The 57,671-nt window shown below is 39.5% G+C and carries 55 protein-coding genes (1 of these 55 only partly in view); 25 read left to right on the top strand and 30 right to left on the bottom strand.

What is annotated here, in order from left to right; genetic code table 11:
* On the bottom strand, positions 1 to 226 hold the beginning of the coding sequence (lpxB, locus tag G6W43_RS01350) for a lipid-A-disaccharide synthase (protein ID WP_194168968.1). The gene continues 809 nt to the left of window position 1, outside the view; the window shows 226 of its 1,035 coding nt (coding positions 1-226); the start codon lies at positions 224 to 226; the stop codon falls past the left edge of the window.
* Between the two features lie 102 nt (positions 227 to 328).
* Between lpxB and surE the strand changes: the two genes are divergently transcribed.
* Positions 329 to 1,105 (top strand): 5'/3'-nucleotidase SurE, encoded by a 777-nt coding sequence (gene surE, locus G6W43_RS01355; protein ID WP_194168969.1) that lies wholly within the window; start codon positions 329 to 331, stop codon positions 1,103 to 1,105.
* The gene (locus G6W43_RS01360; RefSeq protein ID WP_194168970.1) at positions 1,095 to 1,745 is read left to right on the top strand and encodes a tRNA threonylcarbamoyladenosine dehydratase; all 651 of its coding nucleotides are present in this window, start codon (positions 1,095 to 1,097) and stop codon (positions 1,743 to 1,745) included. The genes surE and G6W43_RS01360 overlap by 11 nt, the downstream gene beginning before the upstream one ends.
* Positions 1,746 to 2,639: 894 nt before the next feature.
* On the opposite strand, the gene G6W43_RS01365 is transcribed toward G6W43_RS01360, so the two are convergent.
* From G6W43_RS01365 to pheS, 9 genes are all read right to left on the bottom strand, one after another.
* On the bottom strand, positions 2,640 to 3,248 hold the full coding sequence (locus G6W43_RS01365; RefSeq protein ID WP_194168971.1) for a DUF4304 domain-containing protein: 609 nt from the start codon (positions 3,246 to 3,248) through the stop codon (positions 2,640 to 2,642).
* Between the two features lie 24 nt (positions 3,249 to 3,272).
* Positions 3,273 to 3,839: an elongation factor P gene (efp, locus tag G6W43_RS01370; RefSeq protein ID WP_004317246.1), complete on the bottom strand. Its 567-nt coding sequence runs from the start codon at positions 3,837 to 3,839 to the stop codon at positions 3,273 to 3,275.
* Between the two features lie 21 nt (positions 3,840 to 3,860).
* Complete coding sequence (gene serA / locus G6W43_RS01375; RefSeq protein ID WP_342672209.1) at positions 3,861 to 5,441, bottom strand: phosphoglycerate dehydrogenase; 1,581 nt, start codon at positions 5,439 to 5,441, stop codon at positions 3,861 to 3,863.
* Positions 5,435 to 5,917, bottom strand: coding sequence for a hypothetical protein (locus G6W43_RS01380; protein ID WP_194168973.1), 483 nt, complete (start codon positions 5,915 to 5,917; stop codon positions 5,435 to 5,437). Before G6W43_RS01380 ends, serA begins: the two co-directional genes overlap by 7 nt.
* Before the next feature lie 5 nt (positions 5,918 to 5,922).
* Positions 5,923 to 7,599: a 30S ribosomal protein S1 gene (locus G6W43_RS01385; protein WP_004317168.1), complete on the bottom strand. Its 1,677-nt coding sequence runs from the start codon at positions 7,597 to 7,599 to the stop codon at positions 5,923 to 5,925.
* An 80-nt stretch (positions 7,600 to 7,679) separates the two neighbouring features.
* Positions 7,680 to 8,504: a 4-hydroxy-3-methylbut-2-enyl diphosphate reductase gene (locus tag G6W43_RS01390; protein WP_107796605.1), complete on the bottom strand. Its 825-nt coding sequence runs from the start codon at positions 8,502 to 8,504 to the stop codon at positions 7,680 to 7,682.
* Positions 8,485 to 9,771 carry a 3-phosphoshikimate 1-carboxyvinyltransferase gene (gene aroA / locus G6W43_RS01395; protein ID WP_194168974.1) on the bottom strand — a complete coding sequence of 429 codons (1,287 nt, stop codon included), beginning with the start codon at positions 9,769 to 9,771 and terminating at the stop codon, positions 8,485 to 8,487. The genes G6W43_RS01390 and aroA overlap by 20 nt, the downstream gene beginning before the upstream one ends.
* The gene (gene pheT / locus G6W43_RS01400; RefSeq protein WP_194168975.1) at positions 9,768 to 12,104 is read right to left on the bottom strand and encodes a phenylalanine--tRNA ligase subunit beta; all 2,337 of its coding nucleotides are present in this window, start codon (positions 12,102 to 12,104) and stop codon (positions 9,768 to 9,770) included. Before pheT ends, aroA begins: the two co-directional genes overlap by 4 nt.
* Positions 12,101 to 13,096 carry a phenylalanine--tRNA ligase subunit alpha gene (gene pheS, locus G6W43_RS01405; protein WP_004317202.1) on the bottom strand — a complete coding sequence of 332 codons (996 nt, stop codon included), beginning with the start codon at positions 13,094 to 13,096 and terminating at the stop codon, positions 12,101 to 12,103. The genes pheT and pheS overlap by 4 nt, the downstream gene beginning before the upstream one ends.
* A 118-nt stretch (positions 13,097 to 13,214) precedes the next feature.
* Between pheS and G6W43_RS01410 the strand changes: the two genes are divergently transcribed.
* On the top strand, positions 13,215 to 13,568 hold the full coding sequence (locus tag G6W43_RS01410; RefSeq protein ID WP_194168976.1) for a histidine triad nucleotide-binding protein: 354 nt from the start codon (positions 13,215 to 13,217) through the stop codon (positions 13,566 to 13,568).
* A 56-nt stretch (positions 13,569 to 13,624) separates the two neighbouring features.
* Here the strand turns inward: G6W43_RS01410 and G6W43_RS01415 are convergent, their stop codons facing one another.
* From G6W43_RS01415 to G6W43_RS01430, 4 genes are read right to left on the bottom strand one after another with little or no spacing between them, the layout of a single operon-like run.
* On the bottom strand, positions 13,625 to 16,504 hold the full coding sequence (locus tag G6W43_RS01415; protein ID WP_194168977.1) for a hypothetical protein: 2,880 nt from the start codon (positions 16,502 to 16,504) through the stop codon (positions 13,625 to 13,627).
* Positions 16,494 to 17,228 (bottom strand): hypothetical protein, encoded by a 735-nt coding sequence (locus G6W43_RS01420; RefSeq protein ID WP_148801658.1) that lies wholly within the window; start codon positions 17,226 to 17,228, stop codon positions 16,494 to 16,496. The genes G6W43_RS01415 and G6W43_RS01420 overlap by 11 nt, the downstream gene beginning before the upstream one ends.
* Positions 17,225 to 19,042 carry an excinuclease ABC subunit UvrC gene (gene uvrC, locus G6W43_RS01425; protein ID WP_194168978.1) on the bottom strand — a complete coding sequence of 606 codons (1,818 nt, stop codon included), beginning with the start codon at positions 19,040 to 19,042 and terminating at the stop codon, positions 17,225 to 17,227. Before uvrC ends, G6W43_RS01420 begins: the two co-directional genes overlap by 4 nt.
* Positions 19,036 to 19,488 (bottom strand): hypothetical protein, encoded by a 453-nt coding sequence (locus tag G6W43_RS01430; RefSeq protein ID WP_021089660.1) that lies wholly within the window; start codon positions 19,486 to 19,488, stop codon positions 19,036 to 19,038. Before G6W43_RS01430 ends, uvrC begins: the two co-directional genes overlap by 7 nt.
* Positions 19,489 to 19,518: 30 nt before the next feature.
* Between G6W43_RS01430 and G6W43_RS01435 the strand changes: the two genes are divergently transcribed.
* The 5 genes from G6W43_RS01435 (at position 19,519) to G6W43_RS01455 (ending at position 26,039) form a co-directional block, all read left to right on the top strand.
* A complete protein-coding gene (locus G6W43_RS01435; protein WP_012001408.1) occupies positions 19,519 to 19,686 on the top strand; it encodes an LptM family lipoprotein in 168 nt (55 codons plus the stop codon).
* A 113-nt stretch (positions 19,687 to 19,799) separates the two neighbouring features.
* Complete coding sequence (nhaD, locus tag G6W43_RS01440; RefSeq protein WP_009294572.1) at positions 19,800 to 21,188, top strand: sodium:proton antiporter NhaD; 1,389 nt, start codon at positions 19,800 to 19,802, stop codon at positions 21,186 to 21,188.
* Positions 21,189 to 21,198: 10 nt separating this feature from the next.
* A complete protein-coding gene (gene guaA, locus G6W43_RS01445; RefSeq protein WP_103566374.1) occupies positions 21,199 to 22,731 on the top strand; it encodes a glutamine-hydrolyzing GMP synthase in 1,533 nt (510 codons plus the stop codon).
* Between the two features lie 9 nt (positions 22,732 to 22,740).
* Positions 22,741 to 23,922 carry a DNA cytosine methyltransferase gene (locus G6W43_RS01450; RefSeq protein WP_196783731.1) on the top strand — a complete coding sequence of 394 codons (1,182 nt, stop codon included), beginning with the start codon at positions 22,741 to 22,743 and terminating at the stop codon, positions 23,920 to 23,922.
* A gap of 2 nt (positions 23,923 to 23,924) precedes the next feature.
* Positions 23,925 to 26,039, top strand: coding sequence for an ATP-binding protein (locus G6W43_RS01455; protein WP_194168979.1), 2,115 nt, complete (start codon positions 23,925 to 23,927; stop codon positions 26,037 to 26,039).
* A gap of 255 nt (positions 26,040 to 26,294) precedes the next feature.
* Here the strand turns inward: G6W43_RS01455 and G6W43_RS01460 are convergent, their stop codons facing one another.
* The 6 genes from G6W43_RS01460 to mscL form a co-directional block, all read right to left on the bottom strand.
* Positions 26,295 to 27,095, bottom strand: a complete 801-nt coding sequence (locus G6W43_RS01460; RefSeq protein WP_194168980.1) for a phosphatidylserine decarboxylase — start codon at positions 27,093 to 27,095, stop codon at positions 26,295 to 26,297.
* A gap of 1 nt (position 27,096) precedes the next feature.
* Positions 27,097 to 28,209 carry a metallophosphoesterase gene (locus G6W43_RS01465; RefSeq protein WP_194168981.1) on the bottom strand — a complete coding sequence of 371 codons (1,113 nt, stop codon included), beginning with the start codon at positions 28,207 to 28,209 and terminating at the stop codon, positions 27,097 to 27,099.
* Positions 28,210 to 28,429: 220 nt separating this feature from the next.
* Positions 28,430 to 29,797, bottom strand: coding sequence for a multiheme c-type cytochrome (locus tag G6W43_RS01470; protein WP_194168982.1), 1,368 nt, complete (start codon positions 29,795 to 29,797; stop codon positions 28,430 to 28,432).
* Positions 29,798 to 29,806: 9 nt separating this feature from the next.
* Positions 29,807 to 30,379 carry a cytochrome c3 family protein gene (locus tag G6W43_RS01475; RefSeq protein WP_084040850.1) on the bottom strand — a complete coding sequence of 191 codons (573 nt, stop codon included), beginning with the start codon at positions 30,377 to 30,379 and terminating at the stop codon, positions 29,807 to 29,809.
* A 120-nt stretch (positions 30,380 to 30,499) separates the two neighbouring features.
* Entirely contained in the window at positions 30,500 to 31,138 is a 639-nt protein-coding gene (locus G6W43_RS01480; RefSeq protein ID WP_194168983.1) for a Crp/Fnr family transcriptional regulator, read from the bottom strand.
* A gap of 99 nt (positions 31,139 to 31,237) precedes the next feature.
* The gene (gene mscL / locus G6W43_RS01485; RefSeq protein ID WP_148784547.1) at positions 31,238 to 31,636 is read right to left on the bottom strand and encodes a large-conductance mechanosensitive channel protein MscL; all 399 of its coding nucleotides are present in this window, start codon (positions 31,634 to 31,636) and stop codon (positions 31,238 to 31,240) included.
* A gap of 147 nt (positions 31,637 to 31,783) precedes the next feature.
* Here mscL and gltX point away from each other — a divergent pair, with 147 nt between their 5' ends.
* The 3 genes from gltX to G6W43_RS01500 are packed head-to-tail and all read left to right on the top strand — an operon-like array spanning position 31,784 to position 34,996.
* Entirely contained in the window at positions 31,784 to 33,079 is a 1,296-nt protein-coding gene (gltX, locus tag G6W43_RS01490; RefSeq protein ID WP_149711904.1) for a glutamate--tRNA ligase, read from the top strand.
* Between the two features lie 8 nt (positions 33,080 to 33,087).
* Positions 33,088 to 33,381: a YggT family protein gene (locus G6W43_RS01495; protein ID WP_149711905.1), complete on the top strand. Its 294-nt coding sequence runs from the start codon at positions 33,088 to 33,090 to the stop codon at positions 33,379 to 33,381.
* Positions 33,359 to 34,996 carry a lytic transglycosylase domain-containing protein gene (locus G6W43_RS01500; RefSeq protein WP_194168984.1) on the top strand — a complete coding sequence of 546 codons (1,638 nt, stop codon included), beginning with the start codon at positions 33,359 to 33,361 and terminating at the stop codon, positions 34,994 to 34,996. The genes G6W43_RS01495 and G6W43_RS01500 overlap by 23 nt, the downstream gene beginning before the upstream one ends.
* On the opposite strand, the gene G6W43_RS01505 is transcribed toward G6W43_RS01500, so the two are convergent.
* Positions 34,917 to 35,396, bottom strand: a complete 480-nt coding sequence (locus tag G6W43_RS01505) for a hypothetical protein (RefSeq protein WP_009294586.1) — start codon at positions 35,394 to 35,396, stop codon at positions 34,917 to 34,919. The genes G6W43_RS01500 and G6W43_RS01505 overlap by 80 nt on opposite strands.
* A gap of 121 nt (positions 35,397 to 35,517) precedes the next feature.
* Here G6W43_RS01505 and mobB point away from each other — a divergent pair, with 121 nt between their 5' ends.
* From mobB to G6W43_RS01530, 5 genes are read left to right on the top strand one after another with little or no spacing between them, the layout of a single operon-like run.
* Positions 35,518 to 35,997 (top strand): molybdopterin-guanine dinucleotide biosynthesis protein B, encoded by a 480-nt coding sequence (gene mobB, locus G6W43_RS01510; protein ID WP_021092954.1) that lies wholly within the window; start codon positions 35,518 to 35,520, stop codon positions 35,995 to 35,997.
* Complete coding sequence (locus G6W43_RS01515) at positions 35,997 to 36,860, top strand: class 1 fructose-bisphosphatase (RefSeq protein ID WP_242047600.1); 864 nt, start codon at positions 35,997 to 35,999, stop codon at positions 36,858 to 36,860. Before mobB ends, G6W43_RS01515 begins: the two co-directional genes overlap by 1 nt.
* Positions 36,860 to 37,078 (top strand): hypothetical protein, encoded by a 219-nt coding sequence (locus G6W43_RS01520; protein ID WP_103636528.1) that lies wholly within the window; start codon positions 36,860 to 36,862, stop codon positions 37,076 to 37,078. Before G6W43_RS01515 ends, G6W43_RS01520 begins: the two co-directional genes overlap by 1 nt.
* 15 nt (positions 37,079 to 37,093) lie before the next feature.
* Positions 37,094 to 39,016, top strand: coding sequence for a methionine--tRNA ligase (gene metG, locus G6W43_RS01525; protein WP_194168986.1), 1,923 nt, complete (start codon positions 37,094 to 37,096; stop codon positions 39,014 to 39,016).
* Positions 39,017 to 39,994 carry a ferrochelatase gene (locus tag G6W43_RS01530; RefSeq protein WP_103646105.1) on the top strand — a complete coding sequence of 326 codons (978 nt, stop codon included), beginning with the start codon at positions 39,017 to 39,019 and terminating at the stop codon, positions 39,992 to 39,994.
* 33 nt (positions 39,995 to 40,027) lie between these two features.
* Here G6W43_RS01530 and hcp read toward each other — a convergent pair whose 3' ends face one another.
* Positions 40,028 to 41,356 (bottom strand): hydroxylamine reductase, encoded by a 1,329-nt coding sequence (gene hcp / locus G6W43_RS01535; RefSeq protein ID WP_021087657.1) that lies wholly within the window; start codon positions 41,354 to 41,356, stop codon positions 40,028 to 40,030.
* Positions 41,357 to 41,575: 219 nt separating this feature from the next.
* Between hcp and G6W43_RS01540 the strand changes: the two genes are divergently transcribed.
* Positions 41,576 to 42,220 (top strand): hypothetical protein, encoded by a 645-nt coding sequence (locus G6W43_RS01540; protein WP_194168987.1) that lies wholly within the window; start codon positions 41,576 to 41,578, stop codon positions 42,218 to 42,220.
* A 56-nt stretch (positions 42,221 to 42,276) separates the two neighbouring features.
* Here G6W43_RS01540 and queC read toward each other — a convergent pair whose 3' ends face one another.
* Entirely contained in the window at positions 42,277 to 42,975 is a 699-nt protein-coding gene (queC, locus tag G6W43_RS01545; RefSeq protein ID WP_141090123.1) for a 7-cyano-7-deazaguanine synthase QueC, read from the bottom strand.
* Positions 42,976 to 42,999: 24 nt separating this feature from the next.
* On the opposite strand from queC, the gene ybeY reads away from it, so the two are divergent.
* Positions 43,000 to 43,437, top strand: a complete 438-nt coding sequence (gene ybeY / locus G6W43_RS01550; RefSeq protein ID WP_103599007.1) for an rRNA maturation RNase YbeY — start codon at positions 43,000 to 43,002, stop codon at positions 43,435 to 43,437.
* Between the two features lie 13 nt (positions 43,438 to 43,450).
* Here ybeY and G6W43_RS01555 read toward each other — a convergent pair whose 3' ends face one another.
* Both G6W43_RS01555 and G6W43_RS01560 read right to left on the bottom strand, forming a co-directional pair.
* Positions 43,451 to 44,005 (bottom strand): DUF1523 family protein, encoded by a 555-nt coding sequence (locus tag G6W43_RS01555; RefSeq protein ID WP_194168988.1) that lies wholly within the window; start codon positions 44,003 to 44,005, stop codon positions 43,451 to 43,453.
* A 71-nt stretch (positions 44,006 to 44,076) separates the two neighbouring features.
* Positions 44,077 to 46,308 (bottom strand): nitric-oxide reductase large subunit, encoded by a 2,232-nt coding sequence (locus G6W43_RS01560; RefSeq protein WP_194168989.1) that lies wholly within the window; start codon positions 46,306 to 46,308, stop codon positions 44,077 to 44,079.
* 219 nt (positions 46,309 to 46,527) lie between these two features.
* Between G6W43_RS01560 and G6W43_RS01565 the strand changes: the two genes are divergently transcribed.
* From G6W43_RS01565 to G6W43_RS01580, 4 genes are all read left to right on the top strand, one after another.
* Complete coding sequence (locus tag G6W43_RS01565; protein ID WP_103595773.1) at positions 46,528 to 47,583, top strand: ABC transporter substrate-binding protein; 1,056 nt, start codon at positions 46,528 to 46,530, stop codon at positions 47,581 to 47,583.
* 3 nt (positions 47,584 to 47,586) lie between these two features.
* Positions 47,587 to 48,594 carry a FecCD family ABC transporter permease gene (locus G6W43_RS01570; RefSeq protein WP_194168990.1) on the top strand — a complete coding sequence of 336 codons (1,008 nt, stop codon included), beginning with the start codon at positions 47,587 to 47,589 and terminating at the stop codon, positions 48,592 to 48,594.
* A complete protein-coding gene (locus G6W43_RS01575) occupies positions 48,594 to 49,367 on the top strand; it encodes an ABC transporter ATP-binding protein (protein ID WP_194168991.1) in 774 nt (257 codons plus the stop codon). The genes G6W43_RS01570 and G6W43_RS01575 overlap by 1 nt, the downstream gene beginning before the upstream one ends.
* Before the next feature lie 111 nt (positions 49,368 to 49,478).
* Positions 49,479 to 49,790 (top strand): hypothetical protein, encoded by a 312-nt coding sequence (locus tag G6W43_RS01580; RefSeq protein ID WP_194168992.1) that lies wholly within the window; start codon positions 49,479 to 49,481, stop codon positions 49,788 to 49,790.
* A gap of 368 nt (positions 49,791 to 50,158) precedes the next feature.
* On the opposite strand, the gene recG is transcribed toward G6W43_RS01580, so the two are convergent.
* Genes recG through G6W43_RS01595 form a run of 3 tightly spaced genes read right to left on the bottom strand, consistent with a single transcriptional unit; the run spans position 50,159 to position 54,239 of the window.
* Positions 50,159 to 51,973: an ATP-dependent DNA helicase RecG gene (gene recG / locus G6W43_RS01585; RefSeq protein WP_194168993.1), complete on the bottom strand. Its 1,815-nt coding sequence runs from the start codon at positions 51,971 to 51,973 to the stop codon at positions 50,159 to 50,161.
* The gene (locus tag G6W43_RS01590) at positions 51,963 to 53,192 is read right to left on the bottom strand and encodes a M16 family metallopeptidase (RefSeq protein ID WP_194168994.1); all 1,230 of its coding nucleotides are present in this window, start codon (positions 53,190 to 53,192) and stop codon (positions 51,963 to 51,965) included. Before G6W43_RS01590 ends, recG begins: the two co-directional genes overlap by 11 nt.
* Positions 53,193 to 54,239, bottom strand: a complete 1,047-nt coding sequence (locus tag G6W43_RS01595; protein WP_194168995.1) for a dehypoxanthine futalosine cyclase — start codon at positions 54,237 to 54,239, stop codon at positions 53,193 to 53,195.
* 132 nt (positions 54,240 to 54,371) lie between these two features.
* Between G6W43_RS01595 and G6W43_RS01600 the strand changes: the two genes are divergently transcribed.
* Positions 54,372 to 54,584 carry a hypothetical protein gene (locus G6W43_RS01600; protein WP_021084729.1) on the top strand — a complete coding sequence of 71 codons (213 nt, stop codon included), beginning with the start codon at positions 54,372 to 54,374 and terminating at the stop codon, positions 54,582 to 54,584.
* Positions 54,585 to 54,604: 20 nt separating this feature from the next.
* On the opposite strand, the gene G6W43_RS01605 is transcribed toward G6W43_RS01600, so the two are convergent.
* Positions 54,605 to 54,997, bottom strand: a complete 393-nt coding sequence (locus G6W43_RS01605; protein ID WP_194168996.1) for an NfeD family protein — start codon at positions 54,995 to 54,997, stop codon at positions 54,605 to 54,607.
* Positions 54,994 to 55,908, bottom strand: coding sequence for an SPFH domain-containing protein (locus G6W43_RS01610; RefSeq protein WP_021089647.1), 915 nt, complete (start codon positions 55,906 to 55,908; stop codon positions 54,994 to 54,996). Before G6W43_RS01610 ends, G6W43_RS01605 begins: the two co-directional genes overlap by 4 nt.
* An 80-nt stretch (positions 55,909 to 55,988) precedes the next feature.
* On the opposite strand from G6W43_RS01610, the gene G6W43_RS01615 reads away from it, so the two are divergent.
* Together G6W43_RS01615 and G6W43_RS01620 are read left to right on the top strand one after the other, a co-directional pair.
* Positions 55,989 to 56,417 carry a copper resistance protein NlpE gene (locus tag G6W43_RS01615; RefSeq protein WP_194168997.1) on the top strand — a complete coding sequence of 143 codons (429 nt, stop codon included), beginning with the start codon at positions 55,989 to 55,991 and terminating at the stop codon, positions 56,415 to 56,417.
* A gap of 48 nt (positions 56,418 to 56,465) precedes the next feature.
* The gene (locus G6W43_RS01620) at positions 56,466 to 57,671 is read left to right on the top strand and encodes a copper resistance protein NlpE (RefSeq protein WP_194168998.1); all 1,206 of its coding nucleotides are present in this window, start codon (positions 56,466 to 56,468) and stop codon (positions 57,669 to 57,671) included.

The following is a 57,671-nucleotide window of genomic DNA, read 5'->3' on the forward strand; positions in this document are numbered from 1 at the left end:
CCTCTTTTGCCATCTGGCTCATTACCTTCATCGCCTTTTTTGCCTTAAAAATGAGCGGCAAAACCTCGACAAAGCCCATCGCTGAAAACTCGCTGCTTTTCATATATGGCGTGCCAAGCTCTTCGCTAAAAATTCCCATTAGCTCAAATTCGCCCTCGAAATTTTTCAAAATTTCTTTTAAATGCAAATTTGCCGATGGCTCAAGAGCGGAGACTAAAATTTTCATTTACACACTTTCATCAGGTCTTTTTTTGGGGGCATTATACGCAAAAATTCTTTAAAATTTTAAGAAAGCTGTGATAAAATCCAACCCTTTAAAGGATAAAATTTGAAAGAAATTTTGATAACAAATGACGATGGATTTGAGGCGGCTGGCCTGCTTGCCTTAAAAGAAGCTTTAAGCGAGCTAGATGGCGTAAATGTCACGATCGTAGCTCCAAGCTCTGAAAAATCAGCCTGCGCTCACTCTTTGACGCTCACAAGGCCACTTAGATTTATAAAACTTGATGATGGCTTTTTTAAACTTGACGACGCAACACCTAGCGACTGCGTCTATCTCGCACTTCACGCACTTTATAACAAAAAACCAGATCTAGTGATAAGCGGCATAAATCACGGGGCAAATTTAGGTGAGGACATCACATACTCTGGCACGTGTGGAGCGGCGATGGAGGGCGTTTTACAGGGCATTAGAAGCATCGCCTTCTCGCAGTTTTATGAAAACAACTCACTAAATGAACTTGGCTTTGAGCTGGCAAAAGAGATCGTTAAATTTATCGTGCCAAAGGTGCTAAATGATGAAATTTTGTTAAATCAAAGAGAATTTCTAAATGTAAATATCCCAGCTAGAGCTAGCAAAAATTTCAAAGGTTATGCCGTCGTGCCAGCTGGCAGACGCACCTACGCCACGCATGCCACGCTTAATCGCAACCCAAGAGGCATCGAGTACTACTGGCTTGGAAACGCTGCACTTGAATACGAAAAAGGCGAGCCAAGCGACATCAGCAAGGTAAATGAGGGCTTTGCCACGATAACGCCCATAAAACTAAATATGACTTCGTATGAGAGCTTGGAGAGCTTAAAAGGGAAATTTGATGCAAAATGATAGATTTACAAGGATAAGATGGCTCTTTGGCGAGGATGGTTTTAGCAAGCTTCAAAGCGCAAAAGTGCTAGTTTGCGGAGCTGGAGGCGTTGGTGGGATGTGCGTAGATGCGCTTGCTAGAAGCGGGGTCGGAAGCATCACGCTGATCGATAAAGACATCTTTGACGTGACAAATCAAAACCGCCAAATTTACAGCGAAAACGTAGGCGGCATAAAGGTCGAGGAGTTTGCCAAAATTTATCCTTGCATCACGCCTATGCAGACGCTGATCACGCCTGAGTTTGTCGCTGGATTTGACTTTAGTAAATTTGACGTGGTGATCGATGCGATAGATGATATCGCTGCTAAGATCGCCCTTGCAAACGCAGTATATCCTAGTAAATTTATAGCCTCGATGGGCGGGGCAAAAAGGGTTGATCCTACAAAAATAAAGGTGGCTTCTGTTTGGAAAACCTCGATCGATCCGCTAGCTAGAAAATATAGATATGAGCTCAAAAGATCGGGCTTTAGTGGGAATTTCGACGTAGTTTTTTCAGTCGAAGAGCCCATCTGCAAGCCACTTGGAAGCTTCATGGGCGTGACTGCCTGCTTTGGGCTAAATTTAGCCTCACTGGCTGTTAAAAAGATAGTTGAGCAGTAAGCCTAAATTTACACTCCGAGCAAAATTTCAAATTAGAGCTGACATTTTGGATAAATTTAACAGTCAGCTCTACAAGAGACGAATTTGACAATCCAAGATGAGCATCTAGCAAATTTTAAAAATTTGTGAACGAGTAATTTCGGCTCTAAAATTTGAGCTAAGCTGCAATCGAGGCAAAATTTTAGTAGTTAATTCTTGTGGATGAGTGAGAGTTTAAATTTTATAACTACGAACTAAAAATATTTAATTTTTACAAAAATGTTCAAGCAAATTTTAAAATTAGAGCTGACATATCACGGCTCTAAATTTAGTGCTAAACAAAGTGCAGCCTAAATTTAGTAGTCCGCTAAGGCGAGTGAGTAAGATTTTAAAATTTGCAAATTTGCTTTATCAAATCATGCAAGTGTCAAGTAAATTTTAAAATTTCATGAACGAGTAATTTCGGCTCTAAAATTTGAGCTAAGCTGCAAGCGAAGCCAAATTTTAGTAGTCAATTCTTGCGAGTGAATGAGAGTTTAAAATTTGTAAAAATAGCTTGATTAAATTTGATTTATCCAAGAAGGAGACAAGAGGGGGGGGCTTAAATTTTGCTTTTCAGGCTCACAACTGTAGGATAGACACAAAACTCGTCCACTTATCCCACTTCTTTTTTAATCCCTCATCTGCTTGCAGTTACGAGACAAAGTCCTAGTAAAAACCTACGCGCGTTAGAAGTATATGCTTTAATGCTGATGCATTGCAAACCATAACAAATTTCTATTTTAAAATATTGATTTAAAAATTATAAGTCCTGAAATTTAGTAAGTAGTTTAAATAAATAAAAATTTAAAATAGACGCAAAGTTTACATATTTATCTGATCGTATTTGCTGTTTTTACAACCAAATGCGATTTATCATTTAAAATTTAACTCATCTTTTTTATATTTTCTAAGTAGCTCATTTATCTGGTTTTCAAATTTGCTCCATCTTGCTTCGCTGCCATGCTTTGCGAAGAGCCTTTTGGCATGAGAGATCAAAATTTCACTTTTATCTTTTATCAAAAGATATTCGTATAGTTGATTTATAGCAGCAAGGCCGTTTTGTTCGAGCATTAGCTCTATTAAATTTGTTTCAGAGCTATTTTGCTCAAAAAATTTAAAAACAAAGACAAGGTCATTTACTACATTTTCATAAATTTTAGCCACGTCACTATCTGGCTCTAGCTGGTAGTATGTAGCAGATGTGCGAGTGATTTCATGCACTCTAGCTCTGTAATGACACTCATACTCTTTTGGCTTGCTAAGCGCTTCTTTGCCAAGAGTAGCCTCTATAAAAGGGGCGTAAATGCCGCAATTTATATAAAACCTCGTGCGCTCTGAGCTATTGCCACTACTTTTTTGAAAATTTACAACGTATATAAAATTTGGAGTATTTTTGTAGAAATTTAAAGCGCTCTTGCTAAAGCCATTATCCTTAAATAGCGGCTTTAGCAGAGCGATAAGCTCGTCAAATTTCTCTTTCATAAATTTAACGTGCCAGATGTATGATTATTTATTTGCGCGCTCGATATACTCGCCACGAACTGTATCAACGCGGATGACCTCGCCTTCTAGTACGTGAAATGGTATCTGAACTACCGCACCACTCTCAAGAGTAGCTGGCTTTTTGCCGCCTTGTGTATCGCCCTTGAAATTTGGTGGAGTTTCAACTATCTTGAGCTCGACTACTTGTGGCACTTCAACGCCGATTGCATTGCCGTTGTGAAATAAAATTTCAACCATCATACCATCGATCATCCATTTTTTAACATCACCCACATCCTCGTCGCTGATCGCAACTTGCTCGTAAGTAGTTGTGTCCATAAACTGACAAAACTCACCATCATCATAGAGATACTGCATCTCTTTTTCTTCAAGATGCGGCTGCTCGCACTTGTCACCTGCGTGAAAAGTCTTTTCAAGAACCTTTCCATCGACAAAAGATTTGATCTTTGCACGAACAAAAGCTGCACCCTTACCCGGTTTAACGTGTTGATATTCTACGATTTTATAAGGAACGCCGTCGATCTCGATCTTTAGTCCCTTTTTTAGATCGCCCATTGAATATGAAGCCATTTTTTATCCTTTCGTAATTTGTTATATAACTGCGTATTGAGCCCAAACACAAGCTTCAAGTGCGTTTAATCTCTCTAGCGTTTCTGTTTTTATATGTTCATCAACCAAGATGACCGCAAGCGCCATGCCGTGCTCATCTCTACCAAGACGGAAGTCTGCGATGTTTATCTTCTCGTCAGCTAAAATTTTACTGATCTGAGCGATAACGCCTGGTACGTCGTGGTTTTTAAAGATGATCATCTTGCCTTTTGGCTTGAAGTCAGTCTTAAAGCCATTTACGGTTACTATGCGTTGTTGATTTTCACCAAAGACCGTGCCGCCAACGCTTACGATGCCATTTTCAGTCGTAATTCGAACTGTGATCTTGTTTTTAAAGATGCTATCTCCACCTGTGCTAGTTTCGGTGGTTATGCCTTTTTCGTCGCATAAAAATTTAGCATTTACGTAGTTTATCGCATCGCCAAGACTCTCTTTTAAAGCGCCAACGATCGCAAAAGTTAGCATTGAATTTGCATATTCGCTAATCTGCCCGTGAGTCTCTATGCGGATAGCTTTGATGGCACTTTTGTTTATCTGAGCTGCGAGAAATGCCATCTTGCTTGTAAGATCGATATAAGGCTCAACAAATGGCGGTAGATCTTCTGTTTTGATAGGTAAATTTAAAGCGTTTGGATAGCTTATACCGCGTGCTGCCAAGATAGCTTGCTCGACTGCCTCTACTGCGATGTTGCGCTGCGACTCAAGGGTGTTTGCTCCAAGATGAGGTGTGACGCTTACATTATTTAGATCAAGAAGCGGATGGCTTGTCGCTGGCTCTTTTGTAAAAACGTCAATGCCAGCAAATGCTATCTTGCCACTTTTTAGCCCTTCATAAAGCGCCTCTTCGTTATAAAGACCACCTCTAGCGCAGTTTATAAGCCTTACGCCATCTTTCATCTTTGCTATCTCTTTAGCGCCGATCATATCGGTTGTCTCTTTGGTCTTTGGAGTATGGATCGTGATGAAGTCGCATGCCAAGATGTCATCAAAATTTTTAGTATAAGTGCCACCCATATCGATAACTTTAGATGGATCGATATATGGGTCGTATGCGATGATATCCATGCCAAAAGCTTTTGCGCGAGCTGCTACTCTTGAGCCGATGTTACCAAAACCGATCACACCTAGCTTTTTCTTAAACAGCTCAACTCCGTACCACTTCTCGCGTTTCCAAATTCTATCTAGCTTTAGATCGTTGTGAGCGTATTCAAGTGATCTTGCAGCTGCTAGCATGTGTGCCATAGTTAGCTCAACTGCTGCGATAGTATTTGCAGTTGGGACGTTCATAGCGATGATGCCTCTTCTTGAACAGCCATCTATATCAACGTTATCCACGCCAACACCAGCTCTAACGATAGCTTTTAGCTTCTTACCAGCTTCTAAAAACGCCTCATTTACCTCAGTCGAGCTTCTAGTGATCGCCACATCGGCCTCACCTAAAATTTTTAAAAGCTCGTCTTTTGGGGTATTAACTGTGTCTATTACATTTATATCTTGTTCTTTTTTTAAAAGTTCAAAACCTACTGGGTGTATCGCATCGCAAACAATGATAGTTTTCATAATTTTACCTCTCTCACACTTGAGTGGATATCGTAAACCCTTAGCTGCAAAATGATATTTTGCAAAAGCCTTGAGTCTTGGGTATTTAAAAAGATCTGGCTCTTAGCCCCATCTCTTACTACAGTAAAATCAACCTCGCTATTTCGCAAAGTCTGCATCAAGCAGAACATAGAGTAGATGTCGTTTTTATCTATCAAAAGTTCGTATGCTGTGGTCTTTGGCTTTTCTATCTTAGGTCGGTTGTATTCTATAAAAATTTCATTTACGGGCAATACGTAATCTTTTTTCTTAATAGTTGCCAGCTCATTGATCCAGTTTTCACTGCCAGCTGTGTTTTTGGTTATATTTTGCTCACTTGTAATATTTTTTTCAGTAGTTTGGCTGAAATTTACGCTTGCAAATTTAACAAGATAAACTCCAACCAAACCTAATATCACAAAGAGCAGAACAACTACTAATAAAAGCGTGCGTCTGCCCATTTATACTAGCGTAATTGTTCTTTTATAATGTCGCCAAGTGTTACTTTGTCGTCGTTGTCGTTGATCTCATTTAACACTTCACGCTCTTTTTGTTTTGCTAAACGGCGTATGCTTAGACGAATTCTATTTTTCTTCTCATCGATAAATGCAATAGCAGCTTCGATCTCATCGCCGATTTTAAGCGTGCTTGCATCTACGCTACCTAGATCTTCTTTGCGGATTAACGCATCGACATTATCGCCAAGCTCAACAAATACGCCGAAGTCTTTAATGTCACGGATCGTTCCTTTTACGATGTCGCCTACACTAAATTTATTAGCAAATGCTTGAACTGGACTTTGTTTTAGATCTTTTAGGCTTAGAGAAATTTTTTGCTCAGCGCTGTCGATTTTGATGATCTTTACTTCTAGCTCATCGCCAGCCTTAAACATATCTTTGCACTTGTCATTTCTATCCCAAGATGCATCTTCGTTGTGTAGCAAGCCCTCAACGCAGCCTACTCTAACAAATGCACCAAAATTTGTAATAGTTGTCACAACGCCTTTTACTACGTCACCCTCTTTAAATTTAGCTTTAAATTCATCAAATGGCTTTGGAAGTAAATTTTTAAGGCTCACTCTTAAGCGGTGTCCTTTTGCGTCTATTTCGATAACTTCAACATCGATCTCTTGACCTTCGCTGATGTGATCTTTTGGATTTTTGATATTTTTATCCCATGAAATTTCAGATATGTGTAAAAATCCTTCAATATCATTTCCAAGATCGACAAATGCGCCATAAGGCTCGATATTGCTAACTGTTACTTTGATGGTGTCGCCAACTTCTAGACCATCATTTATGATCTCTTCCCAAGGATCTGGAGTAGCAGCCTTGATAGATAGAGATAGGTGGCGTTTTTCGTTGTCATAGCTGATAACTTTAACTAAAACTTTATCGCCTTCTTTGTATAAAGAGCTAGGATTTACTGGGCCTTTGTAGCTTATCTCGCTGTAATGCACAAGTCCGTCTACACCGCCAACATCAACAAACATACCATAAGTTGTGATCTTCTTAACTGTGCCCTCTATAACACTATCGTTTTCTACTATGTTTGATAGAGCTTCTTTGCGTTTTTTGCGGTCGTCATCTAAAATTTTCTTTCTTGAGACAACGATGCTATTCTCTTCTTTATCAACTTTTATAACTCTTACTTTGTATGATTTTCCGACTACGCCCTCAGCGTTTTTAAATCCGCTGTGCGTTCTTGGTAAGAAAAATTCTACGCCATTTGCGTCTTGAGTGATAAAACCACCTTTATTTTTTCCAACTACTTTTACGTCGATTTCGCCAGAATTTTCAGGATCGTAAGCTTCGATGAAAGCTTTAACTTTCTCTTTTCTAAGTGCTTTTTTGTGCGACACTATAGGTCTTCCATTTCTTGATCCAGTTATTACAACTTTGATCGTATCGCCAACTTTATGCGTCAGGTTGCCGTTTGCGTCAGTGATCTCAGAAACATTTAAAATGCCTTCTGACTTCTTGCCAACGTCGATTAAAACCTCATCGCCATTGATACTGACGATCTTTGCGTCACTATCTTCTTCAGTCTTTTTAAAAGACTCCTCTAACATCGCAGCAAAATCGATATCTTCGATATCTTCGTCTTTTGCTTTTCCTAATTGAACACTTTTGTTCACAGCCATCTTGATCCTTTAAATTTTATTATGCCAGTAGAGGCAAATTGGCTTATTATAGTTAATTGTGGCTTTAGCTAGGATAAATTTTATACTTTTTTGATTCTGTCAACGACTTTTTGTATGATCCAGTCAGGTGTGCTAGCGCCCGCACTTATGCCGCACAAATTTTTGCCGTCAAACCATGATCTTTCAAGCTCTTCTTCGCTTTCAATGAGATAGCTGTCTTCGCAGAAATTTTTAGATATTAGGTAGAGTTGCTTTGTGTTTGAGCTGTTTTTTCCGCCGATTATTATCATCACGTCAGCTCTTTTTGCTAAATTTTTAGCAGCCTCTTGGTTTTCAAATGTCGCGTTGCAGATCGTGTTAAAGACACGCAGCTCTTTTACATGAAGCATGAGATAGTTTGCGATCTGCATAAATTTCTCAACTTTTCTAGTAGTTTGGCTAACGAGCGCGACCTTTTGCTTAAATTTAATGCCCTCTAACTCGCTCTCTTCAAGCACGACATAGACATTGCCCTTAGCATACGACTTCACCCCTTTTACCTCTGGGTGGTGCACGTCACCAAAGATCACCACATCATAGCCCTCTTCGCTCATTTTTTCGCAAATTTGTTGTGGCTTTGTCACAAACGGACAAGTTGCGTCGATCACTTTTATATCGGTCTTTTTTAGCTCTGCAAGGTCATTTTTAGTGATGCCATGAGTGCGGATGATCGCCTTTTTCTCATCTTTTAGCTCATCTATACCCTCAAGCGTCTTTACATTGTAGTTTTTCTCAAGCCTGTTTATCTCTTCGTTGTTATGGATGAGCGGGCCGATAGTTGCGGCATCTCCAGCATTTTCAGCTATCTTTATCGCTCTTTTTACGCCAAAGCAAAATCCATAACTACTAGCAAGCTCGATCTTCAACTCTAGCTCCCATTTTCTTTAAAATTTCAGCAAAATTTGGAAATGAAGTGGCGATAAATTCGCTCTTTTCTATCTGCATGCCACATTTTAGTCCAAGTATGGCAAAGCTCATGGCGATCCTGTGATCTCCGTGGCTATCTATTGTAGCAAATTTAGCCTCAGAGCCATTTATGATAAAGCCATCTTCAAGCTCGCTAGCATCGACACCGCACTGCTTTAGCGCATTTATCGTGACAGCTATCCTGTCGCTCTCTTTTACGCGAAGCTCTTTTGCATTTGTTAGCTTGCTTTGACCCTTAGCGCAGGCAAATGCGATGGCTAAAGCTGGGGCTTCGTCAATGAGCCACGAGATATTTTCGCTAACCTCTACACCTTTTAAATTTGGCGAGTACTTAACTTCAATATCACCGATATCTTCATATTTGCTTGAGGTTTTGTGAAATTTTATCTCAGCACCCATTTTCTCTAAAACCCTGTAAGCTTCGATGCGAGTTTTATTTAGCAAGATATTTTTTAAAATGATATGCGAATTTGGGATGATTAGAGCTGCTACCGCAAAGAAAAATGCCGAGCTTGGGTCATTTGGCACGTCTATGTCAAGTGGTGCAAGTGGGCCTTTCATCGGCTCTAGCGTGATCTCTAGGCCGTCACGCTTTATATCAGCTCCCATGCCTGCAAGCATGCGCTCAGTGTGGTCTCTGCTTAGCTCTGGTTCGCTAAATTTGCAGCCATTTGAGTAAAGAGCCGCTAGCAAAAGCGCGCTTTTTACCTGAGCTGAGGCGATCTTGCTATCAAAACTAAATCTTTCAAATTTAGTCCCTCTTATGCAAAGAGGAGCGTTGTTTGCATTGTTTGCACCATCTATCTTTGCACCCATTTCATTTAGAGGCTTTGCTATCCTTGCCATCGGACGAGAATTTAAGTATTTATCGCCACTTAGCACGAAAAAACCATCCTGCGCAGCTAATAGCCCCATAAAAAGCCTCATCGCTGTGCCTGAGTTGCCACACTCTAAAATTTCATTTGGCTCTTTTATCTTTTGTGGCGGAGTGATCGTTATTTCAGCGCCGTTATCTTCGATCTTTGCGCCAAGGAGCTCGACTATTTTTAAGGTATTTAGCGTATCACCTGCTTTTAGATAGTTTCTAACGCGAGATGGCTTGTCGCTTAAAAGCGAAAACATCGCGCATCTATGCGAGATAGACTTATCCGCTGCGATGTCATCGATGGTTAAATTTAGACTTTTTTCTAGTGGATAAATTCTCATCTTATTCCGATATTTAGTTTCTCTTTTAGCTCGCTTAAAATTTTATCCATAAGTGCGTTTATATCGTCATCTTCAAGCGTTTTTTCCATATCTTGGAATGTAAATTTAAGGCTAAGGCTAATCGCGCCGTTTAGTTTCACATCTTTATAGATATCAACCGGCAAAAACTCTTTTAGCTCTTTTAAATTTAGCCCTCTTATACACTCATAAATGCGTCCAGCCTCGAAATTTTCAGGCACGATGAGGCTAAGATCCCTTGTAGTGCTTTGGAATTTTGAGTAAGGCACTGCTAAGATCGGCTCAAATTTAAGCTTTGCAAAATCAATCTCACAAATATAAGTTTTAGGCAGATCCCTTTTTGCCTCTACTCTTGCATCGACTCTGCCGATATAGCCGATCTTTTCGCCATTTTGATATATGTGTGCTTGCTCGTATGGGCTAAGATACGATATTTCGCGGCAAGGTTTTAGCTCAAATTTACCTATGACATTTTGCACCATCGCTGCAAATGCGTAGAAATTTGCCTCTTCGCCCTTTGCGCCGTTTATGAGTGTTGGCTCTTTTAAGAGGCCTGATACGACAAAGCCTAAATTTAAGCCTTGGTTTGCATTTTCATCAAAAACTTCGCCAAGCTCAAAAAGTCTAACTGAGCGTTTTGAGTTTTTGATGTTTTTCTCGCTTGAGCTTAGAAGGTGATTAACAAGTGCCGGTCTAAGCGTGTTTAGCTCGTTGTTTATAGGATTTAGTATCTTGATCTTGCAAGGTTTGAAATTTAGCTCACTTAGCTCATCAAGGCTGTCAAATACGTAGTGTACGCTTTCAAAAAAACCATTGTCGGCTGCACGGCGCCTTAAATTTAAAGCATTTTTATAGTCAAAATATGTCTTATTTAGCCTACTTTTCTCTGCAAAATTTAGCGGCGTTGAGGCGATATTGTCGATGCCTATTATCCTTACGATCTCCTCGCAGATATCATGAGAATTTACGATGTCATGGCGAAATAACGGCACTTTTACATTAAAGCTCTCTTGCTCAACATTTACCGCGATCTCGAAGCCAAGTTTCTTTAAAATTTTAACGACATCGTTTCTTGCAACCTCTTGACCGATCATATTTTTAAGCTCGCCAAGCGAGATGCTAAGCGTGATAGGCTCTGTGTTTAGAAGTGACTGCTGTGAGCCAGCGAAAAGACTTAGGCTATCTTTAAAGCCAGCTAGCCTTTTAAAAAGATAGTCCGCCCCGTAAGCTAAATTTGGCTCGCTACCACGGCTTGAGCGATAAACTTGATCGCCTTTTGGTAAATTTTTATTTTCAAAAATGGCTTTTGAGACAACATCTGGTTTTACGTAGCTAGCCTCTACCAAGATCACCTTTGAGCCCTCATCAACCCTAGCCTCATCGCTTTGGTAAATTCCAGCAATGCCTAAATTTTTATCCTCGCAAAAGACCACGCACTCGCCATTTTCGCCATTTTTGATGTCAAAAACTGCTTTTTCGCCCTCGCCCACAAGCTTAGCATGATCATAAGCTCTAAACAAGACGCCCGTGCAAAATGTCGCGTATTCAAGTAGTCTTTCTACTAAATTTGTCTTTTGGCAATCAATCAGAGCTAGCCTCATCCTAGTTAATAAATTTTCACTCAATGCATTTTTTAGCTCAAAGGCTTTATATAAAAACGAGCCATTTACCTTATCTTCAGTTCGCACAGATGCAATCCTGCCGATGCCTAGTAAATTTTCGCTATCTTCATTTTCGTGGCTATCTTTCATATTTAGATCAAGTGCGGTGCAAATTTCTCTTGCGATGCCGTGTAAATTTTGGCAGTCGCCCCTATTTGCTGTGACATCAACCTCGATGATCACATCTTTAAACGCTTCAAATTCACCAAGGCTTGTGCCAAGTTTTAGCTTGCCGATACTCTCATCAAGTGGCAAGATACCGTCATTTGTCTTAGGTAGTCCTAGCTCAGCCGATGAGCAGATCATACCGCATGACTCGATGCCTCTTAGCTTTGCCTTTTTGATCTCAAGACCATTTGGCATCGTCGTGCCAATGAGCGCAACTGGCACAAACTGACCAGCCTCGACGTTTTTAGCCCCACACACGATCTGAAGCGTTTCGCTGCCAACATCAACCTGACAAACGCTTAGCTTATCGGCATCTGGGTGCTTTTCTCTACTTTTTACATAGCCAACTACGATGCTCTTTGGTAAATTTATCTCTTTATAGCTATCAACTTCTAAACCGATTGAATTTAATGTCTTTGAAAGTGTCTCGCCGCTAACCTCGCTAAGGTCGACCCACTCGTTTAACCAATGCTTTGAAATTATCATTTAAACTGCTCCAACAATCTTAAATCTCCCTCAAAAAGTGACCTTAGATCAGGCACTCTATGAAGTAACATCGCAAATCTCTCAACGCCAAGGCCAAAGGCATATCCACTTACATTTTTGTAGCCAACAGCCTTAAATACATTTGGATCAACGACGCCGCATCCAAGCACCTCAAGCCAAGTAGTCTGCTTGCACACCCTGCAACCCTTACCATGGCAGAATATACAACTAATATCAACCTCTGCGCTAGGCTCCGTAAATGGGAAAAAGCTAGGGCGAAAACGCACTTCAACGTCGCCAAACATATGTTTTAAAAAGCCCTCAAGCATTGATTTTAAATTTGCAAAGCTAACTTTCTCAGCGTCCTCCACCACAAGGCCCTCGACCTGGTGAAACATCGGTGTATGCGTTAAGTCCATATCACGTCTAAAGACCGTACCTGGCGCTATCATGCGGATAGGTGGCTTTTGATTTAACATAGTTCGCACCTGAACTGGGCTCGTATGCGTCCTTAAAAGTCTAAAATCATCTAGGTAAAATGTATCTTGCATATCCCTTGCTGGGTGGTATTTTGGTAAATTTAGCGCCTCAAAGTTGTGAAAATCATCTTCTATAAGCGGCCCAGTCTCGAGCGAGAAATTTAGAGCTAAAAAATACTCAATTATCTTATCCATCGTGGCCATCACAGGATGCAGCGCCCCGCTAGCAACAGGCTCATTAAAGAGCGTGATATCAGCGGCCTCTTTTTTCATCTTATTATCTATCTCTTGCTCGCTAAGCTCAGCCTTTTTAGCTTCTATAAGCGCGCTTAGCTCATCTCTTTGCTTATTTAAATTTGCTGCAAATTCCTTTTTTTCATCTTCGCCAAGCTCTTTTAGCTTTGCAAAGCCTTGCGCCAAGATGCCCTTTTTGCCAAAAATTTCTACCCTGACCTTCTCCAGATCATCAAGAGTTGAAATTTCATTTTTGATTTTGTTAATGAAATCTTGCAATTTTTTACCTTTATGAATTTTTGCATCGATTTTATAGAAAAAGAGTTAAAATCAAGATAAAAAGCGCGAAATTTAAGCACACTTTGATATAATTTCTCAAACTTTCAAAGGAGCTAAAATGACCATATTTGAAAAGATCGTTGCTGGTGAAATTCCTTGTAACAAAGTGCTTGAAAGCGAGAAATTTCTAGCTTTTAACGACATCAACCCAAAAGCGCCGATCCACATCCTCATCATCCCTAAAAAACACTACAAAAACTTCCAAGAGATGGATCCAGTTTTGATGGGTGAGATGACTAAATTTATCCAAGAAGTGGCGAGCTTAATGGGCGTTGATAAGAGCGGTTACCGCCTCATAACAAACTGCGGCGAAAACGGCGGTCAAGAGGTTATACACCTACACTTTCACCTGCTTGCTGGCGCAAAACTTGGCTGGAGCGAAGGCGTAGCTGATCCACAAAGCACATTTTAAAAAAAATTTAGACTCTTTTTGAGTCTAAATTTCACTTCAAATTTTTACTTCAAAACTCAAACCTTAAATTTTATAAACTTAAAGTTATTCTTTAGTTCATTTTGGGTCGAATTTATCTCGCCAAGCTCTGATTTTACGAAGTTTGTAAGCTCTATCTTGCTAACGCTTGGAGATAGGATTTTTATATACTCTTTTTGGTTTTTAAGCTCTAAGTTGTTGCTAAAAAGAAGCACTCTAGCATCCAGCTTTAGCCCAGCTCTAAGCTCAGATATCGTAGCTAAAAGCTCTTTTATATCAAAGCCCTCCGCCGTTTCATCCACAAGCGCTAGCGAGCAAGGTTTTGTCTTTATCTTTATCAAAAGCTCGCTAAAGCTATTTGCGACCTCAAGCGTGTTTTGAAACTCGCCAAGAGCGCCAGCAAATATCTTATTTTCAAGCTTTGTGCTCTTGTAAATCACTATGTTTTCATTTTTACTAAAGTATCTATTTTCTTTGCTTGGCTTATAGTTTTTTATAAATTTAGGCAAAATTTGATTTAGCTCATCTTTGCTAAAAGGCTTTCTGATCTTCTCATCAAAAGCAGGCAGTAGCTCTCTTTCAGGGATGTTTGAGGTATTTGAGACCACAGCGACTAAATTTATCTTCTCTTCTTGAAGCGATCTTATCCCTTTTACGAAATTTGCCACGCCATTTTCAAAAAATGAAGCATCGATAAAGACTGCGTTAAATCTATTTAAAAGCAGTGCTTGTTTAAGCTCTTTGTGGCTGCTAACGCCTATGACTTCGCAGTCTAAGAAGCTAAAAGCGCGCGAAAACATCTCAAGGCTAAGCGGATTTTTGTCGCAAAGCAAAAAGAGCACTTTCTCTTCAGCCAAGCTCTCGCCCCTATTTTTCTCCATATAGACAAGCCTTGCAACGCTAAGTGGCGTGAGAGGATCTTTTAGCAAGACCACATTTTTTATATTTATATTTTTACTTGCACTCTGCCTTGCAAAGACGATATCGTAGTTTTTCGCTAGTGCTTGATTATTTGAGATGATATTTTGAAACCTAAGCCCCATATCTTCTAAAGTAGCTGCGAAAAATTCATTGTATTTTGCATTTATATCAGGCAGATACGCGATCCTTAGCTCGTGATTTAGGCTGAAATTTTGCAGTTTTTGCACCTTTTTTAGACTAAGGATAAATTTAAACTCATTACCAGCTCCACCAAGTGTGCTTATGTCAAGGCTTGAGTTAAAAAGCTTTAGATAAAAGCTAGCAAGTCTTAGATAAAACTCGCTCTCTTCATCATTTATCTCATTTTCATCTTCTGCGTTTAAAGCTTTTATCTGCTCTTCATTTATGAAAATTTGATTTGTCCTTATCTTTGTTTCGATGAGTAAAAGACCGCTTTGACTAAGGGCGTCGCTGACATTTTTTATCTCTACTATCAAGTTGGCAAATTTATCGCATTTTGTCACGACAGCTTGCATGATAGAGCCAAAGACGACGCTTATCTTCTCGCTATCGCCCTCTAGCTCGTCGCTGATGTTTGCATCAAGATAGGTTAAGAAATTTAGCTTTTTCTCTTGCGTGAAAGGTATCTGCGCTTCAAGGATATTTGAAAACAAAATTTGTGGGTTAAATGGCTTTAAATTTAGTCCAACTTCGCCATTTCTGCTATCAAGCAAGCCTTTTATATTGCTGTAATTTATCGCGATTATCTGGCTATTTTTTTCTAAATTTTCAAAAACAAGCTCATTTTTAAGGACATTTTCATCTTTTTTTAGCGTAGCAACCGAGCTAAATATCTGCTCTTTTGCTTGATAAAATTTCTTACTTAGCCTAACAAGCAGTCTATCTTTTATCGCAGCAAAGCTTCTTTCTTGCTCATATTTTTGAAGTAGCTCTTTATATAGCGCGATGAAATTTTCTATTAAATTTTGTGGATTTCTATCGCCTCTTTTTAAAACCTCATCTCTTACAAGCTTCATTTTTTGGTTTAAATTTTCTAGAGCTTTTAGCCAGATATATGTTTTATAGCCAGCGTAAAAGAGCCAAAGCGATAGAAAAAACATCAAAAATGTTAGAGAAAGCACCTTTACTCTAAAGTTATCATTTAGTCTCTTTAGCTCGTCACTTAAGACATTTGCTATCTTGCTGAAAAGCTTAGCTCTATTGCTTTCAAAGGTATATATCTGCAAAATTTCATCACGTGTTAGCTCATTTTTTAGCTTTAGCTTAAGGCGGATCTCGTCATAGCCCTGAGAGGTCTCTATATTATCAAGCCTATCTATATCTCTTATTATGTTGTCTTTTATGTCGCCATTTGGGAGTAAATTTGCATTTATATCGTTGTATTTAAGGCTATCTAGAGATTGTTTTAGCGAACTTTCGGTAATTTTTTCTTTACCCATAAGCACAGCCAAGATATGCTCTTTTGTGGTATTTACGTTTTGAAGCAGCTCATAGGTTCTAAGTAAAGAGAGTATATGACGCTTGATATCAATGTCTAAAGCAACATCTCTAAATAAAATTTGCCCACTTTCAACAGCAGAATTTGCTAACTCAACAAAGCTAAGAAACGAGAGATTAGAGCTCTCCCAACTTGCATTTGCGTTTTTTAAAACTTCATTTAGCCTATCTCTTATCCTTTTATTATCTGGTGTGTTAGAAAGAGTGTTTGATAAACTTTTTACAAACAAATTCTTAGCAGCATTTGCCTCTCTTAAAGCCGCTTCATCTTGAGGTGACCTAGTTTGACTATATCTTTCGTAAGCAATTCTTTCTGAAACGATCGCATCTAAGGTTTTTCTTATCAAACTTTCTCTTTTTACCTCGCTATTTATGCCATAAGAGATCCTAAATTTATCAAAGTAGAGCGCGCCACTATAAAAGCAAGCGAAAGCTGCCAAAAATATCGGCAAAAGAACTAAAAATTTACTAACCCTCATTGCCAAGCCTTTTTGAAAATTTATTGCAAAGTGTGCTTATTTCGCTTAGTCTTTCATTTATCTGAGCGATTTTTTTAATCTTGTTTGGTCTGGTAAGTAGCGCATCGAAATTTGCCACAAGCGGAGTGATCTTTAAATTTAGCGCTGGCTCTTTTAAGATCTTTATGCTCTCTTCTAAAAATTTAGTATCTCGCGCTTGCACCGCACTTTGGATAAAGATCATCTTGTCTTTGGCTTTGCTTAAAAATATACCAAGATAGGTCGCAAACTCGCTTTTGCTTAAATTTAAAAAGCTAGCTGTCTCGCTAAACCAGCTCTCGTTTAAGATCTCTTCTTCTTTATCCAAAAGCTCTTTTTCATCGACCTTTAAATTTGGCAAGCGAAGCTTTGTCTTTGCTTTCATCGCAGCTTGCTGGTTTTGGCTGTAAATTTCTGTTTGATCGAGGATTAAAAGCTCAAAATACTCTTCATTTTTTACTGAGCTGATCTTTGAAAATTTAAGCGTAGCATTTAAAATTTTGCCGTTTTTGGTCTTTAAATTTACTCTTAAATTTGGTCTTTTAGCTAGATAATCTATAAAAACTCCAGACTCTTTGTAGTCTAAAACTAGCTCGTCAATGTCTTTATGTTCGCTTAAAAACTCCCTTATATCTTTAAATTCAAGCAGACCAAGAGAGATATCTCCCATCGCTAAAATTTGACCGTTTTTGTCGTATATTATCACTTCAAATTTCCTTCTTTGAGCGTTAAAAGCTTTGCCGCTACGCTTTTGTTTGTTATTTTTGCCACTTCGTCTAAATTTGCTTCGCTGATTTTATCAAAACTTCCGTAAAAGCTGATTAATTTCGCGATACTGCCCTCAGAAACGCCAGCTTGTCTTAGCACTGATCTTTGCATATCGTTTTTCTGCCTTGTTTTTCTGTGAAAACTGATGACAAATCTATGGCTCTCATCGCGCATTTTTTGGAAAAACTGCAGCTTTTTATCGCTCGTGCTTAGGCTAAAGCTGCCATTTTTTGTATAAATTTTATCTTTCGCCTCGCCCTTTGCACGGTGAGCTTTGGCATCGATCTTTTCTTTTGAGATAGCGATCACATCGACGTTTGCCCCGCTACTTGCTAAAATTTCGCAGGCTAAATTTAAAAGCGCTTCGCCACCATCAATAACCCAAAGATCAGGCGGGCTAAGCTTGTCAAATCTAAGTGCTCTAGCAGTGAGGCTCTCTCTCATCTGATCGTAGTCGTTTTTGGAGCCAAGATGCATGTGGCGGTAGTTTTGCTTCGCCCACTCGCCATGCTCATAGCGCACCATCGCTCCGACACTCGCCTCGCCAAAAAGGTGTGAGTTGTCGTAGGCTTCGACTACGTAAGGCGTATGAGCTAGATTAAAATACTCTTTTATATCGTTTAATAGTTCGTTATCGTGCGTTTTTAGGTATTTTTCGATGCTAACTTCAGCGTTTTTTGTAGCTATCTCGCAAATTTTACGCTTATCGCCTATTTTTGGGCATGTGATGCTAAATTTACGTCCAAATCTCTCGTTTAAAATTTCCTCCACCAGCTCGCTATCTTCAAAGTTTTCATTGACGTAAATTTTGGTGCTAATTATTGGCTGACCAGCGATAAAGCTTTTTAAAATGGCCTGCTTATAAGCCTCGTTTATCTCGTCTTTTTGAGCGTTTTTAGCCTGCGTGATATCAGTTTTTACGCCTGTTATCTTGCCACTTTGCACGCTAAATCTCACCGCGCAGATCATATCATGCACGCAAGCGACTGAGTAGGCCTCAAAGTCCTCAAGCTTGGCTAGATCAACTTCAACCTTTGTTTGCATATTTTTAAGCGTTTGCATCTTATCTCTAGTCGCGGCTGCTTGCTCGTAGTCTTCGGCTTTGGCGTAGTTTAGCATGAGCTCTTCAAGGCGAGCGATTAACAAATTTGGATTTTGCAAAGCGGCTGTGGCATCAGCGACTATTTTGGCGTAGTCTTCTTTTGAAATTTTGCCCTCACATGGGGCGTAGCAGCGTTTTAGCTGGTAAAAAAGGCAGGCTTTTTTGCCTTTGATGCAAGACTTTTTCTGAACTAGGTTGAAATTTAGATAAAGCGCCTCAAGAAGCTCTCCTGCTCCGCTAAAATATGGCCCAAAATAACGTATATTTGAGCCTTTTACAACCTTTCTGGTGATCTCAAATCTAGGAAATTCATCGTTTAAATTTATAAAGATATAAGGGTAGGTCTTGTCGTCACGAAGCAAGATGTTGTATTTTGGTTTTAGCTGCTTTATGAATGAATTTTCAAGTATGAGCGCGTCTGCCTCGCTTGGTGTGACGATGTATTCAAGATGCACAGCCTCGCTTATCATCTTTGAAATTCTTGGGCTTAGCTTTTCAGCTGGAGCTAGGCTTGGGGTAAATTTAAAGTAGCTTTTGACCCTGTTTTTTAAAATTTTGGCCTTGCCGACATATAAAAGTCTGTTTTGAGCGTCAAAATACTGATATACGCCAGGCTCATTTGGAAGCGTTCTGATCTCGTCTATTAGCATCTTGCCTGCTCGTTTTTCTTTAGCAAAATTTCTCTTAGCTCTTCAAATTTCTTATAAATTTGCTCATTTGTGGCTAAATTTTTAAACTCGCCCTTGCTAGCTGGCGTGATGAAATTTGACCTTTGCGTAGGTTGAGGCGTGAAAAATTTTAGATATTTGCTCACGATAAATCTTATATTTTCTTCTTTTTTATTTTTTATATAGTTGATCTCGCTAAGAGGTTTTGGCTCGATGACGCTTGCAAAAATGCTATTTTTATTAAATTTGCAAAAGGTTTTTAATAACCCTTTTATATCATTTATACTACTATCACGTCTAAGCTCCAAAAGCCCTGAGGGATGAGTGAGAACGAAGGTTAATATGCCTTCTCTAACATAGCAAAAAGCTATGTAAAATCGCTTTGCTTTACCCATAAGGCGAAGAAGCTCTTGGCACTCGTCTGCCATGCTTAATTTTTCTTTATACAAAGGATTTTCGTGGATAGCATCTATCATAAATTTGGCGTCTTTCATAAGGCAATCTTATCATCTTTTATTTTAATTTTCGCTCTTTTTGCACTTAGTGGTTGCGGCTACAAGGACGATCCATTTTATGGCGATGCACCCGTAAAAGAGAAAAAAACAGACAAGATCAATAAAATTTGATCTTAAATTTCGCGTAAGATAAAAATGTAATGCAAGCTTAATAAATTTAACTAACCTAAATTTTAGGCTCATTTAAGTAAAATACGCAAATTTTTATCTTACAAGGAGAGTATATGAGGTTATTTGGACTTCTAGGCTTGTTTTTTGCTATAGCCTTTGGTGCTGACGGAGAAGCTGCGGCTATTGACTTAACTACTACATGGGCGGGAATTTTATCGCTTATCATTTTTGTTGTTGGATACTTTTTCATAGCAGCAGAAGAGAATTTTCACATCGACAAGGCAAAGCCTGCCATTTTTATCGGCACTTTTATGTTTTTGCTAATCGGCGTTTATATGCTTATAAATGGCATGGATGTGCATTCACTAGAGCACGAGGTAAATCACCTGATCTTGGAGATAGCTCAGATCGTATTTTTCTTAATGGTAGCGATGACATTTATCGAAGCACTTGTTGAAAGAGATGTATTTAACGCACTTAAATACAACCTTGTTTCAAAAGGCTACACTTACAGAAAGCTATTTTGGCTAACTGGAATTTTGGCGTTTTTCATTAGCCCAGTGGCTGATAACCTAACAACAGCGCTTATCCTATCAACCGTTCTTTTAACGATAGATAGAAATAATACAAATTTCCTAGTCGCAGGTGCGATAAACATCGTCGTAGCTGCAAATGCAGGCGGTGCGTGGAGTCCATTTGGCGATATCACTACACTTATGGTTTGGGCAGCTGGCAAGTCACCATTTTTAGACTTTTTTGCACTTTTCCCAGCTTCATTTATCGGCTGGTTTGTGACAGCATTTTTACTTTCACGCATCGTGCCAAATACTGCGCCTCATTTTGACGTGGCAAATGAGCCAAAAGTGGTTATGAAAAAGGGTGGTAAAGCGGTTATATTCATAGGTGCATTTACTATCTTTTGTGCAGTTATGATGCACCAGTTGTTTCACTTACCAGCGATGTGGGGCATGATGTTTGGCTTCTCACTGCTTAGCCTTTACACTTACTATTTCAAAAAAGCTCACAAAGACGAAGAGCCTATGAACGTCTTTCACTATATGTCAAAGATCGAGAACAACACGCTATTTTTCTTCTTTGGAATTTTAGCTGCAGTTGGCGCTCTTCACTTTGCTGGATTTTTAAATTACGCTGTGTCACTTTATGATAAATTTGGCTCAACACCTGTAAATATCGGAGTTGGCTTCTTATCAGCAGTCGTTGATAACGTCCCTGTTATGTCAGCTGTTTTGAAAGCAAATCCAGCAATGGGAGCTGATGCAGGCGAGGCAATGAGTCAGTGGCTATTAGTGACGCTAACGGCTGGTATCGGCGGTTCGATGATCAGCTTTGGTTCAGCAGCTGGCGTTGGAGTAATGGGTAAATTAAAAGGAATTTATACCTTTGGTGCGCATATGAAATATGCATGGATGGTAGTTTTAGGATACATCGTATCACTCATTGTTTGGTATGTGCAGTTTGAAATTTTTCACATCTACTTTTAAAAGGTTATAAATGAACAATACGATTATAGTTTTGGACTTTGGTTCGCAGTATACTCAGCTAATAGCTAGAAGGCTAAGAGAAGAAGGAGTTTATACTGAAATTTTGCCATTTAACGCAAAACTAAGCGATATAAAGGCGAAAGATCCAAAAGGTATCATTCTAAGTGGTGGTCCAGCTAGCGTTTATGCCAAAGATGCCTACTTTTGCGATAACGGCGTCTTTGAGCTAAATATCCCTATACTTGGCGTTTGCTACGGCATGCAGCTCCTTGCTCACACGCATGGTGCTGAGGTTTTAGCAGCTGATCACAAAGAGTACGGCAAGGCTGAACTTAGCGTCGTAAAAGAGCACGATCTTTTTAAAGATACACCTTCAAAACAAATCGTATGGATGAGCCATAGCGACTATGTAAAAGACCTGCCAAAGGGCTTTGAGGCGATTGCGATCAGCGAAAATTCGCCTTATTGCGCTTTTGGCGATGATAAGCGTAAATTTTATGCGATCCAGTTTCACGCAGAGGTGCAACATAGTGAGTATGGCACGCAAATTTTAAAGAATTTTGCTAAATATATCTGTGGCTGCGAGAGCACATGGAATATGGGAAGCTTCGCTAAAAATAAGATAGAAGAGATCAGAAAAACAGTGGGCACTCACAAGGTGCTTTGCGCAGTTAGTGGTGGTGTGGATAGTTCTGTGACTGCGGCACTTTTGGCGGCTGCTGTGCCTGAAAATTTGATCCTTGTATTTGTTGATAACGGACTTCTTAGAACAAACGAAAAAGAGCAGGTTGAGGCTACATTTAGAACAAAGCTTGGCGTTGAGCTAGTTAGCATAGATGCGAGCGAGACCTTTCTTGGCCGCTTAGCTGGGGTGGTAGACCCTGAGAAAAAACGCAAGATCATAGGCGAGACATTTATAGAAATTTTTGAGCAAGAGGCTAAGAAGCATGGCGATGTGAAATTTCTAGCTCAAGGCACTCTTTATACTGATATCATCGAAAGCTCAGTTGTTGGCTCAAGCAAGACGATAAAGAGCCACCACAATGTTGGAGGTTTGCCTGATTGGATGACATTTGAACTAATAGAGCCTTTAAGAGAAATTTTTAAAGACGAGGTTAGAAAGCTAGGACTTGAGCTAGGACTAAGTCGCGAGCTAGTTTTCCGCCATCCTTTCCCTGGACCTGGCCTTGCTATCCGCATCATGGGCGAGGTAAATAAACCAAGTCTTGAGCTGCTTCGTAAAGCTGACGTGATCTTGCGCGATGAGCTAAAAAGTAGTGGCTGGTATAACAAAACTTGGCAGGCATTTTGCGTACTTTTAAATGTAAATTCTGTTGGTGTTATGGGCGATAACCGCACCTACGAAAACGCTGTTTGCGTGCGCGTGGTAGATGCAAGTGATGGCATGACTGCAAGCTTTTCAAGGCTTCCTTATGATCTGCTTGAAAACGTAAGCCGCCGCATTATAAACGAGGTAAATGGCATAAACCGCGTAGTTTATGACATCTCAAGCAAGCCACCTGCAACGATAGAGTGGGAGTAAATTGAAAAATTGAGAAAACGAGCTATAAATATTGTTGATTTGTTTTCAGGAGCTGGTGGTTTAACATTTGGTTTTTACTATAAAAAAGATATGAATAAATTTGTAAAAAATGATAAATTTAATTTTTTGTTTGCAAATGAATACAATAAACATGCTGCAGCTGCTTTTAAGTTAAATTTTCCAAATATAAATTTATTAGAATGTGACATTAAAGAAATTAATAAGAAAAAAATCAAAGATAATGGAATTGATATAAGTTGTGTTGATCTTGTCATAGGGGGACCACCTTGTCAATCTTACAGTACCGTAGGCAAAAGACAGTATGATAACAGAGCTATTATGTATAAGGAATACTGTAGATTACTGAGTATTCTGAAACCAAAAATGTTTATTTTTGAAAATGTCAAAGGTCTGCTTACCATGAAAAACAATGTTGGCATTCCTGTAATAGAAGATATATATAAAATGTTTAATAATATAAAAAATACCAATGGCTATATGATTTATAAAAAAATTCTAAATGCAGTGAGTTTTGGTGTACCACAAAATAGGGAGAGAGTATTTATAGTTGGTGTAAGAAAAGATGTAGATCTAACATGGAAATTTCCGGATGAAATATTAACTGATTGTAATGCATTTTTAAGCGTGGAAAATGCATTATCAGATTTACCACCACTAGGATCAAACGAAGAAAAGAATGAATATTTAACAGCTCCTAAGAATATTTACCAAGAGCTTATGAGAAATAATAACGATGTTTTAACTTGCCATAAGAGCGGCTCTTATGGCAAGAAAATTCAAGGCGTTATCAATGCTGTAATAGAAGGCGAGGGGCGAGAGTATATAAACAGTTTGGTTGATGACAAAAAGTTACCGTCAGAATATAGACTCACTTCCGGCTACAAAAATACATACGGAAGGCTATGGTGGAATAAACCGTCTACAACGATAACGAATAACTTGGGAACGCCTTCATCTCTAAGATGCATACACCCAAAAGAAAACAGGGCGCTTACCACAAGAGAGGGGGCTAGATTGCAGTCTTTTCCTGATTTTTTTAAATTCTATGGTGGTAAAACTCAACAAAATTCTCAAGTCGGTAATGCCGTACCTCCCTTGCTTGCTATTAGTCTTGCAAATCAAGTAACAAAAAGTTTCTTATCTTACAAGAAAAAACATAAGAAGGGATAATGATGCAAAAGGTAGAATTTTCTTTCGGATGGCTTGCTTTAAAATTACTAGGCAAAAGCCTTTATTCAAATGCTTGGAGCGCTATTTCGGAGCTTGTAGCAAATGGTTTTGATGCAAATGCTAAAAATATATATATTTATATAAATATGATAAATAAATCAAAATCTCTTGTGGAAATTATTGATGACGGTATCGGTTTGGATGACAATAACATTAGTATTTACGCGAAAGTCGGTTACAATAAAAGATTGGAGCAGGCCCCAGAAGTATTCGACAACTATAAAATGATGGGTAGAAAAGGTATAGGAAAGTTGGCGGCGCTTTATCTTTCCGAGAAGTATTTTATATTGTCTAAAACAAGTGCTGGAATGGTCAATAAATGGGAAATGAACTATAGCGAAAACAAAAAAGACGAAAATGAAAAACCTTTTTTAAGATTAATAAACGGTACAGAAACAAAATTACGATCTAATCAAATTTGGGAAAAAATTAAGACAGGTACGGTGTTAATCTTAGAAAATGTAAATCTAGAAGGACTTGGCGAACGAGCACTAGATAGCCTAGAAAACAAGTTATCTAATATATTTTCGTTGGATTCTATGGTTGATAGAAAGATTTTTCTAGCAATTGTAAAAAAGGATAGTGAAAAACCTATATTTAGACCGATAGAGAAAAAAATAGCATTTAAAAATATGGCTTTTATAGATTACTTTCCAAAAGATAGCCAACAAGAGTTAAAAGAAACTTTTGACAAACTGATTAAAGAGGATTCTAAATTTAAAATAGAGTCCAAAAAGAGAGATAAAGAATATCTTTTTGATAGAAAGATTGAGTTACTTGATAAAAATAAAGTTAGTGGAAGTGGGGAATTTACTGACGAGCAGGGCATCAAAAAAAGTAAACAATATACTTTAAACGGATGGATAGGTATACATAGTACGATAGACAATAAAATAGCAAAAGACAATGATGTAAACTTTACAAAAAATAGTTTTTATAATCCAATTCAGCTCAGGTTATATGTTAGAAACAAGCTCGCGGTAGAAAATTTCCTAAACTACTTAGGCAATACTCAGGCTTTCGTCAATTATATAGAGGGTGAAATACACTTTGACTTATTAGATGAAGATGATTTACCTGACATAGCAACTTCAAATCGTCAGAATTTAGATGAACATGACAAAAGGGTCGCGTTGTTGGTAGACATTGTAAAAAGTATAATTGGCGACTTGATAAGCAAAAGAGAAAAACTAGCAAACGATATAAGGGACAAGGATAATAAAAATTTTGATAAAAGAAAGAATAATTTTATAAAAGAAGTAGAAAATGAACTAAAGGAGCGTTTTCCTAACGAACCATCAGAACAAGTCAATGAGTTTACGATGATCGTAGCCAACAAAGTACAAGGCGACATGTTGAAAGATAAGTATAAAATATTTTTATCCCACTCTAGTAACGATAAAAGATTTACAGACTTTATATATTATTTATTAATAGAAAAATGTGGAGTTAGAAAGGATGAAATATTTTATACTTCCGCACAAGATAGCGACAAATTTGAAGTTTTAAAGCCATTGAAAGAACAAATAAGAGAAAATATTACGGCTAAAAATGCACTGTTAGTGTACTTAACGAGCAAAAATTATAAACAAAGCGAATATTGTATGTTTGAGGGTGGTGCAGGATGGGCTACTAGAGGAGTAGGGGATTATATATTAATGTCTTTATCTTATAGCGAAATACCGGAATTCCTTACGAATGGGAAACTTGAATTCTCGTTTATTAAAAATGACAAAATTGTATTAAGCAAGGAAACATATGGTTTTATTGTAAACAAGGTGCTAAATATAATCATTGAGCATCTAAACAAAAGCAGGGATGAGGATGAAAAAATATTGTTATTTGATAAATCTAATTTCCCGACAGATATAGAAATGAGTAATGCCAGTAAGTCCGATTGTGATTTTATGAATAAAGATATAGTGGAGTATTGGAAGAACTATGTGGAAAATGGTATAAGTGACAACAATATAAATATCGCAACTTATGTTGCTAATAGGAAAGAATCAGATGCTAATAGCAAAGAATTAAATATTGTTCTAAATGTCACTTCCTAGAGTTAGAAAAATACATAACATTTAAGTAAATTATATAAAATTTACTACAATAGTATATTATTTTATAAAAAATAAAAAAGTTAAATTTGCAACATCAATAAAGATATAAGCATAGTAGAAAAAGTCATTTCAAAACAAAAAACAAAAATATCAAGATACAAGTATTTAATAATTTAATATAATCTTACAAAAGCACCAAACACTTTTTGTTTATTTAACAAGTTCAAATCAAGTTTTCAAAAATTGGCTGTAAATTTATATTTCTCTGATCCTACCGATCGCTTCAGCGAATTTAAGCTCTTTATTTTCAAAAAGGTTGTATTCGATCGCATCTTTTTCGCTAAGTATGACAATGGTTGAGCCAAGCTCGAAATTTCCAAGACGCTCACCCTTTTTGATGTGTAAATTTTCATATTCATAAATTTGCGTAAAATTTGCCATCGCATTTGTCTGGATACGCTCATCAAAGCAAAATTTCATCTTACCAACATTTAGCGCACCCACGAAAACTAGCCAAAGTTTTTTGGCATTTTTCATCTCGCAAAGTAGCGCCACACGCTCGTTTTTGGTATAAAGGCTATCGACCTTGCCAAGCCATTTTACCGCCACACTGTAAAGCTTGCCTGGGATATAGACCGCTTTTTTTATCGTAATATCGCAAGGTGCATGATAGTGATGATAGTCTTTTGGGCTAAGATAGATGTTGGCAAAGTCAAACTCGCCCTCAAGCTCGCCCTGCCCCAAAAGCTCCTTCACACCGTAGTTCATGCCTTTTATGCTAAAAGCTTCTAGCTCTTTCGTGGTGCCAAAACTAAGGCAGGTACCATCAACAGGACTTATAAATATCTCATCTGCTGCGTCAAATTCTCTTGGCTTCAAAAGCTCTCTGGTAAAAAGCTCGTTTAAATTTTTATACTCATTTGCTGGCTTAAACTCACTCATGTCGATCTTAAATAGCTTTACATAAAAGGAGTTGATAAGCTCTTGAAGCGGCTTGAAAAAGTTTATTTTTGCCACCTTGCCAAAAATTTGAGAAAAGAGATTGTCCTTGTTCATTTTAGTCCTTGCTTAAATTTAAAATAGCGATCTCACTGGGAGCAAAGATCCTAACTGGAGGCCCCCAAAATCCTGCACCACTACTAACATAAGCTTGCATTTTATCATTAATCTTATAAAGCCCATGTAAAAAACCTTGATCCAGCAAAACAAGGATACTAAAAGGGAAAATTTGTCCAGCATGCGTGTGACCGCAAAGCACTAGATCAACGTCTTTTTGCATAGTTTTTATAAATTTTGGCTGATGAGAGAGTAGGATGGTCGGCAAATTTGGGTCACATCCTGCTAGTGCTTCGTCTAAATTTGGCTCTAAATTTTTAAACCTTATGCCAGCTAGATCATAGACTCCTGCCAAATTTATACCAGCTATTTTTTCATTTTTATTGCCAAGTATCCTAATGCCAAGAGCGCGAATTTTTTCTAGTATCCCATCAACTCCGTGGTAGTATTCGTGATTGCCAGGGACATAAAAGGTGCCATAGGTGCTTTTAAGATTTTTTAATGGATCTAAAAAATCCCCTATAAGTTCAGCTCTCATATCAACCAAGTCGCCAACTATCACGACTAGATCTGGTCTAGCTAAATTTATCTCTTTTACAAGCTCAGCTACAAAATCCTTCTGCAAAAACTCGCCAATATGCACATCGGTTATCATGGCTACTTTCAGATCATTTTGTAAATTTTTTATTTTTATACTAACTTGTCTGATCTTTGGCGGAGTAAGTGCGTTAAAAATTCCTTTCAAAAAGCAAGCAACTATAAAAATAACAAATGTCACATCAAAGCAAAATTTAATAAATTTTCGTCTTGTGGGATTAAAATAAGCTTTTGAGCAAATAGATCTAACAACATCATAAAACAAACTAACACCAAATAAAAATAGAGAAAAACCAATGAGCGTCCCTGCTATCAGATAGAGTTCTATATTTAAAAAAGAAAATCTTAGTTGAAGAACAAATACAAACTCAAGCACACTAATAATACAGAAAAATATACGAATTTTTTTAAGGTGTGGAGTAAAAAATGATACCTTTTTGATAAAACGTTTGTATGAGTATAAATTTGTAAGAACACTAAAGATAAATGCCCCAATAATGATCCGAAAAAGTCCCAAAATATCTCCTTGAAAACAAAGATTATATTTTATATTTTTAAATTTACATTATAAATTTTATTAATTATTTAGAACAATTTGTAGTACTAAACCGTATGATTTTATGATTTAAATTTACAAAAATGATTGTTAAAAGGTATTTACATTAGGATAATAACTAAAAGATAGAATTTTGGAATTTAAAAATAAAAAGGTGGGAAAATTCCCACCTTAAAAAGCATTACTCTACTTTACCAGATTCCATTCTTTTTTTGTAGATCTTACGAAGTTTTCTAATGTCGTTCTTAACTTCGAATACACCATGCCAGTGTGAATAGTCAGGGCCAGCCATTAGAGCGCCTTGTCTCATACGACGACCTTCATGGTGCCACATATGATAGTAGATATCTTGGAATTCATCTGACCAAACATCTTCTAGAAGTAAGTTTTTAGCTTTCAACTCTTCAAGCATCTTAGTTGCTTCAGCGCTATAAACGTTATAAAGCTCTACTTGTTTATCACCCATAATGAAGAAGTTATCTGTATGAGTTGATGTATGGCAAACTTTACAAACTAGCTTCATCTCAGCTCTTGCTGCTTCTGGTCCATTTGGATGACCTGCAAGTGGCGTTCCTATGGTTAGTTTGCCAGTTTTTTCGTAAACAACAGCAGCTTGTTCATCACCAGCTGTTCTTAGCTTACTGCTGACGCCCCATAGGTTCCATTTTAGTCTTCTTGAAACATTGTGAGTTGTTGTTGTTTCACCAACACCACTCATGTGGCAAGCTGCACAAGTTGGAGCTCTAAAGTCTGGTACATCCCATGTATCAGGAGCAGCATCAAAATTCCATTTGTGAGCTTCGCTATTATAGATATGTCCGTGCATTGAGTTGTTAAAGATCTCAATATCTGGGTGATCAGGTCCAAGGTGGCAAGATGCACAAGCAGCTGGTTTTCTAGCTTCAGCTATGCTAAATGTGTGTGCGCTGTGGCATGATTTACAGTTACCTACGCCACCATCTGGATAAACATTGCCTATACCATAGTTTGGCCAAGTCTCTTTTGTAGGTTTGTGATCAGCGTCTAGTTTGATGACGGTTCCGTGGCACTGTGTACAACCAGTAGCGTCTGGAGCCATTTTGTATTCTGGATGATCCATACCTTCATAGTGATACATTAGTTTTACCATCGCAGGGTTAGCATACATTTGCATAGCACCTCTTGCGTGACCACTCTTAACAGATTCTTCAACCTCATTTTCGTGACACTTAGCACAAGTTTTTGGGCTAACTAGCATTGAAACATGGTTGTTAGAATCTTTTGGATGCACCTTAACTGAAGCCATAGGATTATCTGCATTTACAGAGTGGCAATCCATACAACTTACGCCAACGTGAGCGTGGCGACTATTTTTCCAATCGGCAACTATGCCGGGTGTCTCTTTAGCGTGGCACTCAACACAGCTTTTTGATAAGTCTGACATTTTGTGAGCAACTTTAATGTTTTTTACAACATTAAGGTTTAAAGCGTCAGATTTATTTGCATCCATGTTTGCGGCAAAGCCAAAAGACATTAGACAGGCTAATAACATTAGCGACTTTTTAAACATCTCTCCTCCTTACTTGGTTTTATTGTTTTCTTGTTTTTTAATTGCTTCAAATTTATCGATTTGTAGTCCTAAATTCTTGTGACCAACATGCTCGTGGCAGTCAACACATGATTTTTTATTAGGATTTCCAAGAACGAAATAATCTCTATGTGGCAAGAATGATTTACCAGCTTGAATAACATTTTTTAAATTTGAGTGGCAAGTCAAACATCCACTATCATAGACAAAGTGAGATGCGTGCTCGCGCTTTTTACGCCAGTCGATCTTGTCTGTATCTGTAAAAAATGTCTTATAACCATCATTTATCGATACTTTAAGTTTTGTAAGTACATAGGTATAGGCACTTGTATGGTTTAGGTGACAGGCTGAACATTCAGCTTTTATGCCAAGCTTGTTATTGCCGCCGTGCGCGTCTTCATGATATGCAGCATTCATAGGATCCATCGTGTGACAAATGGTACAGATGTAGCCGCTACCAGTAGCATGAAGTGCATCAGCTATGCCCATAGAAGCGATAAGGCCGATTACGATGCCTATTATCACAGATGACCAAACAAAAAATTTCTTCTTAACTTCAGCCAAAATTTCCTCCTGAATTTATCAATATATCGTAAATTTTTACGAAAATTTTAGGTGAATGTTATCCAAAAAAATATAAATTTTTTCTTTAAGTAAATGAAAATATTTATTTGATATTAACTTTCAATAAGAATAAATTTCTTGTAGGCCATCTACATTTTTTTCTAGAATTTGGTTCTTCTCATCAAGTTTGACCAAACCATTTGTTTTAAATTTATTTAAAATCCTCGAAAAAGTTTCTGGAGTCATATTGAGTATTGATGAAATTTTTGTATGCTTTAGTTCATTAAATAGATCTTCATGATCTAAAATAAACCTAGCAACCTTCTCTTCAGAGCTTAAGATGAGCTCTTGATGAAGTAAATTCGTTGTTATTCTTATCTTTTGAGCCATTGATTTTAGAAATTTCATGCAAATTTCTGGCTTTGTTAAAAATTGTGCTTCAAATTTTTCATAATTTATCTTTAAAACTTCACCAGAGATAGTAAAAATGGCGCTTGCAGGATAAGGGATATTTTCAAAATTTACGACTTCAGCTACAAAATTCATAGGTGCAAGCTGATGGATAAAAATTTCCTTGCCATTTGCCGTAGTTTTATAAAGCTTAACTGAGCCAGTTATCAAAAACGTAAGCCACTTTGGCTCCTCGCCCTCTATAAATAAAAACTCGCCTTTTTTATATTTTTTAACAACACTGATTGCTTCAAGTTTAGCTAGGTCCTCGGCGTCAAGGCCTTGGAAAAATGGGATCTGTTCTATCATATTTTTCTCGCTTTTTAAGATGAAAAAACATTTTAGCATAAAAAATAGGACAAAATTTAACGGATTTCAAAGGGAGCTTTCTCCCTTTGATTTAAGAATTTATTTTTTTAGAAGATCTCTGATCTCAGTTAGAAGTGCTATATCAGCTGGAGTTTCTGGCTCTGCTGGTGCCTCTTCGACTGGTTTTTTCTTAAGTGAATTTAAAGCTTTAATGACACAAAAGATACAAAATGCGATGATTAAGAAATCAACCATTGTTTGTATAAATGAGCCATAGTTTATCGTAACAGCTGGCGCACCCTCAGCTGCTTCTTTTAGTGTTAGCTTAAGATCAGTGAAATTTACACCGCCTGTTATAACGCCAACCACTGGCATGATAATATCGCCAACCAGTGATGAGACAATCTTTCCAAATGCTCCACCGATAACAACACCCACTGCCATATCTATGACATTTCCACGCATTGCAAATTCTTTAAATTCGCTTATAAAACTCATTGCTTTCTCCTATAAATAGTTAAATTTTCGTGCGGATTTTATAAAAACTATGCTTTGCTTAGCCTAAAAATTTAAAATTACATAACTTTAAATTTATCAAGCTAGTGTTATAATCCAAACTTCAAATTTAACGTAAGGAATGAGCTTATGTATCGTTTTGCACCCTCTCCAACAGGAGATATGCACATAGGAAATTTACGTGCTGCTATTTTTAATTATATTTGTTCTTTGCAAGATAAAAGTGGCTTTATTTTACGCATAGAAGATACCGACAAAGAGCGAAATATCGAGGGAAAAGAGAAAGATATCTTAGAAATTTTAAGCAAATTTGGCATAAAACCAGAGCAAATTTACATCCAAAGTGAAAATTTAAAATTCCACAGACAGCTTGCATCAAAGCTTCTCATCGACAAAAAGGCCTTTGCCTGCTTTTGCACAGAAGAAGAGCTAGAAGCTAAAAAGCAAAAAGCAAAAGAGCAAGGCGTGGCATATAGATATGACGGCACCTGCGAGAGGCTAAGCGACGCTGAAGTTTTAAACTGCGAGAAGCCATTTGTCATCCGCATGAAAAAACCAACACGCACGATGAGCTTTACAGATGCGATCAAAGGCGAGCTAAGCTTCGAGCCAGACGCAGTTGATAGCTTTGTCATCATGAGAGCGGACAAGACGCCAACATATAACTTCGCATGCGCGGTTGATGATATGCTTGAGGGCGTGACCTTTGTCATACGCGGCGAGGATCACGTGAGCAACACGCCAAAGCAAGACCTCATACGCGAGGGCCTTGGCTACACAGGTAAGATGAACTACGCACATTTGCCTATCCTTTTAAATATAGAGGGCAAAAAAATGAGCAAACGCGAGAACGAATCAAGCGTAAAATGGCTCTTTGAGCAGGGATTTTTGCCTGAGGCGATCGCAAACTATCTGATACTTCTTGGCAACAAAACTCCAACTGAAATTTTTACGATAGAAGATGCAGTAAAGTGGTTTGATATAACTAAAATTTCACGCTCGCCTGCTAGATTTGATGTGAAAAAGCTTGAGCAGATAAATAGAGAACACATCAAACTTGCTTCAAAAGAGCGCATAAAAGAGATCTTTGGCGTGGATGAGAGCAAGGCTGAGCTAGTTAAATTTTACACTCAAGAAAGCTCACTAGTGCCTGAGATAAAGGCAAAAGTAGAGGCTATATATTCACCAAAAATAGCTCCAGATGAGTATAAAAATGAATTTGAGATCATCAAAAAAGCGGCTCGTAATTTAAAACCGTGCGAGAGCTTTGATGAGTTTAAAAAAGAGCTTATGAGCGCTACTAATTTAAAAGGCAAAAACTTTTTCATGCCGCTACGTGCGCTGCTCACAAATGACCTTCATGGCCCTGAGCTAAGCGAGCTCTACCCGCTGATAAAAGATGATCTAGCGAAAATTTTAATCTAGGAGCAAAAATGATACTTTCGACACTATTTACAGCGATCGCAAACATCTTAAGCATCATCGTCAATGTCTATACGTGGATCATCATCGCATCGGCTCTCATTAGCTGGGTCAAGCCTGACCCTAGCTCGCCGATCGTGCAGCTACTTTACAGACTGACTGATCCTGTTTATAGCTTCATTAGACGCTATATAAAAACAGAATTTAACGGCATCGACTTTGCCCCGCTCATCGTGCTTTTAGCACTTCAACTCATAGATCAATTTTTAATAAGGCTTTTATTTGTTTTTGCTGCGTCACTTTAGTATCCTCTCTTTAGCCTGCGTTGCTCTTTTAGCTAAAATTTACACCTACGAAGAGCTAAAAAACGAGCCAAAAAGCCTTGCAAAAGACTACTACATAAACCGCCTTATAAACGAGGGCAGCTACACAAAAGAGCAGATAGCTGAGCTTTCACGCGACGTTTTTAGAAAAAGTGGCTTAGTTCAAAAATCAATCAATAAAATTTTACCTCCCAAAGCAGCCCCTAGCAAGTGCCCTGGCATAAACGCAAGCAATATCACAACTGCTAGCTTGGCTTGCCAAAATTTACTAACAACGATGAGCTTTTCTCTAAAGCTTGATGGCAAAACTCGTGAAATTTTAGCGGCAAATCTTGCAAGCACAAATCCAGAAAAAGCCAAAATTTTACTTGCGTTAAATGAAGTAAATCCAGCTCAGGCATTTGTAAATTTAAACGATACAAAGAGCTTTTTAGAGCTTTTTAACGCTTCAAACCCGCAAAGTAAAAGTGCTCTTTTTAGCGTAAATTTTGAGGCAAATTTTATGAACAAGCTCTACATGCAAAAGGGCTTTACAAATTTATTAAACGATGTCGTATTTAATAAAAAATATGAAGGCTTTAGAAGAAATTTACTTAGCATAGATCCAGCTGTAACTGAAAAAAGTGACACATTTACACTTGGGCTAAACGCCATCTTGCTTGGTCAAAATGACGTTGCATTTAGTTTTTTCACAAGAGCTAAAAATACCTTTGATAGGGCTTGGCAAAGAGACAATGCGACCTTTTGGCAGTATGAGCTAAGCGGTGATGAGAGCTTTTTAAAAGAGCTAAGCTCTAGTAAAGATGCAAATATCTACTCACTTTACGCAAGAGATTTGGTCGGTGGCGAACCGCTTGAAGTGATCGTACCAAGACCTAGCAAGCAAAATATCGAAAATTTTGACGTGAGCGATCCATTTTTATGGAACAAAACCGCGGCCCTTGCAAAGGATATGAACGCCACGCAAGCAAGCGAATTTGCTATGAAATTTTACACAAACGAAAGTATCGGCGCATACGCATACTTTATGCAAAAGGCGCATGGCTGGGAGAAGCAGTACTTTTTGATGCCAAACTCACCAGAGCTTGAAGGCATCAGCACTGAGCGAAAGTCGATGATCTACGCACTTGCTAGGCAAGAGAGCCTCTTTATCCCAAGTGTCGTTTCTACCTCATACGCTCTTGGTATGATGCAGTTTATGCCATTTCTCGCAAATGCGATCGGCAAAAAAGAGCTAAAAATTCCAAATTTTGACCAGGACGATCTTTTTAAAACTGATGTTGCCTTTAAATTTGCAAATCACCACCTAAACTACCTTGATAAATTTCTTTACCATCCGCTCTTTACAGCCTACGCGTATAACGGCGGCATCGGCTTTACCAAAAAAGTCATCACAAGAGATGATATGTTTAAAGAGGGGAGATTTGAGCCATTTTTATCGATCGAGCTAGTCCCAGTGGCTGAGACTAGAAACTACGGCAAGAAGGTGCTTGCAAACTACGTGATCTATATGGCGCTTAATGGTTCCAGTATAAAGATTTCGCAACTTTTCGAAAATTTAACAAAACCGGCTTTGACTGATAAATTTCGAAACTAAGCGCGAGATCGTCACTTTGCTTACTTGGTGCGGTCACTTCGTAATAGACCGCCCAAGGCATAGAAAATCCAGCAAATTTAAGCATCTCGTCGTTTTCATCAAGCAGCCTTGCATTTGTGGCATTTGAGTCACCATTTACCTTTATATTGCTCAAATTTTGCGCATGCTCTTTTGGGTTTATAGCTACCAAAAAGTGCTCTTTGCTCTCGTCTAAATTTGAGTTATATATAGGATTTAGATAGGTTGCAATTATAAGCGTTCTATCGGTGCCATCGATGATCTCACTCTTGCTTGTGTAGGCTAAAAGCTCATTTTTTAATGGCTCATGCACGATCACTTTTTGATCAGCACAACCAAATATCATCAAAATAAATATAAAAAATAGTGTAAATTTTCTCATAAAAAACTCTTAAAATATTAAATTTTCTCGCATTTTAGCATTTTATTTTTTAAATTTCACTCATAAATTTTAAAGCCAATATGAGCTATAATCGCAAGAAATTTTAACCAAAAAGGCTCTTATGAAAAGACTTGCCATTGCTTTTTCTGGCCCTTCAAATAGCGGAAAAACGACGCTTATTTTAAAAGTCGCAAAAAAATTTATAGATGATGGGCTAAAGGTCGTTGTGGTCAAACACGACCCAGGCGACAAGGCCAAATTTGACGTTGAAGGCAAGGATAGCTTTAAATTTTCTCAGGCAGGAGCTGACGTAGTCGTGATGAGTCCGACTAGAACGACTTATTTTTCACAAAGCTCGCAAGGCATAGACGAGGTCATAAGGATGATCGGCGAGTTTGATATGCTCTTAGTAGAGGGGCTAAAGACACTGCCACTGCCAAGACTAAGCGTCTTTAGAGGCGAGATCGATGAAGCATATCTTAGCTTTTCAGACGCGATCGCCACTTATAAAAAGCAGATCCCCTACGAGATCACAAATCTAAATTTAGACGATATAGACGCCATTTGTGCGTGGATAATCAAAAATGCAAAGGCTGTATAATGCAAGAACTAAACCAAATTTTTAACACCATTAAAGATATCGCAAAAGAGATAAGCGAGGTCATAAAATACGCCGATCTTGGCTACACAACTCACGAAAACGCAACTGGCGACACCCAGTTAAAGCTTGACGTCAAAAGCGATGAGATCATCACGGCTAAATTTAAGCAGCTTTCATGCGTAAAAGCGCTAATTAGCGAAGAGAAAGAGGACGAACTTGAGATAAATAAAAATGCTAAATTTATCATCGCTTACGATCCACTTGATGGCTCAAGCTTAGTTGATGTAAATTTCGCCGTTGGCTCGATCTTTGGCATCTACGAAGACGAGGTAAAACCAGAAAATTTAATAGCCGCAGCTTACAGCATCTATGGTCCAAGACTTGAACTTGTAATTGCCGAGAAAAAGGGCGCTTTGCCTAAATTTTATAGGCTTGGCAAAGATGGCGAGTTTAAATTTGTAAAAGAGCTTGAGCTAAAAGAAAAAGGCAAGCTAAACGCCACGGGAGCTACGCAAAAAGGCTGGAGCCAAACTCATAGAAACTTCATAAACGAGCTATTTAACGATGGCTACAGGCTAAGATACTCAGGTGCGATGGTGAGCGACTTGCATCAAATTTTACTAAAAGGTGGCGGTCTTTTTAGCTACCCAGCAACGAGCGATCATCCAAATGGCAAGCTAAGGGTTGTCTTTGAGGTGTTGCCATTTGCTTTTATATATGAAAACGCAAAGGGCGCAACGACAGATGGCAAAAATCAAACACTTTTTGATATAAAAATAGAAAAAATTCACCAAACTACGCCATGCTTCTTTGGTTCGCGTGATGAAATTTCTCTTTTGCATAAATTTTACGAGCAAAAATAATGCAAGAAACACAAGCAAACGAGCCACTTGACGCATTTGAGCTAGCCCTAAAGCAAAAGGCAAAAGTTATGCAAGAGTGTCAAGAGCAAAAAGGGCGCAAAAGCTGTTTTAACTGCGAGGCATTTTTTGACTGCGAGACTAGGATAGAGTATGTAAATAGCTGCTACAACTCGATGTCAAAAGGCAACACCGGCAGTGACGGCGGATTTGATTTTTAAATTTAAAGGAAAAATATGAAAGAAAAAGCTTATATAACCACTCCGATTTATTACGTAAATGACGTGCCACACATCGGCCACGCCTACACGACTATCATCGCTGATACGCTAGCTAGATTTAACCGCTTGCAAGGCAAAGAGACCTACTTCATGACCGGCACAGATGAGCATGGTCAAAAGATCGAGCAAGCAGCTCGCGCGAGAGGCAAGACGCCAAAAGAGTATGCAGACGAGATCAGTGCGAAATTTAGATCACTTTGGGATGAATTTGAGATAAGCTACGACCACTTCATAAGAACAACCGACGAAGAGCACAAGCAAACCGTGCAAAATGTCTTTGAAAAGATGCAAGCAAACGGCGATATCTACAAGGGCGAGTACGAGGGCTTTTACTGCGTTAGCTGCGAGACATTTTTTAACCAAAGAGACCTGCTTGAGGACAACCGCTGTCCAGACTGCGGCCGCGTGACATCTTTAGTTAAAGAAGAGAGCTACTTTTTCAAACTTTCAAAATACGAGGACGCGCTTTTAAAATGGTACGAAAATGACGAGCTTTGCGTCATCCCAAAGGGCAAGAAAAACGAGGTCGTAAGCTTTGTAAAAGGCGGACTAAAAGATCTATCTGTGACAAGAACGAGCTTTGACTGGGGCATAAAGCTACCAAAGAGCGCAAACGACGACAAACACGTTATGTATGTCTGGCTTGACGCACTCATAAACTACCTAACAACACTAGGATACTCAAGAGATAACGCTAGAATGGACTTTTGGCCGCATACAACACACATTGTTGGCAAGGATATCTTGCGCTTTCACGCAGTTTATTGGCCGGCATTTTTGATGAGCCTTGGCTTGCCACTGCCAAAACACGTCGCAGCGCACGGCTGGTGGACGATAGATGGCGAAAAGATGAGCAAAAGCAAGGGCAACGTCATCAACCCAAGAGAGGTCGCAAACGCTTATGGACTTGAAAATTTCAGATACTTTTTGCTTAGAGAGGTGCCTTTTGGACAAGATGGTGACTACAGCCAAAAAGCCTTGATCGAGCGCATAAACTCAGAGCTTGGCAACGGACTTGGCAACTTGCTAAGCCGAATTGTGGGCATGAGCGCAAAATATAGCGACTACAAGATCGACTCAAAAGATGTGATCAAATTTCACAAAGCCGAGCTTGATGAGGCGAAGGGCTATCTTGATGAGGCGATAAAAAATTTAGAAAATTTAGCGACAAACCGCTATTTAGAGGATCTTTGGAAGGTCGTAACGCTTGCAAACGCAGCCGTTGCAAAGTATGAGCCATGGTCGCTTGTAAAAGCTGGCAAAAGTGACGAGGCAAACGCACTTGTGGCACTTTGCGCAAATTTACTTGCAAAAGTGGCGATACTGCTTAGCCCAGCTATGCCAAAAACTTGTGCCAAGATAGCTGACACGCTTGGCTTTAGCATAGATACGGCTTCTTACGAAAGCCTTGTATTAAAAAATGAAATTTCAAATTTTGTGGCAAAAGCTACTGAGCCACTCTTCCCAAGGATAGAAAAAGAGCTAATGGGCGAGGCAAGCGAGCCAAAAGTAGAGGCAAAAGCTGAGCCAAAAGAGGAGAAAAAAGAAGAAGATATCATTAGCATTGATGACTTTGCCAAAATTGTGATAAAAGTAGGCGAAGTGCTCGAATGCGAGAGGGTTGAGGGTAGCGAGAAGCTGCTTAAATTTAAGATAGATCTTGGCGAGGAGAAGCCACGTCAAATTTTATCTGGCATCGCCAAATACTACGAGCCTAGCTCGCTTGTGGGCAAGCAAGTTTGCGTTTTAGCAAATTTAAAAGAGCGAACAATGATGAAAAAATATGTCTCACAAGGCATGATCCTAAGCGCATCAGACGGCTCGCTAACGCTTCTTGGCACGCAGGGCAAGGTCAAAAACGGCGCGATCGTTGGCTAAATGACGATAGAAAATTTAACCCACATAATAAATGGGCAAATTTTAAACAACCCAAGCATCTCAAGCGTGACTAGCTTCGCGTTTGAGGCTAAAAATATAAAACGAGGCTACGCTCTCATCGCCACGCAAAGCGATCAGATCGCACCTGCGATAAAGCAAGGCGCCTACGCTATCATTAGCGAAGAGGACATCACGCCAAGCGACGAAGAGATAGCCTTTATCAAGGTAGCAAGCCTGCAAACGGCTATCATCAAGCTCATGCGCTTTGAGGCGATCCATAAAAATATCAAATTTTGCGCGGTCAATCCCTTCATAAAAGCGCTTTTAGAGAAGTCGCACCTTGAAAAAAATGCCCACGTCATACCTGAAAATTTAACCGAGCTTTTTTACAAAATTTTCCATGCAAATTTGTTTGACACATTTTTTAGCGACGATACGAGGATACTTCAAAGGCTCTCACTACTTTACGAGACAGCCTGGACTGATACAAACATAAGCGTGCTAAATCCAAGCTCGATCTTTTTTACAACGCTCATTTACGATGACAAATACTATCAAAATTTATCCATCCCCCGGGTTTTTGCTGGGATGTTTTGCGGACTTCTTGGCTATCTTAAGAAAAACAATATCGGCTTTAAAGTGACAGAGAGCAGGATTTCATCGCACTTTGACCCAGTCTTTATCGACAAAGACTTTAAGCCAGTTGGTTTTGGTAGCAGTTTTAGAGCGGTGATAGCTGAAGAAGACGAGGAGCTATTTTTGACTGAAAGTATATTTCTAAGGCGAAATTTCAGCGAGAGCGAGCTTAAATTTTGCCTGCCAAAAGACAGCACGCTAAAGGTTGAAAATGCCATTTTTTATGAAAATTTAGACGAGATAAAGAAGCTACAAAATTTCGTCTACGCCCTTGTGCTTTGCAAAAAAGAAGATCTACTTGATAGCTTAAGTCAAAGCAAAGAGCAAAGCGGACTCTTTTAAATTTAAAGCCAGAGCCTAAGCCCTGGCAGTTTTTTACTCACCTAAGAAGTATTTTAGATCAGCTTGCGCGTCGCCGCTAATTGGTCTAACGTTAAATTTATCCACTAAGAAATTTATGATCTCTTCATTGAAAAATTTAGGCAAGCTAGGTCCTACGTTGATATTTTTGATACCAAGGCTAAATAGCGCTAGCAAGATGATGACCGCTTTTTGCTCCATCCACATTAGCACGATAGAAACTGGCAAGTCATTTACTGCGATGCCTGTTGCCTCGCTTAGTGCTAGAGCGATCTTAACCGCGCCGTTGCTGTCGTTGCACTGACCAAGGTCGATGTAGCGTGGTAGCTCGGTGCCTGGGACGTTGCCAAAGTCGATGTCGTTAAATCTAAATTTGCCACAGCTTGAAGTAAGTATCACGCAGTCTTTTGGAAGGCTAGCAGCTAGCTCTCTATAGTACTCACGTCCCTTGCCAGGCGCGTCACAGCCAGCGATCACGAAAAATCTGCGGATCTTGCCTGTGTTTATCGCGTCTAAAATTTGTGGGGCTAAAGTTAGGATAGTCTTGTAGTGGCCGCCAGTTACTAGGCTCTCGTCGCTATCAAAGCCGCTAACGTCGCCACAAGCTAGTGCGCACTCGATAAGTGGTGTGAAGTCGTCGTTTTCGATGTGTTTTACGCCGTTTGTGCCAGCGATCGAGTAGCCAAATAGCCTATCAGCGTATGTGCAGTTTGAGCGTAGTGGCACGATGCAGTTTGTTGTCATTAGTATCGCGCCCTTAAATTCGTTAAATAGCTTAGTTTGGTCAAACCACGCCTTGCCGACGTTGCCTTTTAGGTGGCTATATTTGCGTAGTTCTGGGTATCCGTGAGCTGGGAGCATCTCTGAGTGAGTGTAGATGTTGATGCCTTTATCTTTTGTCGCTTCAAGTAGCGCTTTTAGGGCATGTAAGTTGTGTCCACTAACTAAGATCGCCTTGCCCTCGACCTTGTTTTGGCTCACTCTAACTGGTGTTGGAATGCCAAATTTAGCCGTGTGAGCCTCGCTTAGTAGGTTCATCACCTCAACGCCAGCACCGCCTACTTCAAGAAGCTGCTTGATGTGCTCGTCGAAGTTGAAATTTGAGTTTGTAAGCGTAAAATAAAGCGTATCAGCCATAACGCGATCAACGTTGCTAGTATCAGCGCCAAGCTCGTGCGCGTGGTGGCGGTATGCGCTAAGGCCTTTTAAGCCAAAAACCATCGTATCTTGTAAAAGCGCTAGCGTGTCGCTCTTACCACAGGTGCCCATAGGCTGGCCCTTTGCACCGCATCCATCCTCAGCGCTCATCTCGCACTGATGGCAAAACATCTTCATATCTTTCATCTTTTCTCCTTGTGAATTTAAAAATTTAAGCGGATTTTATCCTATGTGGCTAGCCATTTTGGTTGATAGCAGTCAAGGAAATTTAAATTTAAATTTTAGTTATTAAATTTAAGATTTTATGATTATGGATATCAAAATATAAATTTGAAATTTACCACAAAGACTTAATAAAATTTACAAAAAAACGATTTACATTTCAATTTTATTTAAAGGATGAAAATGAAAAATTTATTACTCGCGGTATTTGTCGCTTTTATGCTTTGTGGCTGCGCTCCAAAGGGGATATTTGTGAGTTTGCCAGACGAGCAAGCGCCTTCAAGCATTAGCAAAAAAACCAAAATTTACATCGAAAGCGTCAAAGATGTGAGGGTTTTTGAAAACGACCCAAAACAAGCAAGCACCCCATCTTTATACAAGCACAATGTAAATGAAGTTAGCGCAAAAGAGAAGCAAAAATACATCGGCAGAACCAGAAACAGCTATGGCAAGGGGCTATGGAACGTCATTTTAGAAAATAAGCAAAGGACAACTAGCATAGTAAGGGCGCGTATCGAGGACGCCTTTAGAAGCAACGGCTACCAGGTCATAAAAAATGAAAATGAAATAGACAAGAATACGATAAGCGTCAATGCAAAGATAGAAAAACTTTGGACTTACTTAACGCTTGGAGCGGTAAAAGTTGGTCTAAATGCCGATATAAGCACCACTTTAAGCGTAAATAACAAGGAGCTAAGCACGGTTGTAAAACGCAAAGAGGAGTATCTTTTGGTAAATCAAAATGACTATGCAAATATCATCAAAAGCTCTTTGGCTGAGTACAAAGAGAAGCTTGCAAAACAGATAAGTGAGCTAAATTTAGAGTAAATTTTAGGCTAGCTACTAAATTTATAGTGGCTAGCTTTTAAATTTCAAGCCAAATTTCACTTTTTATAAGGGATCTTATCAACGGCATTTGCTTTTTTAAAGCCATTTAGCCTTAGCCTGCAACTATCACAAAGCCCGCAAGCCTCGTCCTCACTCTCGTAGCAGCTCCATGTTAGCTCTATTGGTGAGCCAAGCTCAAGCGACTTTGAGACAATATCAGCCTTGCTTAAATTTACAAGCGGCGTGATAATCTTGCAAGAAAACCCAGCCGACGTGCCTAAATTTATCGCCTCATTTATGCTTTTTATAAAGCTCTCTTTGCAGTCAGGATACCCAGAACTATCCTCCTCGACCACACCTATGTAGATCGCCTGTGCCCCTTCTTTTTCGGCAAGCGCAGCAGCGATTGAGATAAATACGCCATTTCTAAACGGCACATAGGTGTTTGGCACGTCCTTGCTAACGCCATCTTTTCTTATCTGCATGCTCGCATCAGTTAGCGAATTTCCGCCTATTTGAGCGATGAAGCTAACATCAAGGTTTATCTTTTTAACCGCGCCCAGTTGCTCACATATCTCGTCAAACGCGCGCTTCTCTCGCCTCATCGTCCTTTGGCCATAGTCAAAATGAAGTGCAACCACATCATATCCAGCCCTTTTTGCCATCACAGCGCAAAGCGTGCTATCCATACCGCCGCTCATTATACAAACTGCTTTTTTCATATTTTGCCCTTTAAATTTGCTAAAATTATACAAAAATTTACTAAGGACAAGCCAAAAATGATACTTTGCGAAGAGAGTTATCCTGAAATTTTAGATCAAATTTGCTCATATCTAACGCCTGGTGAAGTTGAGCTAGTTTTTATCAACAAAGATGAGATGAGAGAGCTAAACAGATCCGAGCGTGGCATAGACAAAACCACCGACGTCTTAAGCTTCCCCCTTGAGCTTGTCATCCACGCCCCACTTGGCTCAATCGTCATAAACAAAGATATGGTAAAAGAAAAAGCTGCCGAGCTAAATCACAGCGAAGAGGCTGAAACTGCGCTACTTTTCACACATGGCTTGCTGCATATCTTGGGATATGATCACGAAAAAGATGATGGGCAGATGAGAGAAAAAGAGTGCGAAGTGATAGCTAAATTTAACCTACCAAAGAGCCTAATCGTAAGAAGTGAGGACGTTAGGCTAATTGATCTTATAAACAAAAAGGGCTGATCTAGCCCCTGATTTAAACACTCTCTTTTTTCGTCTCTAAATTTTCAACTTTTGGCGCAAAAGCCTTATTTATCTTTCTTATCCAGATAACAAGCGAGATAAATAAGATGAAGTAAAGCACGTAGCTAGCGATAGGCCAGCTAGTACTTGTGCCGCTATCTTTTACCGAGATCACGTTTCTAAACTCATTTAGCATAGAAATTCTATATCCATAGTATTTGATAGTGACGTTGTTGTCGCTATTTGCAAAGCCTTGAGCCTTGGCTTGGATGTCTGCTGAGTTAAATTTAAAATAAAATGGAAATCCCCACGCCGTATCTTCGTTTCTATAAGCCATCACCTTTTGGTCATTTTGCGCATCTTTTGCGTAGATAAAATAGACATCTCTAACAGGCCCATCGGCTGGGTTTTTAGCGTCTATTATGCCATCTTTGTCCATGCGTTTTACGTCACCGCCAGTTATCTGCACGCTTGCGTAGTGTGGGAATGAATAATCAACCACAAGAGCCAAAAATAGGTGCAAAAGCACGACAAAACTAACGCAAATTCTTTTTATAAATTTGATCATTTCTATCCTTTAAATTTGCGCTATTTTATGAAAAGATAGCTTAAACAAAGGGGCAAAGCGCCCCTATAAATTTAAGCCTTTTTGTTAAGCATAAATTTTAAAAGCTGAGCAAAGAAGCAGATGCCGCCGATTATCAAGATCGTGTCGCCAAGCATCCTTAGCCATCTTAAATTTTGCAAGTGTGACTGCTGCAAAAGCTCAGCACTTCTAGCATACCACATACCTTGATCTAGGCTTGCAAATGCCTGATAGATGCCTATTGGAAGAAGTGAAAGCACGATCATTAGCATAAGCCCTGCATTTAAGCCCCAAAAGCCAACTTTCATCAAATTTTCATCAAATTCTTGCCCTTTAAATAGATAAGTAGCCACAAGCCAAACAAAGCCAAGTGCCAAAAATCCATAAACACCAAATAGCGCTGCGTGTCCGTGAACTGGCGTTGTATTTAGTCCTTGGATGTAAAATAGCGAGATCGGAGGATTTATCAAAAATCCAAAGACGCCAGCGCCTAGCATATTCCAAAAGGCAACTGCGATGAAGCAATAAAGTGGCCATTTAAGCGTTTTAGCCCAGCTTTGAGCAAACTGGAGTTTGTAGTGTTCATATGCCTCAGCTCCAAGCAAGACCAAAGGCACGACCTCAAGCGCTGAGAAGCTTGCACCAATAGCCATTATAGGCGTTGTAGTGCCTGCAAAGTAGAGGTGATGGAAGGTGCCTGGGATGCCGCCTACCATAAAGAGTGACGCACTTGCAAGCGTTGAAAATGTCGCAAATCTTTTTGAGACAAGACCCAGCGAGACAAAGACAAAGGCGAGTGAGGCTGTCGCAAACACTTCAAAAAAGCCCTCAACCCAAAGGTGTACAACCCACCAGCGCCAGTACTCCATCACTGGAAGCGGACTTCTTTGACCATAAAATAGCCCTGCTCCGTAAAACAAGCCAACCGCAATCGCTGACATAGCAAAGATAGCAAGTAAATTTTTATCGCCTTTGTTTTTAAACCCGCCTGCAAATCCACGAAGAAGTAGAAGCATCCAGATGACAAGACCAACAAACAAAATGATCTGCCAAACTCGTCCAAGATCGATATATTCATATCCTTGATGTCCAAGCCAGAAGCTTAAATTTATAGGCATGATGTTTGCGATAGCTAAATATTCACCCACAAAACTGCCAACTACAAGGAAAAGTAGCGCGTAAAAGAGCAGATCAACGCCAAGCTTTTGAAATTTTGGATCCTTGCCGCCATTTATGATAGGGGCTAAAAATAATCCAGCTGCTAAAAATCCGGTCGCTATCCAGAAGATACTAGCTTGTATATGCCACGTTCTAGCAAGCGAATAAGGAATGTAGTCCGATAAATTTATGCCATAAAATTCTTGTCCTTCGACTGTGTAGTGAGCTGTAAAACCACCTATAAAAATTTGAAACACAAAAAGAGCTAAAGTTACAAAAAGATACTTTTTAAGCGCCTTTTGTGACGGAGTTAAATTTAGCTTTTTAAGCGGATCTTCGCTAATTGGCTCAAGCTTTTCATCATCTTTTTTGCCGTAAAATGAGCTAAACCAAACAAGCAAGCCAATGCCAGCTAGAAGTATCACGAGGCTTGCAATCGACCAAAAGACATTCTCACTTGTTGGCACGTTATCGATTAGTGGTTCGTGCGGCCAATTGTTTGTATAGGTTGCCTCGCTACCAGGTCTGTTTGTGGCTGTTGCCCAGGCTGACCAGAAGAAGAAGTTGTTTAGATCGGCTCTGTCGCTAGCATTTGGAAGCGTATTTTCTTTCATCGCATAAGCTTCTCTTAAAGGCTTAAATTTAGGATCATTGCCAAAAAGCGCAGCATACTCGCTAGCTACTTGACTTACAGCCTTTAGCCTATCAGCGCTTAGCACAAATTTATCGTCTTTTACGCTATTTTCTCTATACTCTTTTTTGAGCAAAACCTTTAAATTTGCTTTTTGCTCGGCGTTTAGATCAGCGTATTTTAGATGATAAATTTCATCAGCTTTGATCTCTAAAAAGGCAACTAGCTCTTTGTGAAGCCAGTCCGCACTCCAATCAGGCGCTTGATATGCCCCGTGTCCCCAAACAGAGCCAACCTGCATACCGCCTATGCTTTGCCAAGCCTCTTGACCTTTGTAGATACTCTCTTTGTCGATTACGACCTTGCCATTTTCGTCAGTAAAATTTACAACTGGAGGCGAATTTCTATAAACCTCAACGCCATAGTAGCCTAAAATACTAAAGCAAACTACCATCACAGCAACAAGTGCGAGCCAGTATCTTTTGTATTCACGCATTGATTCTCCTTTTTTAAAATTTAGGAGAAAGTTTATCTTATTTCAAAATAGTGACTAATGACATATATCAATAAAAGGAGAATATTTATCCTATTAGTTTTATAGAAATTTACAAAAATATGCATTTTTTTCATAATGTATATGCAAATTTTACATAATATTAATGTAAATAGCAGTAATATACCAACCAAACTATTTCACACGAAAAAAGGAAAAAATATGCAAATGAATTTTATGCACAAAGTGGCTAAAATAGGCCTTGTTGCTTCACTCTTTGCGGCTCTTAGCCTAAGCGCAGCTGAGTCTGCTAGAAGCATAACCGATATGCAAGGCGTAAAAGTAAGCGTCCCAGAAAAGGTTGAGAAGATCGCAGCACTGTGGAATGCAAACAACGAGATCATCCTAGCACTTGGCGGTATGGATAAGGTTGTAGCCACAACTGATCTGATCAAAACCAACAAGTGGTTTGAGCACATCTATCCAAAACTTAAAAATTTACCAGCTGCACTAAACGGCAAAGACCTTCAAATCGAAGAGCTTGTTAAGCTTGCCCCTGATGTTATCATAGTTTCTAACAAAAACTACCAAGACGAGCTTATCAAAAACGGCTTTAGCGCGGTAAATTTGATCTTTAGAGACTATCCAGATATGGAAAAAAGCATCTACGCAACAGCTGAAGTTATAGGCACTGATGACGCTAGAAAAAAAGCTGAAAAACTTGCTAATAAAATCCACGATAACTCTGAGTTTGTAACAGCAAGAACAAAAAGCATCCCTGATGCTAAACGTCCAAAAGTACTTCACCTTCTTGGTGGTGCAAATTTGCTAAAAATTGATGGTACAAACACAATCCAAAACACTTGGATAAAGCTAGGTGGCGGTGTAAATGCTATCAATACTGAGGGTTCAATGATCGAAGTTAGCGCTGAAGAGATCATCAATGCAAACCCTGATATCATCATCGTTGGCGGCAATGACACAGACGCACAGATCAAAAAGATAAAAGAGCACCCTGCATTCTCTGGCTCAAACGCTGTTAAAAACGGCAAAATTTACGGCAACCCAAAAGGTGTATTTAGCTGGGATAGATATGGTGCTGAAAACGTACTTCAAATTTTATGGGCAGCAAAAACTATCCAACCAGATCTATTTAAAGATGTCGATATGAAAGTAAAAACAAAAGAGTTTTATAAAGAGTTTTTAGGTCACGAGCTTACCGATACAGAGTATGGCTATATCTTAAAAGGCCTAAATCCAGATGGTAGCAGTAAGTAAGATATGAAAAACGCAAATTTTTCAATAGTTGTTATCTTTTTAGCTCTACTAACGCTTGTTTGCGCCTTTGTCGCACTTGGCGTTGGTAGATTTTACATACCATTTAACGACGTCTTTAGTGTGCTGGCTCACAGCTTTGGTTTTGGAGATGGTGCAGCTAGCAACATCACAAATGTGATAGAAAATTTACGCATCCCACGTATCATCGCAGCTATCCTTGTTGGAGCTGCTCTTAGCGTGAGTGGTGCAGCCTATCAAGGCGTCTTTAAAAACCAGCTAGTAAGCCCTGATCTTCTTGGCGTCTCGGCTGGTGCTTGCGTGGGAGCAGCCACTGCCATCATCTTTGATCTATCGCTATTTTGGGTGCAGGCTTTTGCCTTTGGCTTTGGCCTAGCAGCCGTTGCTATCACGCTAGCCATACCAAAGATGATGGGGCGCACGAGCACGCTTATGCTGGTTCTTTCTGGTATCATCGTAAGTGGCCTCATGGGCTCAGTGATCGGCTTTTTAAAGTATGTCGCCGACCCTGAGACAAAGCTACCTGACATTGTTTATTGGCAGCTTGGTAGCCTTGCAAAGCTTGATAGTGACAACTTAAAATACATAGCTCCTGTAATGATCATCTGCGCCATTTTACTTATCGCCATGAGCTGGCGTATAAATTTGCTCTCTCTTGGCGACGAGAGTGCGGCAAGACTAGGCGTAAATGTGGCTTTTGAGCGCGCCGTCATCATCATCTGCGCTACGCTTCTTACAGCCTGCAGCGTCTGCATAAGCGGTATAGTCGCTTGGGTGGGACTTCTCATGCCTCACTTAGCGCGCATGCTAGTTGGCGCAAATAACATAAAAAGCATGCCTGCAAGTATATTTATGGGCGCGATATTTTTGCTTTTTGTAGATACTTTAGCGCGCAGCATAAGCGTGAGCGAAGTGCCTCTTGGCGTACTTACTGGCTTTATCGGCACGGTATTTTTCGTCTGGGTTTTATGGCGAAATAAAAAGGTTGCGTGATGCTTGAAGTTAAAAATTTAAACTTTAGCTACCCAAATGGGGCTGGCAAACTAGAAAATGTAAATTTAAAGATAGGCGCTGGGGAAATTTTAACCATTCTTGGTCGAAATGGAGCTGGCAAATCAACAACTCTTGGGCTAATAAGCGGCTCGCTAAAGCCAGTTTCTGGAGAAATTTTCCTTGATGGCAAAAATGTAGATAGCCTAAGCAACAAAGAGCGCGCTAAGATCATGGCGTACGTGGCTCAAAGCGAGGTTACAGAGTATGACTACACCGGACTTGAGTTTATCACGATGGGACGCGCGGCGCACCTTGGTATCTTTGCAAGACCTAGCAAAGAGGATGAGGAGATTGCTAGAATTTACACCAAAAAGCTTGAGATCGAGTATCTTGAGGATCGCTTCATCACACAGATGAGTGGTGGTCAAAAGCAGATGTGTATGATCGCTCGTGCGATGGCTGCGCAGCCAAAGATGATCATATTTGACGAGCCAACGAGCGCGCTTGACTTTGGCAACCAGTATAAATTCCTACGCACCGTCAAATGGCTAAAAGAGCTTGGCTACTCGGTCGTGCTAACCACTCACAACCCTGACTTTGCCGTGCTTCTTGGCGGATATGTGGCACTTGTAAAGGGTGATGGCGAGGTTGGATTTGGCACGGTTGATGAGATCATTAGAAGTGAGAATTTAAGCAAGCTTTACGGACTAAATTTAAACGTGAGCTACATCGACGAAGTAAAAAGAAACTGCTGCCTCACTTATCCACTATAAATTTATCTGCTCTTAAATTTTTAAGGGCAGATCACTCTTTTTATCTAAAATTTCTACTTAAATTTACTAATCATAAATGCTAAAATGCAAAATAAATTTAAAAGGATAACAATGGCTTACCCACTACTAGGCACAAAGATCGTGATCGATGAAGAAAAGGTTTTAAGAGAGAAAAAGTATAAGCTAGACGTAATTTACGAGTATTTGGATAGACTTGCCGAACAATGTAATCTGATTAGGATTGACAAAAATACTTTTCACACAAAGGGTGATGAGAATGACTTGGCAAATTTGGGTCTATTTGTTTATAAACACGCCATTAAAAACGAGTGGATAACTAAAAATGTCAAAGAGTGGGTTTGGATTAGTCAAAAAGAGGGTGATAGCAATATAATCGGCGACGATATGGGAGTTTGGGAGTAAGCGATAAAAAATCTCGCCATATCAAATTTCAGCATGCCACAAGTGTAAATTTAAAAAACTTTGCGAAAGGTTAAATTTTGCTAGGCAAGATAAATTTAGGTATAGCGCAAAAATAAAGGTGCTTTTAGACCCTGAGCCATTTTGCCACAGAGAGCTTAGACTGAACCTTTTTATTAATAGCGATATTGAAAAAGATAAGACCAGTCGCGATAAAGCTAAATCAACTGCATAATAGTTGTCATCTTCTATCAAATTTAAAGCTAGCCATAAAAGCTTGCGCCCTCATCTTAAATTTGACGCAAATTTATATCCCATTAGCCAAAAGCAATCATCCGCCCTAAATTTAAACGCAACCCAAAAGATCAAATTTAAGCGTTATTTTTAAGCTCAGCCACTCTCATCTTTGCAGCCTGCGTGATATCGTCCTCGTAGTCGTAGAAGTTAAAGGTTGCTCCGTGCTGAAAAAAGCCATTTAGTATATCGCCGCTTTGGCGGTTTTTCAGATCAAGCTCGGCCACCTTAAAGCCGTCATTTGTCGCGCAAAATTCTTTTAGCCTTGCTGGCGCCTCTTTTAGCTTGGTAAATAAAAAGCAGTACCCATCGCCGCCATTTCGCCCCACTCTGCCTCGCAGCTGATGAAGTGTGGCAAGCCCTAGCCGCTCAGCCCCCACGATCACTATCGTATTTAGCCTTGGTAGCGAAATGCCAACCTCAACAACGGTTGTTGAGAGCAAAATTTCGCCCTCTTCTCTAAACCGCCTTAAAATTTCCTCTTTCTCTTTGTCCTTGCCGTGCGTGACAAAGACATTTTTGAAATTCTTTAGCCAAAAACCCTGCGCCTCGCTTAGACTTTGGTAGTTTGAGCTCTCGCTGCTCTCGACTAACGGATAGATGATGGCTACTTGAAAGCCGCCTGCAAGCTGCTTTTTGATGTGAGTTAGCAAAAAGCCAAACTCGCTAGCGCCTAAAATTTGGCTCGTTATATTTTTCTTAAACGGCATCTGCTTTAAAAAGCTAAAATTTACGATCTCAGACTGGATTAAACTTAGCGTCCTTGGTATTGGCGTAGCTGAAAACTGCACGAAATTTGCTCGCTCGTCCTCGTTTGAGGCAAGCTCCTCTATCTTTTTGCGCTGGTTTGAGCCAAAGCGGTGCTGCTCATCGACCATGACAAGTGGCGAGTTTGGCAGCTCGTGAAAGAGCAGCGCATGCGTGCCAACGATCAAATTTACCCCGCTAAAGTCTATCTTTTTCTCCCCGCTTCGCACCAGCATCACGTTCATAAAAGCGGGCAACAGCCTCTTTGCTTCATTATAAATTTGCTCGCTTAAGATGCTTGTTGGCGCCATCAAAATGGCACTTTGCGGATAGACGCTAAGCGCAGCTGCTAGGATCACTAGCGTCTTGCCACTTCCCACATCGCCCATTATGACGCGCCTTTTTGCCTGCACGGCGCTAAGGTCGTCTCTGATGTCATTTACCGCTTTTATCTGGTCGTTTGTCGGTGTAAATGGCAAGCTCTTAAGCCAAGAGCTTATATCAAAAAGCTTGATTTTTGGGCTTTTAAAGTAGGTTTTTTTGGCACTTAGCTTTTTTATGTAGTTAAAAATTTCTACAAATTTTAAAATTTCTAAGCCCTCGCCATCATTTTTTAGGCGATATAAAATTTGCACGCTTTGCTCATCTAGCCTTTGCAGATCGGCTAGAAATTTAGCCTCTTTTTCGTTTAAACCTTCGGCCATTAAATTTTGTAAATTTAGATATTTTAAGATGAGTTTTTTTAGCTCCTCATCTTTTAACTCGGTCTTAAATTTAGGCACGATCTGACCTATTTTTGTGGTGATTTTTGGATTTACGATCTGCCACGAGCCAAAGGCGTAGGAGCAAAGCCCATATATCGCCATCTCCTTGCCTGTCTTAAAAGCGCCGTAGTGCCAAGACTTTGCGTTAAAAATGACGATCTTTACGCTACTTTGCCACTGCTCGCAAAAGGCAAGTGCTGTCAGCATGCCAGGGCGCGAGGCGAGTGAGGTGATCTTTACATTTATGCAGACTTGCCCCTCTCTTGGGCTCTTAGCGATCGTCGTATCCTCAAAGCCCTTTGGTAGCACGAGAGCAAGGTCAAGCAGGCTAAGCACGCCTATTTTTAGAAGTTTTGCTCTGTCGCTTGCTTCAAATTTCATTTTTTAGGACGCAAAAACTTAGCTGATTGATCTCTGCGTGGGCTTTTATGAAGCTATTTAGCTCACTTAGCGAAAGGGCTGAAATTTTATCAAGGTCCTTTAAAAATGCCCCAAGCTCGCCATGCTCATAAAACTCGCCTTGCGCGATATCAAGGCGTTTAAATAGTGTCTCAAGTCTAAGTGGCAACGAGCCAAGTAAAAATTTCTTCGCCTGCTCAAGCTCGGCCTTGCTAACGCCTTTTTTACTAAATTTTAAAATTTCCTCTTTTATAACGGCAATAGCCTCATCTTTTTTCTCATTTTTTGTCTGCATGTAGCCGTAAAGCTGGCTGTAAGAGAGATTTAGCAAATTTCTAGCGTAGGCGCTATATGCAAGCCCTCTTTTCACGCGGATCTCCTCCATGAGCCTCGAGCCAAAGCCGCCCTCGCCTAGGATAAATGTCGCCACTGCGGCCTTGTATTTCTCCTCAGGTTTTACATTAAACGGTGCGCCAAAGTAGATGTATGCCTGCTCGCTTTGCCTGATGATCTCGCTGCTTTCGCACTTGTCACTTGGGCTAAAGCGCTCTAGTTTTCGCACCTTGCCAGGTTTTAGTATTTCTAAAACGCTAGCTAGCTCTTTTGTCTGCTTCTCGTCGATGTCGCCACCAAGCACGCAAAGCAAATTTGAAAGGTCTAAATGCTCGTTTAAAAATTTGCTCACATCTTCAAGCGTGATCGCTTTTATGCTCTTTTTAGTGCCGATACTAGGCTCTGAAAGCACGCTTTTTGGATACAAAAGCTCAAAAAGCCCCTGTCTTGCTACGTAGTCAAAGTCGTTTTCATTTGCTGCGATCTCGCCAAGTGTGACGGTTTTGCACCTATTTAGGATATCATCAGTTAAATTTGGAGCGAGCAGGAGCTCTTTTAGCTTGCCACACGCAAAAGCAAAGTGCTCTTTTAGGCAGTTTAGGTCTATGCAAAATGTCTCAAAGCCGCAGCTTGCATTTAGGCTGATCGCCCTTACTTCAAGCTCTTTGGCAAATTTAGCCGAGCCTAGCTTCATATCGCCTTCGTTTAGTAAATTTGCACTAAGTCTTGCAAGGCCTGCTAGTTTGCCATTTTGCGAGCTACCAGCTGCTTTGAAAACTAGTTTTAGGCTAACTACTGGCATCGCTTTTGAGCTTTCAAAAACGACTGGAATTTTTATATTTTTTACATTGATATCTAAAATTTTCATCTAAAATTTCTCCAAAATATCGTAGTTTGTGTTGCGCTTAGCTGGGATTTCTCCAACATCTTTTATAAGCTCGATCATCTGATCTTGATTCATCCTAAAGCTTGCCCCTGCGGCCTTTACGACGTTTTCTTCCATCATCGTGCTACCAAGGTCGTTTGCGCCAAAAAGAAGCGCTAGCTGACCTACGTAGCTGCCCTGCGTGACCCAGCTGCTTTGGATATTTTTAAAGTTATCCAAAAAGAGCCTTGAGACTGCAAGAAGCCTTAGATAGACGTTTGAGCTTTGTTTTTTGATCTCAGGGAATTCTTGCATGAGCTTTGTATTTAGCCCTTGAAAGCTCCAAAGTATAAATGCCCTAAATCCGGCCGTTTCATCTTGTAAATTTCTGATATGCTCCCAGTGCTCCACTATCTCACGAGTGCTCTCAACCGTGCCAAACATCATCGTAGCAGTCGTTTTCATGCCAAGCTCGTGCGCCTCTTTGTGTATGCGAAGCCAGTCTGCGGTATCGCATTTTTTTGGGGCGATGATGTCACGCACTCTATCGCTTAATATCTCCGCTCCAGCCCCTGGCATCGAGTATAGGCCCTTTTTGTTTAGGCGTCTTAGGACCTCTTTTGTAGAAATTTTTGAAACTCTTGCGATGTAGTCGATCTCAACTGCCGAAAACCCATGTATTGTGATGCTTGGATAGTGCTTGCTGATGTAGGCGACAAGCTCCTCGTACCACTCGATCTTTAGCTTTGGATGAACACCGCCTTGAAATAAAATTTGCGTGCCGCCAATGGCGATTAGCTCCTCGATCTTCTTGCCGATCTCCTCAAAACTTAGCACATAAGCGTCTTCTTCTTTTGCATGGCGGTAAAATGCGCAAAATTTACAATCCACCCAGCAGACATTTGTATAGTTGATGTTGCGATCTACGATGAAGGTCGTTATATTATCTGGATGAAGCTCTTTTTTTCTAGCTAGCGCCATCTTGCCAAGCTCGTGAAGCGGTGCATTTTCTATAAGATCGATGGCTTCATTTACACTAAGTCTTTTCAAATTTAACCTTTTATTTTGCTTATTTTTGGGCGAGAGTTTAGCCAAAAATGCTTTTAAATATGATAAATCAGGCGTTATGAAAAATTAATTTTTAAAGGCTAAAATGTGAGAAATTCTTTAAAGGAGCAAGTTATGAAAAAGGTTATATTTGCCGTTATCTGCGGGCTATTTTTAGTTGGTTGTGCCAAAAACGAGCCAAAACCAGCCAAGCCTCAAGGAGCAAGTTGTGGATGTGCTCATCATCAAAAAATGATGCAAGAAAATATGCCAAGCTGCCCACATCATGGCATGCAAGGTGCGATGCATGAGCAAATGCCAGCAGGCTGTCCAGCTCACGCAAAATAACTAAAGTGCCAAATGGCACTTTATTTTAATATAACCTTATCGCCTTTGGTGCCTAAGACCTGCACTTTCTCGCCGTTTTTTAGCGCTCCGTCATACTTCCAAAGTGTGCCTTTAAAATAGACCATATTTTCTCTGATCTCGCCAACTCCTGGCTCATCCAAAAACTCCTCGTTAAAGCTCTCTTTTTTAGCCATAAATTTACTCTTTAACGGCGCTTTTAAAAGCACAAGCAAGATAATGGCAAGTCCTGCCACACCTAAAATTTGATATGGCCACTCAAAATTAAAGCCAAAATTTACCGCTCCGACGATGATAAAAGCTAGGCCAAAAAATAGTAGATAAAACGAAAATAGCGTAAATTCAAGGGCGCATAAAACCGCGCCGATGGCTAACATTATATAGGGGCTGATCACGCCTTATCCTTAGCTAAGAAATTTTTTAAAACGCTAAGCGAGCCGATGAGCTCAGCTGCCTCATAAGGGACTAAAATTTTATCTTTTGAGCTATTTTTAGCTAGCTCGCTAAATGCCCCTACCCTGTCACGCGCAAGCAAAAATTCAGCCGCATTTGCGTTTTTGCTCATGCTATCATTTATCATATCCATAGCCTCTTTTTGAGCCGTTGCGATGGCGATTTGCTCGTATTTTTTCGCATCAGCCATACGCTCTATCGCCTCTGCTTGAAGCACTTTTTCTTGTTTTAGTGCCTCTGCGTTGCGTATTAGCGCCTCTTTTTCAGCCAAGGCTTTTAGCTCGATCGCGCGCTTTTCACGCTCAGCTTTCATCTGCATATTCATCGCCTCTTCTATACCAAGCGGGACAGAAATTTCAGAAATTTCCACACGCATGATCTTTACGCCCCAGTTGCCAGCTGCATCGCCAAGAGCCACTTGAAGTGCGGCATTTAGGCGGTCACGAGAGCTTAGCGTATCATCAAGATTCATCGCGCCTATCTCGCCACGAAGCGTTGTCATGGCTAAATTTGCAATGGCACGCTTGTAGTTATCGACGTTATAAACCGCCATTTTTGCGTCAAATACCTTTAAAAAGACGATGCCATCGACACTTATATTAACATTATCTTTTGTGATGACTTGCTGTTTTGTGATATCAACGAGTTGCTCTTTTATAGTTATGATCGCCCTTATCTGATCGACAAATGGGATTATGATGTGAAATCCCCCGTCAAGCACCTTGTGAAATTTACCAAGTCGCTCGATCAGCAAGTTATCTGCTTGCGATACGATCTTGATGCCAGCTTTTAAAAACAAAAATGCAAAAATGACCAAAACAACGACTAAAACGCCAAATGTCTCAACTTGCATCTTCTCTCCTTTAATTTATAATTTGTTATTTTCTTAAGTATTATAATACATTTTAAATTTTATTTTCAAAAAGGATCAGCATGAAAAAATTTATCTTTGCACTAAGTGCGGCTCTACTTTTAGCAGGTTGCGCTACGTCAAACCAAAGCACGAGCGTCCCACAAGGCAAATGTGAAGTAAAAGGCAGTTGCATGGCTCCAGTAAGCAGCATCGAAGGCACTTACAAGGCATTTTTACCTTGCGCTAGCTGCATGGGCATAGACTCAACCCTCACACTAAAAAAAGACGGCACATTTGAAAGTGTGATGAACTACAAGTCAAAAGACAACTACAAAGCCGTTAGCAAGGGCAAATACTCAGTCAAAAACGGCGTTATCACAACCGTTGATGAGTATAAAGAGAAGAGCTTTTATAAGATCGATGGCGAGAACCTAAAGATGCTTGACATGGATCAAAAAGAGGTCACTGGCGAGCTAAAAGACAAATACATCTTTAAACGCGTAAAATAAATTTTAAAGGCAAAATGATATAATTTTGCAATTTTTAAGGAGTTGCAAATGAAATATCTTTTTGCCATACTTATCTCATTTTTCATCATCGGCTGCGCGAAAAATGAAAATTTAAAGCCACAAAATCAAGAGCAAACACAAAAATCAAAAGAAGAAAAACCTCTTCTTAGAGATGAAAAACCCAAAAAACCAGAAAAACTAATACTTTCAAACTCTATCTACACGAGCTACTACACCACCTTGCCATGCTCAAACTGCGAGGGCGTAAAGACTATCTTAACTCTAAATAAAGACAAAACCTACACAAAAACTATGCTTACGATGGATAAGGCTGCCACCTTGGTAGAAAAAGGTGGCACATTTGATGTTGATGAGAGCGCTATCGTGCTAAAAGATGAAAGTGGCGCGCTTAGCTACTTTGTGCCAAACAAAAACTCACTTCTTCAGCTTGATGATAAGAAAAATAAACGAGTTGGCGTGCTAGCTCAAATTTATAACTACGAGCCAGTAAATAAGGCTTATAAAGATAGTTTTTTTGCTAGATTTTATAAATTTAAAGACAAAAATGGCTTTTTAGAGCTTGTGCTTGTGCCTAGCAAAAATGGCGCAAAGATAAGCTTTTACTCATCGCTAAAAGATGGCTCACCACTTTGTAAATTTAGCTCAGAGCTGCTTTATGACAAGGGCATTTTTTACCTTTTAGACGAAAAAGGTGTGGCTTTAAGCGTGCATAAAACCGCTAACGACATCTTCATAATCGCAAACGATAAAATTTGCAAAAACGCTCACATAAGCGGACACTACAAAAGAGAAAAAGGCAGATCTAGCCTCTTTGGCAAGGGCTTTTTTGCGAAACTTACAAACGAGTCAGCAAATGCTGATGTGATGAAATTTTATGGCGCAAAAAACATAAAAAGAGACAATACAAAAAAAGAAAATAGCTACATCGTCACAAGCAAAAACGAGAGAATTTTTGAATACACCTTGCTAAATGGCATCATCACAAGCATTGAAATTTACTCAAATGAGTTTAAAACTCCTGAAAATATCAGCCTAAAATCAAATTTCAAAGATATAAAAAACGCCCTTGTTATCTCTAAATTTCAAAGCGACGCAAACAATATCTATCTAAAAATAGACAGCCACGACATGCTTATAAAGCTTAAAAATCCGCTTGCACAAGAGATAACAAATTTAAGCCAGATCCCAGACGAGGCGCAAATAGAGCAGATAACCCTCATGTGGAACCAGTAG

Origin of the sequence: Campylobacter concisus (assembly GCF_015229965.1) — a bacterium.
Taxonomy (GTDB): domain Bacteria; phylum Campylobacterota; class Campylobacteria; order Campylobacterales; family Campylobacteraceae; genus Campylobacter_A; species Campylobacter_A concisus_BD.

Coding starts and splice junctions, on each gene's coding strand:
- efp (WP_004317246.1), bottom strand. CDS start 3,839: ATGGCTTCATATTCAATGGGCGATCTAAAAAAGGGACTAAAGATCGAG.
- G6W43_RS01530 (WP_103646105.1), top strand. CDS start 39,017: ATGACGATAGAAAATTTAACCCACATAATAAATGGGCAAATTTTAAAC.
- G6W43_RS01555 (WP_194168988.1), bottom strand. CDS start 44,005: ATGATCAAATTTATAAAAAGAATTTGCGTTAGTTTTGTCGTGCTTTTG.
- G6W43_RS01385 (WP_004317168.1), bottom strand. CDS start 7,599: ATGGCTGTGAACAAAAGTGTTCAATTAGGAAAAGCAAAAGACGAAGAT.
- G6W43_RS01365 (WP_194168971.1), bottom strand. CDS start 3,248: ATGAAAGAGAAATTTGACGAGCTTATCGCTCTGCTAAAGCCGCTATTT.
- metG (WP_194168986.1), top strand. CDS start 37,094: ATGAAAGAAAAAGCTTATATAACCACTCCGATTTATTACGTAAATGAC.
- ybeY (WP_103599007.1), top strand. CDS start 43,000: ATGATACTTTGCGAAGAGAGTTATCCTGAAATTTTAGATCAAATTTGC.
- G6W43_RS01410 (WP_194168976.1), top strand. CDS start 13,215: ATGACCATATTTGAAAAGATCGTTGCTGGTGAAATTCCTTGTAACAAA.
- G6W43_RS01615 (WP_194168997.1), top strand. CDS start 55,989: ATGAAAAAATTTATCTTTGCACTAAGTGCGGCTCTACTTTTAGCAGGT.
- nhaD (WP_009294572.1), top strand. CDS start 19,800: ATGAGGTTATTTGGACTTCTAGGCTTGTTTTTTGCTATAGCCTTTGGT.
- mobB (WP_021092954.1), top strand. CDS start 35,518: ATGAAAAGACTTGCCATTGCTTTTTCTGGCCCTTCAAATAGCGGAAAA.
- pheT (WP_194168975.1), bottom strand. CDS start 12,104: ATGATAATTTCAAAGCATTGGTTAAACGAGTGGGTCGACCTTAGCGAG.
- G6W43_RS01380 (WP_194168973.1), bottom strand. CDS start 5,917: ATGGGCAGACGCACGCTTTTATTAGTAGTTGTTCTGCTCTTTGTGATA.
- G6W43_RS01620 (WP_194168998.1), top strand. CDS start 56,466: ATGAAATATCTTTTTGCCATACTTATCTCATTTTTCATCATCGGCTGC.
- G6W43_RS01505 (WP_009294586.1), bottom strand. CDS start 35,396: ATGAGAAAATTTACACTATTTTTTATATTTATTTTGATGATATTTGGT.
- recG (WP_194168993.1), bottom strand. CDS start 51,973: ATGAAATTTGAAGCAAGCGACAGAGCAAAACTTCTAAAAATAGGCGTG.
- G6W43_RS01480 (WP_194168983.1), bottom strand. CDS start 31,138: ATGATAGAACAGATCCCATTTTTCCAAGGCCTTGACGCCGAGGACCTA.
- G6W43_RS01460 (WP_194168980.1), bottom strand. CDS start 27,095: ATGAACAAGGACAATCTCTTTTCTCAAATTTTTGGCAAGGTGGCAAAA.
- G6W43_RS01570 (WP_194168990.1), top strand. CDS start 47,587: ATGAAAAACGCAAATTTTTCAATAGTTGTTATCTTTTTAGCTCTACTA.
- G6W43_RS01495 (WP_149711905.1), top strand. CDS start 33,088: ATGATACTTTCGACACTATTTACAGCGATCGCAAACATCTTAAGCATC.
- mscL (WP_148784547.1), bottom strand. CDS start 31,636: ATGAGTTTTATAAGCGAATTTAAAGAATTTGCAATGCGTGGAAATGTC.
- G6W43_RS01430 (WP_021089660.1), bottom strand. CDS start 19,488: ATGGCAGACGAGTGCCAAGAGCTTCTTCGCCTTATGGGTAAAGCAAAG.
- G6W43_RS01610 (WP_021089647.1), bottom strand. CDS start 55,908: ATGCAAGTTGAGACATTTGGCGTTTTAGTCGTTGTTTTGGTCATTTTT.
- G6W43_RS01515 (WP_242047600.1), top strand. CDS start 35,997: ATGCAAGAACTAAACCAAATTTTTAACACCATTAAAGATATCGCAAAA.
- G6W43_RS01415 (WP_194168977.1), bottom strand. CDS start 16,504: ATGAGGGTTAGTAAATTTTTAGTTCTTTTGCCGATATTTTTGGCAGCT.
- G6W43_RS01540 (WP_194168987.1), top strand. CDS start 41,576: ATGAAAAATTTATTACTCGCGGTATTTGTCGCTTTTATGCTTTGTGGC.
- aroA (WP_194168974.1), bottom strand. CDS start 9,771: ATGAGAATTTATCCACTAGAAAAAAGTCTAAATTTAACCATCGATGAC.
- hcp (WP_021087657.1), bottom strand. CDS start 41,356: ATGAAAGATATGAAGATGTTTTGCCATCAGTGCGAGATGAGCGCTGAG.
- G6W43_RS01600 (WP_021084729.1), top strand. CDS start 54,372: ATGAAAAAGGTTATATTTGCCGTTATCTGCGGGCTATTTTTAGTTGGT.
- G6W43_RS01580 (WP_194168992.1), top strand. CDS start 49,479: ATGGCTTACCCACTACTAGGCACAAAGATCGTGATCGATGAAGAAAAG.
- G6W43_RS01575 (WP_194168991.1), top strand. CDS start 48,594: ATGCTTGAAGTTAAAAATTTAAACTTTAGCTACCCAAATGGGGCTGGC.
- G6W43_RS01560 (WP_194168989.1), bottom strand. CDS start 46,308: ATGCGTGAATACAAAAGATACTGGCTCGCACTTGTTGCTGTGATGGTA.
- guaA (WP_103566374.1), top strand. CDS start 21,199: ATGAACAATACGATTATAGTTTTGGACTTTGGTTCGCAGTATACTCAG.
- G6W43_RS01520 (WP_103636528.1), top strand. CDS start 36,860: ATGCAAGAAACACAAGCAAACGAGCCACTTGACGCATTTGAGCTAGCC.
- G6W43_RS01590 (WP_194168994.1), bottom strand. CDS start 53,192: ATGAAAATTTTAGATATCAATGTAAAAAATATAAAAATTCCAGTCGTT.
- G6W43_RS01455 (WP_194168979.1), top strand. CDS start 23,925: ATGCAAAAGGTAGAATTTTCTTTCGGATGGCTTGCTTTAAAATTACTA.
- gltX (WP_149711904.1), top strand. CDS start 31,784: ATGTATCGTTTTGCACCCTCTCCAACAGGAGATATGCACATAGGAAAT.
- uvrC (WP_194168978.1), bottom strand. CDS start 19,042: ATGCTAATAGACGAGATCAGAACGCTTCCAAATGAGCCTGGCGTATAT.
- G6W43_RS01360 (WP_194168970.1), top strand. CDS start 1,095: ATGCAAAATGATAGATTTACAAGGATAAGATGGCTCTTTGGCGAGGAT.
- G6W43_RS01470 (WP_194168982.1), bottom strand. CDS start 29,797: ATGTTTAAAAAGTCGCTAATGTTATTAGCCTGTCTAATGTCTTTTGGC.
- G6W43_RS01565 (WP_103595773.1), top strand. CDS start 46,528: ATGCAAATGAATTTTATGCACAAAGTGGCTAAAATAGGCCTTGTTGCT.